Annotated in this window: 59 protein-coding genes, 1 tRNA gene and 1 pseudogene (2 of these 61 running past the window's edge); 34 read left to right on the top strand and 27 right to left on the bottom strand. The window is 69.1% G+C overall.

From position 1 onward, the window contains the following. The 8 genes from BKA24_RS13100 to BKA24_RS13065 form a co-directional block, all read left to right on the top strand. A protein-coding gene (locus tag BKA24_RS13100; protein WP_184218999.1) for a type II secretion system F family protein crosses the window boundary here: on the top strand, positions 1 to 530 show its 3' portion. Its footprint begins 346 nt before the window's first position; only the last 530 of its 876 coding nucleotides appear in the window; its start codon lies off the left edge, out of view; it ends in the stop codon at positions 528 to 530. Positions 531 to 586: 56 nt separating this feature from the next. Next, the gene (locus BKA24_RS13095; RefSeq protein WP_184218996.1) at positions 587 to 790 is read left to right on the top strand and encodes a DUF4244 domain-containing protein; all 204 of its coding nucleotides are present in this window, start codon (positions 587 to 589) and stop codon (positions 788 to 790) included. Beyond that, on the top strand, positions 787 to 1137 hold the full coding sequence (locus BKA24_RS13090; RefSeq protein WP_184218993.1) for a TadE family type IV pilus minor pilin: 351 nt from the start codon (positions 787 to 789) through the stop codon (positions 1135 to 1137). Before BKA24_RS13095 ends, BKA24_RS13090 begins: the two co-directional genes overlap by 4 nt. Next, a complete protein-coding gene (locus BKA24_RS13085; protein ID WP_184218990.1) occupies positions 1137 to 1463 on the top strand; it encodes a helicase in 327 nt (108 codons plus the stop codon). Before BKA24_RS13090 ends, BKA24_RS13085 begins: the two co-directional genes overlap by 1 nt. Positions 1464 to 1559: 96 nt before the next feature. Next, positions 1560 to 4223: a type I DNA topoisomerase gene (topA, locus tag BKA24_RS13080; protein ID WP_184218987.1), complete on the top strand. Its 2664-nt coding sequence runs from the start codon at positions 1560 to 1562 to the stop codon at positions 4221 to 4223. Then, positions 4220 to 4870, top strand: coding sequence for a dTMP kinase (gene tmk / locus BKA24_RS13075; protein WP_184218984.1), 651 nt, complete (start codon positions 4220 to 4222; stop codon positions 4868 to 4870). Before topA ends, tmk begins: the two co-directional genes overlap by 4 nt. A 21-nt stretch (positions 4871 to 4891) precedes the next feature. Further along, positions 4892 to 6046, top strand: a complete 1155-nt coding sequence (locus BKA24_RS13070; protein ID WP_184218981.1) for a DNA polymerase III subunit delta' — start codon at positions 4892 to 4894, stop codon at positions 6044 to 6046. Next, positions 6043 to 7575 (top strand): alpha/beta fold hydrolase, encoded by a 1533-nt coding sequence (locus tag BKA24_RS13065; protein WP_184218978.1) that lies wholly within the window; start codon positions 6043 to 6045, stop codon positions 7573 to 7575. The genes BKA24_RS13070 and BKA24_RS13065 overlap by 4 nt, the downstream gene beginning before the upstream one ends. A 22-nt stretch (positions 7576 to 7597) precedes the next feature. On the opposite strand, the gene BKA24_RS13060 is transcribed toward BKA24_RS13065, so the two are convergent. The 3 genes from BKA24_RS13060 to BKA24_RS13050 form a co-directional block, all read right to left on the bottom strand. Then, the gene (locus tag BKA24_RS13060) at positions 7598 to 8257 is read right to left on the bottom strand and encodes an ABC transporter permease subunit (protein ID WP_184218975.1); all 660 of its coding nucleotides are present in this window, start codon (positions 8255 to 8257) and stop codon (positions 7598 to 7600) included. Further along, a complete protein-coding gene (locus tag BKA24_RS13055; RefSeq protein WP_184218972.1) occupies positions 8250 to 9287 on the bottom strand; it encodes a methionine ABC transporter ATP-binding protein in 1038 nt (345 codons plus the stop codon). The genes BKA24_RS13060 and BKA24_RS13055 overlap by 8 nt, the downstream gene beginning before the upstream one ends. Positions 9288 to 9353: 66 nt before the next feature. Then, the gene (locus BKA24_RS13050) at positions 9354 to 10256 is read right to left on the bottom strand and encodes a MetQ/NlpA family ABC transporter substrate-binding protein (protein ID WP_184218969.1); all 903 of its coding nucleotides are present in this window, start codon (positions 10254 to 10256) and stop codon (positions 9354 to 9356) included. A gap of 233 nt (positions 10257 to 10489) precedes the next feature. On the opposite strand from BKA24_RS13050, the gene BKA24_RS13045 reads away from it, so the two are divergent. The 8 genes from BKA24_RS13045 to BKA24_RS13010 all read left to right on the top strand — a co-directional run bounded on the left by BKA24_RS13045 (position 10490) and on the right by BKA24_RS13010 (position 18867). Next, positions 10490 to 10565: transfer RNA gene (locus tag BKA24_RS13045), tRNA-Thr, on the top strand. A 52-nt stretch (positions 10566 to 10617) separates the two neighbouring features. Next, complete coding sequence (locus BKA24_RS13040; protein WP_184218966.1) at positions 10618 to 11007, top strand: hypothetical protein; 390 nt, start codon at positions 10618 to 10620, stop codon at positions 11005 to 11007. 53 nt (positions 11008 to 11060) lie between these two features. Next, the gene (locus tag BKA24_RS13035; RefSeq protein ID WP_184218963.1) at positions 11061 to 13280 is read left to right on the top strand and encodes an MMPL family transporter; all 2220 of its coding nucleotides are present in this window, start codon (positions 11061 to 11063) and stop codon (positions 13278 to 13280) included. After that, a complete protein-coding gene (locus BKA24_RS13030) occupies positions 13277 to 13858 on the top strand; it encodes an isochorismatase family protein (RefSeq protein WP_184218960.1) in 582 nt (193 codons plus the stop codon). Before BKA24_RS13035 ends, BKA24_RS13030 begins: the two co-directional genes overlap by 4 nt. Then, on the top strand, positions 13855 to 14598 hold the full coding sequence (locus BKA24_RS13025; RefSeq protein WP_184218957.1) for a DUF2510 domain-containing protein: 744 nt from the start codon (positions 13855 to 13857) through the stop codon (positions 14596 to 14598). The genes BKA24_RS13030 and BKA24_RS13025 overlap by 4 nt, the downstream gene beginning before the upstream one ends. Before the next feature lie 129 nt (positions 14599 to 14727). Continuing rightward, on the top strand, positions 14728 to 15918 hold the full coding sequence (locus BKA24_RS13020; protein WP_184218954.1) for a glycosyltransferase: 1191 nt from the start codon (positions 14728 to 14730) through the stop codon (positions 15916 to 15918). 184 nt (positions 15919 to 16102) lie between these two features. Further along, complete coding sequence (locus BKA24_RS13015; RefSeq protein WP_184218951.1) at positions 16103 to 17914, top strand: glycoside hydrolase family 15 protein; 1812 nt, start codon at positions 16103 to 16105, stop codon at positions 17912 to 17914. Between the two features lie 56 nt (positions 17915 to 17970). Next, positions 17971 to 18867, top strand: coding sequence for an SDR family oxidoreductase (locus BKA24_RS13010; RefSeq protein ID WP_184218948.1), 897 nt, complete (start codon positions 17971 to 17973; stop codon positions 18865 to 18867). A 10-nt stretch (positions 18868 to 18877) separates the two neighbouring features. Here the strand turns inward: BKA24_RS13010 and BKA24_RS13005 are convergent, their stop codons facing one another. Beyond that, the gene (locus tag BKA24_RS13005; protein WP_281385749.1) at positions 18878 to 19048 is read right to left on the bottom strand and encodes a hypothetical protein; all 171 of its coding nucleotides are present in this window, start codon (positions 19046 to 19048) and stop codon (positions 18878 to 18880) included. Here BKA24_RS13005 and BKA24_RS13000 point away from each other — a divergent pair. After that, the gene (locus tag BKA24_RS13000) at positions 19038 to 19193 is read left to right on the top strand and encodes a hypothetical protein (RefSeq protein ID WP_246367457.1); all 156 of its coding nucleotides are present in this window, start codon (positions 19038 to 19040) and stop codon (positions 19191 to 19193) included. The two genes, BKA24_RS13005 and BKA24_RS13000, sit on opposite strands and share 11 nt — an antisense overlap. 35 nt (positions 19194 to 19228) lie before the next feature. Here BKA24_RS13000 and BKA24_RS12995 read toward each other — a convergent pair whose 3' ends face one another. Further along, positions 19229 to 19891: a TetR/AcrR family transcriptional regulator gene (locus BKA24_RS12995; protein ID WP_184218945.1), complete on the bottom strand. Its 663-nt coding sequence runs from the start codon at positions 19889 to 19891 to the stop codon at positions 19229 to 19231. A gap of 119 nt (positions 19892 to 20010) precedes the next feature. On the opposite strand from BKA24_RS12995, the gene BKA24_RS12990 reads away from it, so the two are divergent. Genes BKA24_RS12990 through BKA24_RS12980 form a run of 3 tightly spaced genes read left to right on the top strand, consistent with a single transcriptional unit; the run spans position 20011 to position 23124 of the window. Further along, positions 20011 to 21300, top strand: coding sequence for an extracellular solute-binding protein (locus BKA24_RS12990; RefSeq protein WP_184218941.1), 1290 nt, complete (start codon positions 20011 to 20013; stop codon positions 21298 to 21300). 5 nt (positions 21301 to 21305) lie between these two features. Continuing rightward, positions 21306 to 22232, top strand: coding sequence for a carbohydrate ABC transporter permease (locus BKA24_RS12985; protein WP_184218938.1), 927 nt, complete (start codon positions 21306 to 21308; stop codon positions 22230 to 22232). 1 nt (position 22233) lies between these two features. Next, on the top strand, positions 22234 to 23124 hold the full coding sequence (locus BKA24_RS12980; RefSeq protein ID WP_184218935.1) for a carbohydrate ABC transporter permease: 891 nt from the start codon (positions 22234 to 22236) through the stop codon (positions 23122 to 23124). On the opposite strand, the gene BKA24_RS12975 is transcribed toward BKA24_RS12980, so the two are convergent. The 8 genes from BKA24_RS12975 to BKA24_RS12940 all read right to left on the bottom strand — a co-directional run bounded on the left by BKA24_RS12975 (position 23117) and on the right by BKA24_RS12940 (position 32823). After that, on the bottom strand, positions 23117 to 23416 hold the full coding sequence (locus BKA24_RS12975; RefSeq protein WP_246367100.1) for a DNA polymerase beta superfamily protein: 300 nt from the start codon (positions 23414 to 23416) through the stop codon (positions 23117 to 23119). The two genes, BKA24_RS12980 and BKA24_RS12975, sit on opposite strands and share 8 nt — an antisense overlap. Beyond that, positions 23413 to 24726, bottom strand: a complete 1314-nt coding sequence (locus BKA24_RS12970; RefSeq protein WP_184218929.1) for an HNH endonuclease — start codon at positions 24724 to 24726, stop codon at positions 23413 to 23415. The genes BKA24_RS12975 and BKA24_RS12970 overlap by 4 nt, the downstream gene beginning before the upstream one ends. Before the next feature lie 400 nt (positions 24727 to 25126). Then, positions 25127 to 27367, bottom strand: a complete 2241-nt coding sequence (locus BKA24_RS12965; protein WP_184218925.1) for an exo-beta-d-1,3/1,6-glucosidase — start codon at positions 27365 to 27367, stop codon at positions 25127 to 25129. After that, entirely contained in the window at positions 27364 to 28365 is a 1002-nt protein-coding gene (locus BKA24_RS12960; RefSeq protein WP_184218922.1) for an ABC transporter permease, read from the bottom strand. The genes BKA24_RS12965 and BKA24_RS12960 overlap by 4 nt, the downstream gene beginning before the upstream one ends. A gap of 1 nt (position 28366) precedes the next feature. Next, the gene (locus tag BKA24_RS12955; protein WP_184218919.1) at positions 28367 to 29452 is read right to left on the bottom strand and encodes an ABC transporter permease subunit; all 1086 of its coding nucleotides are present in this window, start codon (positions 29450 to 29452) and stop codon (positions 28367 to 28369) included. Continuing rightward, positions 29449 to 30258, bottom strand: coding sequence for an ABC transporter ATP-binding protein (locus BKA24_RS12950; RefSeq protein WP_184218916.1), 810 nt, complete (start codon positions 30256 to 30258; stop codon positions 29449 to 29451). Before BKA24_RS12950 ends, BKA24_RS12955 begins: the two co-directional genes overlap by 4 nt. Beyond that, positions 30255 to 31079 (bottom strand): ABC transporter ATP-binding protein, encoded by an 825-nt coding sequence (locus tag BKA24_RS12945; protein ID WP_184218913.1) that lies wholly within the window; start codon positions 31077 to 31079, stop codon positions 30255 to 30257. The genes BKA24_RS12950 and BKA24_RS12945 overlap by 4 nt, the downstream gene beginning before the upstream one ends. A 79-nt stretch (positions 31080 to 31158) precedes the next feature. Further along, positions 31159 to 32823: an ABC transporter substrate-binding protein gene (locus BKA24_RS12940; RefSeq protein ID WP_184218910.1), complete on the bottom strand. Its 1665-nt coding sequence runs from the start codon at positions 32821 to 32823 to the stop codon at positions 31159 to 31161. Between the two features lie 182 nt (positions 32824 to 33005). Here BKA24_RS12940 and BKA24_RS12935 point away from each other — a divergent pair, with 182 nt between their 5' ends. Next, positions 33006 to 33641, top strand: a complete 636-nt coding sequence (locus BKA24_RS12935) for a TetR/AcrR family transcriptional regulator (RefSeq protein ID WP_184218907.1) — start codon at positions 33006 to 33008, stop codon at positions 33639 to 33641. Positions 33642 to 33820: 179 nt separating this feature from the next. Here BKA24_RS12935 and BKA24_RS12930 read toward each other — a convergent pair whose 3' ends face one another. Further along, positions 33821 to 35191: an HNH endonuclease gene (locus BKA24_RS12930; protein WP_184218904.1), complete on the bottom strand. Its 1371-nt coding sequence runs from the start codon at positions 35189 to 35191 to the stop codon at positions 33821 to 33823. Between the two features lie 144 nt (positions 35192 to 35335). Between BKA24_RS12930 and BKA24_RS12925 the strand changes: the two genes are divergently transcribed. Next, positions 35336 to 36406, top strand: a complete 1071-nt coding sequence (locus BKA24_RS12925) for a spore photoproduct lyase family protein (RefSeq protein WP_184218901.1) — start codon at positions 35336 to 35338, stop codon at positions 36404 to 36406. 33 nt (positions 36407 to 36439) lie between these two features. On the opposite strand, the pseudogene BKA24_RS12920 reads toward BKA24_RS12925, so the two are convergent. Further along, a pseudogene (locus BKA24_RS12920) lies at positions 36440 to 36904 on the bottom strand (pyridoxamine 5'-phosphate oxidase family protein); the annotation flags it as partial. A 112-nt stretch (positions 36905 to 37016) separates the two neighbouring features. Here BKA24_RS12920 and BKA24_RS12915 point away from each other — a divergent pair. Both BKA24_RS12915 and BKA24_RS12910 read left to right on the top strand, forming a co-directional pair. Beyond that, on the top strand, positions 37017 to 37223 hold the full coding sequence (locus BKA24_RS12915) for a hypothetical protein (protein ID WP_184220939.1): 207 nt from the start codon (positions 37017 to 37019) through the stop codon (positions 37221 to 37223). 67 nt (positions 37224 to 37290) lie between these two features. Next, positions 37291 to 38127: a MerR family transcriptional regulator gene (locus BKA24_RS12910; RefSeq protein WP_343066124.1), complete on the top strand. Its 837-nt coding sequence runs from the start codon at positions 37291 to 37293 to the stop codon at positions 38125 to 38127. Here the strand turns inward: BKA24_RS12910 and BKA24_RS12905 are convergent. The 4 genes from BKA24_RS12905 to BKA24_RS12890 all read right to left on the bottom strand — a co-directional run bounded on the left by BKA24_RS12905 (position 38096) and on the right by BKA24_RS12890 (position 40857). Continuing rightward, on the bottom strand, positions 38096 to 38377 hold the full coding sequence (locus BKA24_RS12905; RefSeq protein WP_184218898.1) for a hypothetical protein: 282 nt from the start codon (positions 38375 to 38377) through the stop codon (positions 38096 to 38098). The two genes, BKA24_RS12910 and BKA24_RS12905, sit on opposite strands and share 32 nt — an antisense overlap. Positions 38378 to 38456: 79 nt before the next feature. After that, positions 38457 to 39461 (bottom strand): hypothetical protein, encoded by a 1005-nt coding sequence (locus tag BKA24_RS12900; RefSeq protein WP_184218895.1) that lies wholly within the window; start codon positions 39459 to 39461, stop codon positions 38457 to 38459. Continuing rightward, positions 39454 to 39741, bottom strand: a complete 288-nt coding sequence (locus BKA24_RS12895; RefSeq protein ID WP_343066123.1) for a PadR family transcriptional regulator — start codon at positions 39739 to 39741, stop codon at positions 39454 to 39456. The genes BKA24_RS12900 and BKA24_RS12895 overlap by 8 nt, the downstream gene beginning before the upstream one ends. A gap of 711 nt (positions 39742 to 40452) precedes the next feature. Beyond that, complete coding sequence (locus BKA24_RS12890; protein ID WP_184218889.1) at positions 40453 to 40857, bottom strand: NUDIX hydrolase; 405 nt, start codon at positions 40855 to 40857, stop codon at positions 40453 to 40455. A gap of 180 nt (positions 40858 to 41037) precedes the next feature. Between BKA24_RS12890 and BKA24_RS12885 the strand changes: the two genes are divergently transcribed. Genes BKA24_RS12885 through BKA24_RS12875 form a run of 3 tightly spaced genes read left to right on the top strand, consistent with a single transcriptional unit; the run spans position 41038 to position 43542 of the window. Next, on the top strand, positions 41038 to 42609 hold the full coding sequence (locus tag BKA24_RS12885; protein ID WP_184218886.1) for a molybdopterin-dependent oxidoreductase: 1572 nt from the start codon (positions 41038 to 41040) through the stop codon (positions 42607 to 42609). A gap of 19 nt (positions 42610 to 42628) precedes the next feature. Then, positions 42629 to 43117, top strand: a complete 489-nt coding sequence (locus BKA24_RS12880; RefSeq protein ID WP_184218883.1) for a molybdenum cofactor synthesis domain-containing protein — start codon at positions 42629 to 42631, stop codon at positions 43115 to 43117. Next, entirely contained in the window at positions 43114 to 43542 is a 429-nt protein-coding gene (locus tag BKA24_RS12875) for a molybdenum cofactor biosynthesis protein MoaE (RefSeq protein ID WP_184218880.1), read from the top strand. The genes BKA24_RS12880 and BKA24_RS12875 overlap by 4 nt, the downstream gene beginning before the upstream one ends. A gap of 3 nt (positions 43543 to 43545) precedes the next feature. On the opposite strand, the gene BKA24_RS12870 is transcribed toward BKA24_RS12875, so the two are convergent. Genes BKA24_RS12870 through BKA24_RS12855 form a run of 4 tightly spaced genes read right to left on the bottom strand, consistent with a single transcriptional unit; the run spans position 43546 to position 46269 of the window. Beyond that, entirely contained in the window at positions 43546 to 43779 is a 234-nt protein-coding gene (locus BKA24_RS12870) for a MoaD/ThiS family protein (RefSeq protein ID WP_184218877.1), read from the bottom strand. Next, on the bottom strand, positions 43776 to 44273 hold the full coding sequence (gene moaC, locus BKA24_RS12865) for a cyclic pyranopterin monophosphate synthase MoaC (RefSeq protein ID WP_184218874.1): 498 nt from the start codon (positions 44271 to 44273) through the stop codon (positions 43776 to 43778). Before moaC ends, BKA24_RS12870 begins: the two co-directional genes overlap by 4 nt. After that, positions 44270 to 45502, bottom strand: coding sequence for a molybdopterin molybdotransferase MoeA (locus tag BKA24_RS12860; RefSeq protein ID WP_184218871.1), 1233 nt, complete (start codon positions 45500 to 45502; stop codon positions 44270 to 44272). The genes moaC and BKA24_RS12860 overlap by 4 nt, the downstream gene beginning before the upstream one ends. Continuing rightward, on the bottom strand, positions 45499 to 46269 hold the full coding sequence (locus BKA24_RS12855) for a HesA/MoeB/ThiF family protein (RefSeq protein ID WP_184218868.1): 771 nt from the start codon (positions 46267 to 46269) through the stop codon (positions 45499 to 45501). Before BKA24_RS12855 ends, BKA24_RS12860 begins: the two co-directional genes overlap by 4 nt. A gap of 113 nt (positions 46270 to 46382) precedes the next feature. Here BKA24_RS12855 and BKA24_RS12850 point away from each other — a divergent pair, with 113 nt between their 5' ends. The 5 genes from BKA24_RS12850 to moaA all read left to right on the top strand — a co-directional run bounded on the left by BKA24_RS12850 (position 46383) and on the right by moaA (position 50518). Then, complete coding sequence (locus BKA24_RS12850) at positions 46383 to 46775, top strand: TOBE domain-containing protein (RefSeq protein ID WP_184218866.1); 393 nt, start codon at positions 46383 to 46385, stop codon at positions 46773 to 46775. After that, complete coding sequence (gene modA, locus BKA24_RS12845; RefSeq protein WP_184218863.1) at positions 46775 to 47536, top strand: molybdate ABC transporter substrate-binding protein; 762 nt, start codon at positions 46775 to 46777, stop codon at positions 47534 to 47536. Before BKA24_RS12850 ends, modA begins: the two co-directional genes overlap by 1 nt. Beyond that, positions 47533 to 48312 carry a molybdate ABC transporter permease subunit gene (gene modB / locus BKA24_RS12840; protein ID WP_184218861.1) on the top strand — a complete coding sequence of 260 codons (780 nt, stop codon included), beginning with the start codon at positions 47533 to 47535 and terminating at the stop codon, positions 48310 to 48312. Before modA ends, modB begins: the two co-directional genes overlap by 4 nt. Continuing rightward, positions 48309 to 49355: an ABC transporter ATP-binding protein gene (locus BKA24_RS12835; protein ID WP_184218859.1), complete on the top strand. Its 1047-nt coding sequence runs from the start codon at positions 48309 to 48311 to the stop codon at positions 49353 to 49355. Before modB ends, BKA24_RS12835 begins: the two co-directional genes overlap by 4 nt. A 77-nt stretch (positions 49356 to 49432) precedes the next feature. Beyond that, a complete protein-coding gene (gene moaA, locus BKA24_RS12830) occupies positions 49433 to 50518 on the top strand; it encodes a GTP 3',8-cyclase MoaA (RefSeq protein WP_184218857.1) in 1086 nt (361 codons plus the stop codon). A 77-nt stretch (positions 50519 to 50595) separates the two neighbouring features. Here the strand turns inward: moaA and BKA24_RS12825 are convergent, their stop codons facing one another. Further along, on the bottom strand, positions 50596 to 52119 hold the full coding sequence (locus BKA24_RS12825; protein ID WP_061682431.1) for a SulP family inorganic anion transporter: 1524 nt from the start codon (positions 52117 to 52119) through the stop codon (positions 50596 to 50598). Between the two features lie 159 nt (positions 52120 to 52278). Between BKA24_RS12825 and BKA24_RS12820 the strand changes: the two genes are divergently transcribed. Then, complete coding sequence (locus BKA24_RS12820; protein WP_061682430.1) at positions 52279 to 52659, top strand: MerR family transcriptional regulator; 381 nt, start codon at positions 52279 to 52281, stop codon at positions 52657 to 52659. A gap of 19 nt (positions 52660 to 52678) precedes the next feature. On the opposite strand, the gene BKA24_RS12815 is transcribed toward BKA24_RS12820, so the two are convergent. Then, a protein-coding gene (locus BKA24_RS12815) for an IS5 family transposase (protein WP_246367098.1) occupies positions 52679 to 53561 on the bottom strand; the annotation gives its coding sequence in 2 pieces (ribosomal slippage) (positions 52679 to 53206 and positions 53208 to 53561; 882 coding nt in all). A gap of 63 nt (positions 53562 to 53624) precedes the next feature. Here BKA24_RS12815 and BKA24_RS12810 point away from each other — a divergent pair. Then, positions 53625 to 54089 carry a DUF1294 domain-containing protein gene (locus BKA24_RS12810; RefSeq protein ID WP_343066122.1) on the top strand — a complete coding sequence of 155 codons (465 nt, stop codon included), beginning with the start codon at positions 53625 to 53627 and terminating at the stop codon, positions 54087 to 54089. A gap of 70 nt (positions 54090 to 54159) precedes the next feature. Here the strand turns inward: BKA24_RS12810 and BKA24_RS12805 are convergent, their stop codons facing one another. Both BKA24_RS12805 and BKA24_RS12800 read right to left on the bottom strand, forming a co-directional pair. Continuing rightward, the gene (locus BKA24_RS12805) at positions 54160 to 54747 is read right to left on the bottom strand and encodes a 1-acyl-sn-glycerol-3-phosphate acyltransferase (RefSeq protein WP_184218854.1); all 588 of its coding nucleotides are present in this window, start codon (positions 54745 to 54747) and stop codon (positions 54160 to 54162) included. 16 nt (positions 54748 to 54763) lie between these two features. Further along, positions 54764 to 55096 carry the 3' portion of a DeoR/GlpR family DNA-binding transcription regulator gene (locus tag BKA24_RS12800; RefSeq protein WP_184218851.1) on the bottom strand. The gene runs 423 nt beyond the window's last position, so the window shows 333 of its 756 coding nt (coding positions 424-756); the start codon falls outside the window, past its right edge; the stop codon is at positions 54764 to 54766.

The raw sequence follows: 55096 nt of genomic DNA, 5'->3' as shown, positions 1-55096 counted from the left end.
CGGCTCGGCTCATCGGATGGCTGCCGCTGGTCGCGCTCGCGCTGTCCGCCGCGCTCGGCTTCGACCCGATCCCCGCGCTCAGCCACCCGATCGGCCTCACCTGCATGGTGCTCGGCGGTGCGCTCATGGTCCTCACCTGGCGGTGGACGGCGGCGCTCGTCGCCCACGCCCAGCCGGGCGACGCGATCCCCGGGCTCGGCGCCGAGATCGTCGCGATCGCGTTGTGCGGTGGCGTGTCCATCCCCCAGGCGATCGCGGTCGCCGAGAATGCCGCTCGCATGCCGGTCGACCGTGCCACGCGGGACGTCCTCGACCTCTCGCGCTCCGCGGGTGCCCCGGCGGTCGAGCTGCTTCGCGCCGACGCCGCCGCGCGGCGTCAATCGGCTCGGACGGAGGGGCGGCTGCGCGCGGCCACGCTCTCCGGGCGGCTTCTGCTCCCGCTGGGGGTCTGCACGCTACCCGCGTTCCTGCTCTTGGGGGTCGCGCCGATGCTGCTCTCGGTGCTCACCACGACCCCGGTGATGCTGTGACGTCGCATCCCCGTTCGCACGTGCCCATCCATCCATGAATATCCAGGAGGTCCTCCATGTCCCACGCCACGATCCCGCAGCTCACCAGCCGTCGCGCCGCCGAGCTCTTCGCCGACGAAAGCGGTGCCGCGACCGCGGAGTACGCCATCGCCACGATGGCGGCCGTCGCCTTCGCCGGGCTGCTGGTGGTCATCATGCGCTCGGGCGAGGTCCGCGAGATCCTGACCGATCTCGTGCGACGCGCCCTGACGGTGGCATGATCCGCGACGTGCGGGGGTCGGTCTCGGCGGAGTTCGCCGTGACCGTCCCCGCCGTCGTGGTCGTCATCGTGCTCGCCGTCTCCGCCCTGGGCGTCGGCGGCAGACAGGTGCGCCTCGAGCAGGGCGTCGCGCAGGCGGCGCGGCTCGCCGCGCGCGGCGAGAGCGCGGAGCGGATCGCAGCGGCGGTCGCCGTCGTGCCCGGTTCCCGGAGCGCGGTGGAGCGGACCGGCGACACCGTGTGCGTGGCAGCGTCCGCGGCATCCGGCACACCCCTCCCACTGCCGGATCTGCACGCTCGGGCGTGCGCGCTCGCCGGTGAGACCGGCGACGACGTCGGAGGTGGGTGATGGCGGGGACGACGGTCTCGGTGGGTGTCCTCGCCGTCAGCGCCACGATCGCGACAGGGCTCGCGCTCGCCGGCTTCGCCTCGGCGACGAGCGTGCGTGCGGCAGGGGCTGCGGATGCCGCCGCGCTCGCCGCCGCCGACACCGCATCAGGGCTCGTGTCGGGGATCGCCTGCGAGCGCGCCGCCGACATCGCCGCCGAGGTGGGCGCCGCGCTCGGCGATTGCCAGGTCGACGGGCTGGTCGCCACCGTCGAGGTGTCGGTGGCGTTCGGCCCGCTGGTCGCGTCCGCCCGCGCCCGCGCCGGCCCGCCGCCGGTCGGCCCGTGAGGCCGATCCGGCCTCTGGGAGACGCTCCCGGCGTCAGCTCCCAGCGAGCTCTTGACAAGGCGGTGTGTATGGTGTGCATCGAAGAAAGGACGCCACGTGGCACACGGCAAGAAGCTCGTCATCGTCGAGTCTCCGACGAAGATGCGCTCGATCCAGGGGTACCTGGGTGACGGATACGAGGTTCTCAGCTCCGTCGGACACATCCGAGACCTCGCCGACAAGAAGGACATCCCCGCGGATCTGAAGAAGACCTCGGTCGGGAAGTACTCCATCGACATCGAGAACGACTTCACTCCTCTTTATGTGGAGAGCGACCGCGGCAAGAAGACCGTCACCGAGCTCAAGCGCGCGCTGAAGACCGCCGACGAACTCCTGCTCGCCACCGATGAAGACCGCGAAGGCGAAGCCATCGCGTGGCACCTCCTCGAGACCCTCAAGCCGAAGGTCCCCGTCAAGCGCATGGTGTTCCACGAGATCACCAAGGACGCGATCCAGGCGGCGGTGAAGAACACCCGTGAGCTCGATCACGCCCTCGTCGACGCGCAGGAGACCCGCCGCATCCTCGACCGCCTCTACGGCTGGGACGTCTCCGACGTCACCCGCCGCAAGGTCGGCCAGGGCACGAGCGCCGGTCGTGTGCAGTCCGCCGCCACCCGCATGGTCGTCGAGCGCGAACGCGAGCGCATGGCCTTCGTCTCCGCGTCGTACTGGGACGTGGACGCCGATGCCGTGAAGGGCGCCGACGCCTTCGGCATCCGCCTCAGCCGCATCGACGGCGCGCCCCTCGCTCGCGGTACCGACTTCGACGACACCGGCGCGCTCAAAAAGGCCGTCGTTGTCCTGGGAGAGACCGAAGCGCGCGAGCTGGCATCCGCCCTGGAAGCGTCCGCGTCGGCTTCCGTGACCGCCGTCGAGGCCAAGCCCGGCACCCGGAGCCCGAAGCCCCCGTTCACGACCTCGACGCTCCAGCAGGAGGCCGGTCGCAAGCTCTCGATGAGCGCCAAGCACGCCATGGGCGTCGCTCAGCGGCTCTACGAAAAGGGCTACATCACCTATATGCGAACGGACTCGACCGCGCTATCGGCGCAGGCGGTCACCGCCGCCCGCACGCAGGCCGTCGCGCTGTACGGCGACAAGGCCGTGCCGGCGAACCCGCGGAGCTACCGCAACAACGCCAAGAACGCGCAGGAGGCGCACGAGGCGATCCGACCCTCCGGCGAGCACTTCCGCACGCCCAAGGAGGTCACCTCCGGCCTCGACCGCGACGAGCTGCGCCTCTACGACCTCATCTGGAAGCGCACCGTCGCCAGCCAGATGGCCGACGCGAAATACGAGACCACCACCGTCACGATCGACGCGGATGCCGCGGGCAAGACGGCGACGTTCACCGCCTCGGGCACGGTCTACACGTTCAAGGGCTTCCTCGACGCCTACGAGGAGGGCCGCGACGAGAAGCGCGGCGACAACGAGCGCTCCGACGACCAGTCGCTGCCCGCTCTCACCGTCGGCGACGCGCTCACCCTGCGCAGCATCGAGCCCAAGGGACACGCGACGAGCCCGAAGCCCCGGTACACGGAGGCGTCGCTCGTCAAAGCACTCGAAGAGCGGGGGATCGGCCGACCGTCCACCTTCGCCAGCATCATCGACGTGATCCTCGACCGTGGCTACGTCAGCAAGCGGGGACAGGCCCTCGTGCCGAGCTGGCTCGCCTTCAGCATCGTGCGACTGCTGGAAGAGCACTTCGCGGACCTCGTCGACTACGACTTCACGGCGGCGCTCGAAGACGATCTCGACGCGATCGCCCGCGGCGAGCAGAATCGTGCGGCATGGCTGAAGGAGTTCTACTTCGGCTCGGAGGCACACGTCGGTCTCCGAAACATCGTCGACAACCTCGGCGACATCGACGCGCGTGAGATCAACTCGACGAAAATCGGCGACGTCGCCGTCCTCCGCTTCGGTCGCTACGGACCGTACCTGGAGGTCCCGGGCGATGACCCCGAGGCCCCCCGCCGGATCAACGTCCCCGACGACCTCGCCCCCGACGAGCTCACCCCTGAGAAGGCGCGGGAGCTCATCGACGCACCGGTCGGCGGAGACCGGGTCCTCGGTCAGAACCCCGAGAACGGACGCGACGTCGTCATCAAGGACGGCCGCTTCGGGCCGTACCTCGAAGAGGTGCTGCCCGAGGAGGAGGCGCCCGTCGAAGAGGTGAAGCCGAAGCGCGGCGCCAAGAAGGCTCCGGCTCCCAAGCCGAAGCGGGCGTCGCTGTTCAAGAGCATGTCGCCGGAGACGATCGACCTCGAGACGGCGCTGAAGCTCCTCTCGCTGCCGCGAGAGGTGGGCGCCGACCCCGAGACCGGCACGATGATCACCGCTCAGAACGGTCCGTACGGCCCCTACATCAAGAAGGGGACCGACTCGCGGAGTATCGCGAGCGAGGACATGATCTTCGACATCACGCTGGAGCAGGCGCTCGAGATCTACTCGCAGCCGAAGTACGCCAACCGCGCCGCGACGTCCCTCAAGGAGTTCGAGCCCGATCCGGTCAGCGAGAAGCCGATCCGGATCAAGGACGGACGCTTCGGGGCGTACGTCACCGACGGCACGACCAACGTCACCATCCCGCGCGGTCAGACCCCCGACGACATCACGTTCGAGATCGCCGTGCAGATGCTCGCCGAGAAGCGCGCGAAGGGCCCGGCTCCCAAGCGCACGACGCGGCGCACGACGACGCGCAAGGCGCCGGCGAAGAAGAAGTGACCCGCGGGATCTGGATCACCCTCGAGGGCGGCGACGGCGCAGGAAAGACCACGCAGGCCGCCCTCCTCGAGGAGTGGCTGCGCGAGCAGGGGAGAGCCGTGGTGCGGACCCGCGAGCCGGGCGGCACGGAGGTCGGCACCCTGGTGCGCGACATCGTGCTGCACCACCGCGGCGACATAGCGCCGCGCGCGGAGGCGCTGCTGTACGCCGCCGATCGTGCCCATCACGTCGCGACCCACGTGCGCCCCGCCCTCGAGCGGGGAGACGTGGTCATCCAGGACCGGTACCTCGACTCGTCGGTCGCCTATCAGGGGGCCGGCCGCGTGCTCGACGGGGCGGAGATCCGCGCTCTGTCGCTGTGGGCGACCGAGGGGGCGTTGCCCGACGTCACGGTCCTCCTCGACCTCGCCCCCGACCTGGCGCGCGGTCGCCTCGACGCCGACGACAAGCCGTTCGACCGCCTTGAAGCCGAGAAGAGCGCGTTCCACGAGCGGGTGCGGGCGTCGTTCCTGGGCCTCGCCGCCGCCGAACCCGGCCGGTTCCTCGTCGTCGACGCGTCGCGCCCCGTCGAGGAGATCGCCGCCGCGATCCGTGAGCGTGTGGGCGTCGCCCTGTCCCCGGGTGAGAACGACGTCTCCGCGTCGTGACCACGCCGTAGGCTGGTCGGCATGACGACCCCCGCCCTCGACACCTCGCCGTGGGACGAGGTCTGGGGGCAGGACGAGGCCGTGCGTCAGCTGCAGGCCGCGGCATCCGACCCCTCTCAGCTCGCCCACGCCTGGCTCATCACCGGACCGCCGGGATCAGGCCGGTCGACGCTCGCGTACGCGTTCGCCGCCGCGCTGATCGCCGAGCCCGGCGACGCGAGCGCCGTGCGGCAGGTGGTCGCACGCACTCATCCAGACCTCACCGCGCTTCGCACCGAGGGCGTCATCATCTCCATCAAAGACGCCCGCGCGCTGGTGGAACGCTCGTACTTCTCGCCGTCGCTCGGCCGGTACCGGGTGATGGTGATGGAAGACGCCGACCGCATGGTCGAGCGCACCAGCAACGTGCTCCTCAAGGCTCTCGAGGAGCCGCCGGAGCAGACCGTCTGGATCCTGTGCGCCCCCAGCGACGCGGATCTGCTGCCCACCATCCGCTCGCGAGTGCGCATCCTGCGCCTGCGAGAGCCCGATGTCGCCGACGTCGCCCGCCTCATCGTGCAGCGCACCGGTGTCAGCGAGGCGGTCGCCGAGCAGTCGGCGCGGCTGGCTCAGCGTCACATCGGCATGGCGCAGCGACTGGCGACGGATGCCGCGTCGCGGGAGCGCCGCGAGCAGACCCTCCGCGGGGTGCTCGGGGTGCGCGGCGTCGGCGATGCCGTCGAGGTGGCCGCGCGCATCGTCCAGCTCGCCACCGAGGATGCGAAGGCGCTGACCGCCGCGCGCGACGAAGCGGAGCGCGAAGCGCTGCTGCGGACGCTCGGAGTGACCCCCGGCGGCGCCGTGCCGCCCGCCGTGCGCGGACAGCTGAGCGCCCTCGAAGACGACCAGAAGCGGCGGGCGACCCGGAGCCTCAGAGACGGCATCGATCGCGTGCTCACCGATCTCGAGTCCCTGTACCGAGACACCCTGATGCGCCAATTCGGGCAGGATGCCGCGCCCATCAACGTCGAGCTCGCCGCAGAGATCGACGCGCTCGCCGCCGCGTGGTCGCCGCAGCGCACGCTCGCGGTGATCGACGCGATCGCCCACACCCGCACCAATCTGCAGGGCAACGCCGCACCGGCACTGGCCCTGGAGAGCATGCTGATCACCGTCGCGACGGGACGCGCAGCGTGAGGCGCGGGGCGCGTGCGGCGGCGGCACTGCTTGCGACCGCGACCGCCCTCGCCGCTCTGGTGGCGTGCACGCCGAAGGAGGCGCCCGCGCCGGACCGCACACCCGTCACGGAGGGCGTGGCCGCCGACCTCGTCGGGTACTACGGCCAGGACGTCGACTGGGATCGCTGCGTCGGCGGAGGCGAGGGAACCTTCTACTGCGGGACGGTCACGGCTCCCGTGGACTGGTCCGACCCCGAGGGAGGAGACCTCGAGCTGGCCGTCATCGTCCGGATGGCCTCGGGCGAGTCCCAGGGCTCGCTCCTCGTGAACCCGGGTGGGCCCGGCGCCAGCGGTGTCGACCTCGTCCAGGGGTCGGCCGAGTTCGCCGTCGGGGAGACGCTCCTCGAGCACTACGACGTCGTGGGGTTCGATCCGCGCGGCGTCGGATCGTCGACGCCCGTGCGTTGCCTCGACGCTGAGCAGATGGACGACTACCTCTTCGCAGCGCCGCGCGCGGCGCGCGGGACCCCCGCGTGGGAAGCCGAGCTCACGGCGCGCAACGACCGGTTCGCCGAGGCGTGCGAGTCGGGCAGCGGCGGCATCCTGCCCCACATCACCACCGCAGACGCCGCCCGCGACATGGATCTCCTCCGCGGTGTCCTCGGCGACGAGAAGCTGACCTACCTGGGGTACTCCTACGGGTCGTTCCTCGGCGCGACGTACGCCGAGCTGTTCCCCGACCGTGTAGGGCGGATCGTTCTCGACGGCGGGCTCGACCCGTCGGTGCCGGGCAGCGAGGTCGGGGCGCGGCAGGCGGTCGGCTTCGAGTCCGCCCTGCGCGCGTACCTCACCTCGTGTGTGGAGCGGACGGAAAACTGCCCGTTCCAGGGGTCGGTGGACGACGCGCGGACCGCGCTCGCCGACGCGCTGGCGGCGGTCGAGGCGACGCCCCTCACGGCGACCGACGGGCGCGCGCTCGGCGCGGACGCGATGGTGATGGGAATCGTGAGCGCGCTCTACAGCGAGGGGAACTGGCCCTACCTGACCGGCGCGATCACCGCCGCCCTCGAAGGCGACGCCGACCCGATGTTCGTGCTCGTGGACTCGTACTACAACCGGTCGGACGGGGTGTACCTCGACAACTCGACCGAAGCGTTCTCTGCGTACAACTGCATGGACTATCCGGCGGATCCCCCCGACGTCGAAGCGGCCGCCGACGCCCTCGTCGCCGCCGAAGCGCCGACCTTCGCGCCCTACTGGTCGGGCGTCGACCTGTGCGCGTCGTGGCCTTATCCGCCGACGGGGACCCGCGGCGAGATCCACGCCGAGGGCGCTGCGCCGATCCTGCTCGTCGGCACGACGAACGATCCCGCCACCCCGTACGAGTGGTCGGCGGCGCTCGCCGAGCAGCTGAGCTCCGGCATCCTGCTCACCCGCGTGGGCGAAGGGCACCTCGGCTTCAACAAGGGCAACGCGTGCATCGACGACGCCGTGGAGGCGTACTTCGTGGACGGCACGGTGCCGGACGGCGACATCACCTGCGAGTGACGCCTCCGCGCGAGACACTGCGTCAGCGGCGCAGGATGCGCCGCGCCAGGCCATTCCCGAAGAACTGCACCAGCTGCACGATCACGATGATGATCAGCACTGCCGCCCAGGTGACCCACGGGTTGAACTGCTTGAAGCCGTAGACGATCGCGAACTCGCCGAGGCCGCCCGCCGCCACAGCGCCGGCGATCGCGGTCATGTCGACGAGTGCGACGACGATGAACGTGTAGCCGAGCACGAGCGGTGCGAGCGCCTCACGCGGCACGAGCCGGAAGAGGACACGGCTGCGACTGGCGCCCGCCGCGCGCGCCGCCTCGATGACGCCGGGCTTCACGGTGAGCAGGTTCTGCTCCACGATGCGGCTGATCGCGAACATCGAGGCGATCGTGATCGCGAAGATGCCGAACTCCGGTCCGATGCCGCGGATGTTCACGCTGCGGGCGAGGGGCTGCACCGCGGCGAGGAGGATCACGAACGGGATCGGGCGGAAGAAGTTGACGAGCACGTTCAGGAAGCCGAACACGAACCGGTTGGGGAACAGGCTGCCCGCGCGGGTGGCGTAGAGCGCCAGCCCGATCAGGAGCCCCGCGATCCCGCCCAGGACGAGGGAGAACGAGACGATGTAGAGGGTCTCGGCGGTGGCTTCCCACAGGTCGGGAAGCAGGTCGATGAGCCTATCCACGAACGTCCTCCTCGATCAGTGCTGCGTGCGTGCCGGCATCGGCGATCGCCGCGTCCACGGCATCCGCGTCTCCGGACACGGACAGCGTCAGGTGCCCGAAGACCCGTCCGCCGATGTCGTTGATGCCGCCGTGGATGAGTTCGAAGCGCACGCCGTGGCGAGCGAGGGCGGCGAACACGTCCGCCTGGGTGACGTCGCCGTCGCGCACGGTGAACGTGACCACGCGACCGGGATGCCGCTGACGCAGCGCCGAGAGCTTCTCGCCGCTCGGCACCTCGTCGATGATGCTCGAGACGAACCGGCGTGTGGCGGCGTGCTGCGGGGCGGAAAGGATGTCGAACACGGCGCCGTCCTCGATGACGCGACCGTTCTCCATCACGACGATGCGGTCGGCGATCGTGCGGACGACCTCCATCTCGTGGGTGATGACGAGGATCGTGATCCCGAGCTCCGCGTTGACGCGCTGGAGGAGTCCGAGCACCTCGTGGGTCGTCTCGGGGTCGAGGGCGCTGGTCGCCTCGTCGGCCAGGAGGATGCGCGGGTCGGTCGCGAGGGCGCGGGCGACACCGACCCGCTGCTTTTGACCACCCGAGAGCTGCTCGGGGTAGTTCTTCGCCTTGCCGGCGAGGCCGACGAACTCCAGGAGTTCGGCGACACGGGTGCGGATCTCCGCGCGGGGTCGCCCCGCCACTTCAAGCGGGTACGCGACGTTGCCCGCGACGGTGCGCGAGTCGAAGAGGTTGAACTGCTGGAAGATCATGCCGATGTCGCCGCGGAGCGCCCGAAGGTCGCGCTCGCCGAGGCGGGTGATGTCGCGCCCATCGATCTCGACCGTTCCCGATGTGGGCTTCTCGAGGGCGTTGACCAGGCGCAGCACCGTCGACTTGCCGGCGCCGGAGTACCCGATGATGCCGGTGATGCTGCCGGCGGGGATCTCCAGGCTGACGTCGTCGACGGCGACCACGGGCGCGGCATCCTTCCCGGTCGGAGGGAAGGACTTGGTGACGCCGGTGAGGCGGATGAAGGTCATGAGCGGCTCCTCGAGCACATGCCGATGCGGCCCGCTCTCAGAGAGCGAGCCGCATCGGGACGGGACTTACTGGTTCGCAGCGATGTCTTCCTGCACGTCTTCGAGTGAAGCGACGAGGTCGGCGGCCGGCGTGGTGACGAACTCGGCGGTGCCGCCCGAGGCCTCCTGGACGCCGTCGAGGACGTCCTGGGAGTTCTGGTAGATCTCGACGAGCTTCTGGTACGTCTCGTTGTCGGCATCCTCGGCACGCGCGGCGAAGATGTTGACGTAGGGCAGGGCGTTGGGGTCGCTGGGGTCGTCGGTGGCGATCGCGTCCTCGGGCGTGAGGCCCGCGTCCTCGAGGAAGTCGTTGTTCACGATGGATGCCGCGACGTCGGGGAGCGAGGTGGCGGTGAAGGCCGCGTCGAGGGCTTCGACCTTGACCTTCGAGCTGTCGAGGACGTCGGCGACGGTCGAGAAGATCGATCCGCCGTCCTTCAGCTCCACGAGGCCGGCCGACTGCAGGACGAGGAGGCCGCGGGCCTGGTTGGACTCGTCGTTGGGGACGGCGACGGTCTCGCCCTCGGGGATGTCCTCAACGGAGTCGTACTGCGTCGAGTACAGGCCGAGCGGGTAGATCGCGGTCGCACCGATCGGCACGAGGTCCTCGCCGGACTGCTCGTTGTAGGTGGCGAGGTAGATGACGTGCTGGAACTGGTTGAGGTCGAGCTCGCCCGCCGAGAGCGCCGGGTTGGGCTGCGTGTACTCGGTGAAGTCGACCAGCTCGATCTCGATGCCCTCCGCGGCGGCAGCCTCGGTGTAGGTCTCCCAGTACGGGTCGCCGGCGCCCACGACGCCGATGCGCACGGGGCCCTCGGTCTGGCCGGCGTCGCCCGATCCGGCGGAGTCGTCGGATCCGGTCGCGCAGCCTCCGAGCAGCAGGGCGAGGGGGAGGGCCAGCGCGACGGCGGCCAGGGACTTCTTGGGCATGGTGCTCTCCTTGATGGAACGAAGGCATCGCAAGCGCGGAACGCGCCGAGCACGGGGCGACCCGCGCTCGCCTCATCGCGGTGCCTCCACCACGGTATGCAGGGGCGGCTCAGAATCGGATCCGAGACGTAACAAGCCGACACCCGGAGGGCGAGGGAGTGGCCGGGGGACGGTTCGCGGCATCCTCTTCGACCCTGTAGGATCGATGATCGTGCAACGCGCGAGCGAAGCGCGCCACCTTAGCTCAGACGGCAGAGCGATTCACTCGTAATGAATAGGTCAAGGGTTCGATTCCCTTAGGTGGCTCCACAGATGACCTGACCGGCAGGCGCCGGGGCGGCTCCGAACAGAGGATGCGCAGGTGACGAACGCGCTCGATGCGATTCTCGAGATCTTCTCGTGGGTCGGGTTCGGAGCGGCGTTCGCCTTCGGAATCGCCGCCGTCGTGGTCTGGGCGGCCGATGGAAGCTGGCTTCCCGCTGAGGCATACCTCGACGATGACGGCCTCACCGCGCGGTGGATCGACGCCGACGGCGAGGTGAATTCGGCACCGCTGACGGCCGACGACGTCGCCGGGTTGGCGGGGGCGGACCGTGCGCAGATCTGGTACCGGCACGGCTGGCGCGACCGCATGCGGACGAGCCCGCGCCCGCCGATCCTGCGGCTGCTGTGGGGACTCTCGCTGGGCGGCTTCGTCGTCGGGGCGGTCGCCGTCATCGGATCGTTCGTCGCGCTCTTCCTACGGGGCTGAGTCGGCTCTGAGCAATTTTGCTGAAAAAGCGTATTACTAGCTATTCTAGTTATATGACCGCTCGGACCCCCTCCCGTTGGTTGCGCATCGCACTTCCGCTCGTCCTCGTCGTGATCTGGCTCGCCGGCGGATCGATCGGCGGACCCTACTTCGGGAAGGTCGACGAGGTCTCGACGAACGACCAGTCGTCGTTCCTGCCGCAGAGCGCCGAGTCCACTCAGGTACAGGAGCGGCTCGACGACTTCACCGGCGGCGAGTCCATCCCGGCGCTCGTCGTGGCCGACGCCGGGGGAGAGCTGAGCACCTCGCAGCTGGATGCGGTGCAGACGATCGCCGATCGCCTGGCCGAGGTGACCGGGGTGGAGGAGGTGTCTCCGGCGATCGCCTCCGACGACGGTGAGGCCGCCCAGGTCGTGGTGTCGATCGACGCGTCGGGCGAGGTCACCGAGATCGTGGGCGAGCTGCGCGACATCGTCGACGCGGAGGTTCCCGCGGGCCTCGAGGCGTGGGTGACGGGTCCGGCGGGCTTCACAGCCGACCTCGCGTCGGGCTTCACCGGCATCGACGGGCTCCTCCTGCTCGTCGCGCTCGGCGCGGTCTTCGTCATCCTCATCGTCGTCTACCGCTCGCCACTGCTGCCGATCCTGGTCCTGCTGACGTCGGTGTTCGCACTCTGCGTGGCGCTGCTGACGGTCTGGTGGCTGGCCAAGGCCGAGATCTTCGTGCTCAACGGCCAGGTGCAGGGGATCCTGTTCATCCTCGTCATCGGTGCCGCGACCGACTACGCGCTTCTCTATGTCGCCCGGTTCAGGGAGGCGATCGGCGAGGGACGCGGGCGGTGGGATGCCGCGGTCTCGGCGTGGAAGGGAGCGGTCGAGCCCATCCTCGCGTCGGGCGGCACGGTCATCGCCGGTCTCCTGTGCCTCCTGCTGAGCGATCTGGCCAGCAATCGCGCCCTCGGCCCGATCGCTTCCATCGGGATCGCGTTCGCGATCCTGTCGGCTCTCACGTTCCTGCCGGCACTGCTCGCCCTCACCGGTCGTGCCGCGTTCTGGCCGTTCATCCCGAAAACCGGCTCGCACGAACTGCCGGCAGATCTCACGCAGCCGGTCCGCGGCGTCTGGGCCCGGCTGGCGCGGCTGATCGCCCGGCGCGCCCGCGTCGTGTGGATCGTCTCGACCGTGGTGCTCCTGGCTGCCGCCGTCGGCGTCACCCAGCTGAAGGCCGACGGCGTGGCGGCGAGCGAGCTCGTGCTCGGCGCATCTCAGGCCCGCGACGGTCAGGAGGTGCTCGGCGAGCACTTCGCAGCCGGCTCCGGCAGCCCGCTGTACGTCATCACCGCGGAGGACGGCATCGCCGACGCCGCCGCCACGCTCCAGGACGAGCCGGGGATCGACTCCGTCGCCGTGCTGTCCTCGGATTCCCCGACCGGCCAGGTCGGCGTCGAGGTGGATGGCGGCGAGGTCTCGTACACGGTGCAGGGCCCCCCGGGGACCGCGGCTCCCGAGCCCACCGTCGACGGCGGTGACGTCATGCTCGTGGGGACGCTCGCCGACGCCGCCGACTCGCTCGCCGCGGAGCAGACGGTGCGTGATCTGCGAGCGGACTTCGCCGCATCGGACGTCGACGCGATCGTGGGCGGCACGACCGCCATCGACCTCGACACGAACGACACGTCGATCCGCGACCGCACGGTCATCATCCCGGTGATCCTCGTCGTCGTCCTGCTCATCCTCATGCTGCTGCTGCGGTCTGTCCTCGCTCCGGTGCTGCTCATCCTGAGCGTCGTCGTCTCGTTCGCGTCAGCGCTGGGAGTCGCCGCGCTCGTGTTCAACGGCGTCTTCGGCTTCCCGGGTGCCGACCCGGCCGTGCCGCTCTACGGGTTCGTCTTCCTCGTCGCCCTGGGCATCGACTACAACATCTTCCTGATGTCGCGAGTGCGCGAGGAGTCGCTCGTGCACGGGACGCGACGCGGCATCCTCCGCGGGCTCGTCTCGACCGGAGGGGTGATCACCTCGGCAGGACTCGTGCTGGCGGCGACCTTCGCCGCGCTCGGTGTGATCCAGATCCTGTTCCTCGTGCAGTTGGCCTTCATCGTGGCCTTCGGGGTGCTGCTGGACACCTTCCTCGTGCGGTCGCTTCTCGTGCCCGCGCTCACCTACGACATCGGGCGTGCGATCTGGTGGCCGTCGAAGCTGTCGCGATTCGAGCCGGAGGCGGAGGCGCCGGGCGCTATGAGCCGAGCGGAGTACCGTCGTACGCTCGACACATGAGCCGAGCGCTGTTCATCGTCGATGTGCAGAACGATTTCACCGAGGGCGGCGCCCTGGCGGTGACCGGAGGCGATGCCGTCGCCGAGGGGATCAGCGCCTTCGTCGCGGCCCGCGCCGCCGACTACTCAGTGATCGTCGCCTCACGCGATTGGCATGACCCGGTCGGCGACAACGGCGGCCACTTCGCCGAGCACCCCGACTTCGTCGACTCGTGGCCCGTCCACTGCGTCGCCGGGACGCCGGGCGCGGACTACGACGAGCTCCTCGACACCGACGCGGTGACCCACCACGTCACCAAGGGCCAGGGCATTCCGGCGTACTCCCTGTTCGAGGGCGTCACGGCGGCGGGCGAGACGGTCGCCGAGGTCTTGAGTGCGCACGGGATCACCGACGTCGATGTCACCGGGATCGCGACCGATCACTGCGTGCGTGCGTCGGCTCTGGATGCGATCAGCCACGGCCGGCGCGTGCGGATCCTCACCGGGCTCATCGCCGGTGTCGCGGAAGGCTCCAGCGAGGCGGCACTCGCCGAGCTCGCCCACGCCGGCGCGGAACTCGTGCCCGGTGACGGCCGGTGAGCCGCGGCGCTCCGGCCGGGTGGTACGCGGATCCGGGTGAGCCGGGCCAGCTCCGCTGGTGGGACGGTGCCGAGTGGGCGCCCGACACGGTCGCCCCGGCGGGCGATGCGGCATCCGCGTCGGAGGACGTGCCCGCGGAGGACGTGCCCGCGGAGGACGTGCCCGCGGCCCCAGTCGAGAAGCCGACGGTCCCGAAGGGAGAGCCGGCGGTCGCGAGCGAGCGGCCGGCACCCGCGAGGGAAGCGGCGGCCGCGCCGGTGCGGCCGGTGCGGGCGGGCACGGTCTGGGTGTGGCTCGCCATCGTCGCCTCCGTCTTCCCCTTCTGCTCCGCGCTGCTCGTCGACGCCGTCACCGGTGCGCGCCTGGTGGGCTACTTCGTGCTGCCGGCCGGGTACGACCCGGGCCCCGGCCCGTGGGTCATCGCGGGGCTCGTCCTGTTGACCTGGGTGAACGGGCTGTCCCTGGCCGCCTCGGTGCTGTTCGCCTGGCTCGACGCGCGCGCCCTCCGGCGCCGAGGGATCGAGCGCCCCTTCGGGTGGGGCTGGGCGGTGCTCGTGTTCGTCGCGACCCTCGGCGTGTACATCGTCGGCCGCACGGTCGTCGTCCGACGTCGCACCGGGCGAGGCTGGGCGCCCCTGTGGGGATGGCTGGCAGCTCTCGTGCTCGGGCTCGCGGCCCTCGCGCTTTGGCTGAGCGTGGTCGTCGACGCGCTGTGGAGATCGGTCACCCTCGGCGGCTGACGCGTGGATGCCGCTCGGCGGCGATCTTCACACGATGTACATCTGGGGTTCACCGCCGGAGGCGCACCCGATCGGAGCATGGGACGAACGCAACCTCGCGTGCATCCCGACCCGATCGAGAGGCGTCCGATGACCCGACCCACCCGCGTGCTCTCCCTCTACGAAGGCCTGTTCGCAGGTGGTGCCCGCATCCTCCACACCTCCGTCGTCCGGGGTCTGCACGCGGACGGATCGCACGAACACGCGGTCCTCTCGATCGCCTCCGCAGCGCGACGCGAGTCGACGCTGCAGCGCATGGAGGACGACACCCGCTACCGGGAGCTGACCGGGGCAGGCGTCGCGGTGTCGACGCTCGGCCGCACTGCGGGAGCGCACCCGCCGGCACCCGAGGACTATTCGAACGCCGAGCTGGATGCCGCGGCATCCGTGGTCGCCGAGGCCGACGTCATCCTGACCCTCAAGGAGCAGCCGCTCGGGCTCCTGCTCGCCCTCGACGAACGCGGGCTCCTGCCCGACGTGCCGATCGCATCCTGCCTGCACCGGTCGGACCCCACGCACTCCGGCGCGGCGATGCGCTGGCTCGGCGAGCTCGGGGCGTCGGGGCGGTTGACGTCCACCGTGTCGTGCGCGCAGTCCACGAGCGACGCCTACGCCCGCTTCACCCCGCCCACCGTCCGCAAGATCGTGATCCCGAACGGCATCGACACGGCCCGGTTCCGACCGGGAGCCGACGACCGCGTGGCGGTGCACCGCGCCCTCGGCATCCCGCTCGACGCTCCGGTGGTGGTGTTCGCCGCCCGCTTCGATGCGATGAAGGACCCCGGTCTCTTCCTCCGCTCCGTGGCATCGCACGCCCGGCGTGACGAGCAGACGCACTACCTGATGTGCGGCGCGGGGATGACGCGCGACAACCCGGCCCTCACCGCCGCGCTCGCCGATGCGGGTGTTCCGCGGCACCGGATGCATCCGCTCGGCATCCGGGACGACATGCCCTCGGTCTACCGGGCTGCGGACATCGTCGCGCTCACGAGCGCGTATGGCGAGGCCTCGCCGCTGTGCCTCATCGAAGGCGCCGCGACGGGGGCGACGCCCGTCACGACCGCGGTCGGCGATGCCGCGCAGATCGTCCGCGGTTTCGGCGTGGTCACCCCTCACGACGAGCACGCCATCGCGGCGGCGTGGACGAAGGTCATCTCGCGACGACCCGTCTACCGCGCGGCCGCGCTCGCCGCGAGACCGCGCCTGGGAAGCGACCGGATGCTCGACGCCTACCGGAACGTGATCGACGACCTGGCCGGCGCGCAGGAGGCGGCCGCCTGACCCCGTTCGCCTCCAGAGTTGTCCACGGTCGCCTCCTGGGCGGCTTCGTCTCCGGGGGCGAGGGCCGCACCCCATCACATCGCGGGAGGGGTGTCAACCGTTCTCGGTCTGACGCAGATCGCGGCGAGACTCGAAGACCTCGGACGATACGCGCCGAGGTCATCCCGAGGAGACGTCCCGCCCCATGACCCACCCCACCAGCGACCGCCCGGGTCAGGATCTTCGCGACTACGCGCCGATCGGCGATGGGCGCACGGTGGCGCTGGTGGGACTGCGCGGCCAGATCGACTGGATGCCGTTGCCGGGCATCGACGACGTGCCGATCTTCGGGCGCTTGCTCGACGACGATGCGGGCGGCTGCATCGAGCTCGAGCCGGTCGGTGAGTACACGGTGCGTCGGCGTTACCTCGCGCGGACGAACGTCCTGGTGACGACGTTCCGCACCGACACCGGAACGGCGAGCGTCACCGACGCGCTCGTGACAGGTGTCGCGGGGCGGCTGCCGTGGGCCGAACTGGCGCGCCGGGTGGACGGCATCGAGGGCCAGGTCGAGTTCCGCTGGCGCGTGCAGCCCGGCACCTCGCTCAAGACGGCGGCGCCTTGGTACGACGACGGCGGCGGGCGCCGCATTCTGCGCTCGGGGCTCACGACGATCGGCGTGACGGGCAAGGAGCACGGCCCGAAGCCCGCCGGATCGGGCGACGTGGAGGGTCCGGGCTTGGCGGGCGGGTTCCGCACGACCGCCGAGAGCCGCCACCTGCTCATCGTGGTGGGCACGCACGACGAGCCCATCCACTTCCCCAATCCCGACAACGTCGACCGCGGCATCGATCGGACGCTCGACGCCTGGCGGACCTGGTCCAAGGAGTTCTCTTACGAAGGGCCCTGGGCTGCGCACGTACAGCGCAGCGCGCTGATGCTCAAGCTCCTCATCCACAGTCCGACTGGTGCGATCGCAGCTGCGGCGACGACGTCGCTGCCCGAGAGCCTGGACGGCGGCAAGAACTGGGATTACCGGCTCGCGTGGGTGCGCGACCTCGCGTACACGGTCGATGCCCTCATCGGGTTCGGGCTGCGCGAGGAGACGCACGCCGCGATCTCGTGGCTGCTGCGCACGATCCGTGCCAACGGCCCCGACCTGCACGTGATGTACACGTTGGACGGCGGTCTCGACGGCGGCGTGAAGACGTACGACGTCCCCGGGTGGCGGGGGATCGGACCCGTCGTCACCGGCAATCCCGCCCACGGTCAGCTCCAGCTGGGTGTCTACGGCGATCTGTTCGCGATCTGTCGCGCCTATGTCGACGCCGGCAACTCTCTCGACGTGGCGACCGGCCGGATGCTGGAGATGTTCGCCGACAAGGTCTGCGACATCTGGCGGAACCCTGACTCGGGCATGTGGGAGCTTCCCGAGTTGCGGCACTACACCTCGTCGAAGATGGGGTGCTGGCAGGCGCTTCGGGATGCCGCTCACTTGTCGGACCTCGGGCAGATCCCCGGCAGCAGCGAGCGGTGGGTCGCCGAGGCGGACCTCATCCGTGAGTGGGTGGACGAGCACGGCTGGTCGGAATCCCGCGGCGCGTACGTCATGGCGCAGGACAGTCGCGATCTCGACGCGTCGGTGCTCCTGCACTCGTTCAGCGGGTTCGACCGCGGTGACCGGATGTCGCGCACGATCGACGCGCTCACCGGCGAACTGGGGGAGGGCGCGCACCTCTACCGCTACACCGGGATGCGTGAGGAGGAGGCGACCTTCGTCGCCTGCAGCTTCTGGCGGGCGGCGGCCCTCGTCTGCGTCGGGCGCCACGACGAGGGCGTGGCCGCGATGAACGAGCTCGTCCAGAGCGGGAATGACGTCGGGATGTTCGCCGAGATGATCGAACCTGCCGACGGATCCTTCCTCGGCAATCTTCCCCAAGCGCTCAGCCATCTGGCGCTCATCCAGACGGCACTGCTGATCCGCGAGCTCGTCGGCGACGACGCCGATCAGACCTGACGTGACTTGAACTTCCGACGCGACCGCTGACCATCGATCACCAGAGGAGACACACCATGGCCCGCGACCAGTACACCTTCACCAACCCCGCCGAGCTCTACGCCGACATCGAGCCGCAGAAGGGGCACCAGCCCGAGCCGGGCCTGGACGCCGACCTCGAGCCGAAGGCCGATCTCGGGGAGGACAGCTACCGCGGCAGCGGACGGCTGCAGGGCCGGAAGGCGCTCATCACCGGTGCGGATTCCGGCATCGGGGCGGCGACGGCGATCGCGTTCGCCCGTGAGGGCGCCGATGTGGCGATGTCGTACCTGCCGGAGGAGGAAGAGGATGCCGCGCGCATCGCCGGCATCCTGCAGGACGCAGGTGTCACCGTCCTGACCTTCCCCGGTGACCTGCGCAGCAAGGACTACTGCCGCGAACTCGTCGCGAAGACCGTCGAGGGTCTCGGCGGTCTCGACATCCTCGTCAACAACGGCGGCAAGCAGGTGTTCAACGAGGACATCACGACCCTCGACGACCAGCAGTTCGACGACACGTTCACGACGAACGTCGACGCGATGTTCTGGATCACGAAGGCGGCGGTGCCCCACCTCCCGGGAGGGGCGACGATCATCAACACGACGTCGATCCAGGCCTACTCGCCGTCCGACATCCTGGTCGACTACGCGTCGACGAAGGCGACCATCAACGCGTTCACGAAGGCGCTCGCCCAGCAGCTGGCGCCGAAGGGCATCCGTGTGAACGCCGTTGCGCCGGGACCGATCTGGACGCCGTTGCAGGTCTCGGACGGGCAGCCCCAGGAGAAGGTCGCGCAGTTCGGCGAGGACACCCCGCTCGGGCGGATGGGTCAGCCGGCCGAGCTCGCCCCCGCGTACGTCTTCCTGGCGTCGGCCGAGTCCAGCTACGTCATCGGTGAGACGCTCAACGTCAACGGCGGCATGCCGACCCCCTGACTGTGCGGACTCAGTGGGACGCCGGCTCGTTCTCGCGCACGGATGCCGCGGCGATGCGCGCCCGCGAACGCGCGACGAACCTGTTGCGGATCGAGACCACGAGGACGACCGCGAGCAGTGCGTAGAGGGTGATCGTGATCGGCCCCTGGACGAGCACCGAGAAGTCGCCGTTGGCGCTCATCGCGGCATCCCGCAGACTCGTCTCGGCCACGGCGCACCGCTACCTGACCCATCTGGTCGACCTGGGTGTCATCGACCTCGCCCATCGCTACGGCAAGCGGGGGCGACCCGAGGTGCTCTACCGGCTCGCGCCAGCCCCGCGCTGAGCGCGGCTTTCGAGGCCGGGGCGAGCCGGCGGGCGTCACGGCGTGCGGCGGTCCGGGATCTCCAGCAGGTGCAGGAAGTCCTCGAACAGGCCCTCCATGTCGACGGCGTCGGGGTCGAGTAGCCACTGGAGCTGGAGGCCGTCCATCATGGCGGTCACCAGCTGGCCCACGCGTTCGGGGTCGAGATCGGTGCGCAGCTCGCCGTCCGCCTGCAGACGGGAGAAGGATTCGTCGTCCTGATGGCGGATCTGCCGGTACCGGTCGCGGAACGACTCGTGCGCCGGATGCTGTGGGTCGGTCGCCTCCGCAGAGAGGACCACGTGCAGGGCGACGAGGCCGGGGGAGCGCGTGTTCCGCGCCACCTGATCCCTCATCGTGTCGACGAAGGTGGCGCCGGCCGCCTCCGACGCCTCGCGCCGTTCCCGGTCCATCTCGTCCCGCGCCTCGATGGTCGCGGCGAGAAGCCCCATCTTCGAGCCGAAGTGGTGGAGGAGTCCGGCGTCGGAGATGCCGACCCGTCGGGCTATTTCGCGCAGGGACGTCCCGCGGTACCCCTGCTCGCCGAAGACCTCGACCGCGGTGGCGAGGATCGTCGAGCGTCTCTTGTCGCCGCGGACTTTGCGCAGGTCGGCACGTCCGAGGCGGGTCAGGTCGGTCGCGGACTCGGTGTCGTTGGGGCGGGTGGCTCCGTCGCTCATGCGCCTTCTCTCTTGCGAGGGGTCGTGTCGTCAGTCTATGCTCAACAAACTAAGCGAGCAGTTGCTAAGTTACTTTTCCCGCCAGCTGCCGCGGAGTCAAGACTCAACGAGGAGGAATCGTGAAGCTGCGTAATCGGGCACTCGCCTTCGGTGCGATCGGGCTGGTGGGCGTTCTCGCCCTGGCAGGCTGCGGCCGCGCCGACGACGCCGGCGAGGGTAACGGCAACGCCGAAGCCGCGACCGTCGATGACGCTCCCGCGACGGGAGACATCGAAGTCTGGGCGATGGGCGAAGAGGGCGAGAACCTCGGCGACTTCGCCGACGCCTTCGTCGAAGAGAACCCCGACGCGAAGGTCACCGTCACCTCCATCCCGTGGGCCGACGTCATGACCAAGTACCAGACCGCCGTCGCCGCCGGCACCGTCCCCGACGCCATCATGATCGGCTCGTCGCTGCTGCCCTCCATGGTCGCGGCGGGCGGTCTCGCACCCGTGCCCGACGACCTCGTCGACGAGGACGGCTTCAACGAGACGGCCCTCGAGTCCACCGAGGTCGAAGGCACCGCGTACGCCGTGCCGTGGTACGTCGAGACCCGCGTCATGTACTACCGCACCGACCTCGCCGAAGAAGCGGGCGTCGAGGCTCCGACCACGTGGGAGGAACTCACCGCATTCGGTGAGGCGATGACCGCAGGCGGCGCGAAGTACGGCATCCAACTCCCCATGGGAGACGCCGAAGACTCCACGCAGGTGATCCTGCCGTTCTACGCGCAGGCCGGTGGCGACGTGCTGAACGACGCGGGCGACGCCTACGCCTGGGACGAAGCGGCGCTCACCGACGCGCTCGAGTACTACGCCTCGTTCTTCATCGACGGCCTCGCGCCCACCTCCGGTTACGGTGACGAGCAGACCGCGGCGTTCGCGAACGGCTCCAACCCCGCCTTCATCTCCGGTCCGTGGATGGTCGGCGTGCTGGGCGACCAGGAATCGCCGGAATGGGTCGAGGAGAACGTCGGCACCGCACCGGTGCCGGCGGGTGCCGATGGCAACGACTCGTACCTCGGCGGCGGGCACCTCGGGGTGTTCGAGGATGCCGAGAACGCGGACGGCGCGTGGAAGCTCATCCGCTGGCTGTCCGAGGCTGAGACGCAGCAGCAGTGGTTCGAGACCGTCAACGCGCTCCCGGCCGTGACCTCGGCGCTCGACGCCGAGCCGTTCACCTCCGACCCCCGGCTGTCCGTGCTCAACGACCAGCTCGAGAACACCGTCGCTCCGCCGTCGGTGCCCAGCTGGAACGAGATGTCGGCGTTCATCGAGACCGAGGCCGAGAAGGTCGCCAACGGCAGCGACGCCGCCGAGGCGGCATCCGCCATCGTCGCGAAGGCCGAGTCGCTCGGCACGGGCTGGTAACTTCCATGGCGCTCGCTTCGACGAGCGCGGCTGGGCGGCGAGGAGGATTCGCCGCCCAGCGGCGCCGCACGGCGGTGGTCGCGTGGCTGTTCGCGCTGCCGTTCCTGGTGATCTTCGCGGTCTTCATGCTGGGGCCGCTGCTCGGCTCGTTCGCGATGTCGTTCTCCGACCTGACGGTGCGGGACCTCCGCTCGCCGTTCAACGTGAACATCGTCGGGTTCGAGAACTTCGTCACGCTGTTCCAGGACGAGCTGTTCGTGAAGTCGATCGTGAACACGTTCTACTTCGTGGGCGTCGGCATCCCGCTGACGATGGCGCTCGGTCTGCTGCTGGCGGTGGCGCTGAACTCGGGCATCGAGAGGTTCCGGAGCGTCTTCCGGGTCGGCTTCTACACGCCGGTCGTCACGTCGATCGTCGCTGTTGCGGTCGTGTGGAAGTTCATCCTGCAGGACTCCGGGCTGCTCAACACCGTGCTGTCGTGGGTCGGGATCAACGGCCCCGACTGGTTGAACGACCCGTTCTGGGCCATGCCCTCGATCATCGTGATGGGCGCCTGGCGAAACATGGGCACGCTGATGATCATCTTTCTCGCCGGGCTCCAGGCGATCCCGCGCGACGTCTACGAGGCCGCTGAAGTCGACGGGGCGAGCGCGTGGCGCCGGTTCACGAGCATGACGCTGCCGCTGATGCGCCCGACGCTGTTGCTCGGCGCCGTGCTGCTGTCGGTTGGCTTCCTGCAGGTGTTCGAGGAGCCGTTCGTCATGACGCAGGGCGGGCCGCTCAACTCGACCCTGACGATCAGTTACTACGTCTACAACCAGTTCGGCTACGGCGACTATTCGGTCGCTTCGGCCGCCGCCTACGTGCTGTTCGCGTTCATCGCGGCGCTCTCGGCGGTGCAGTTCCGACTGCTGCGATCGAAGGACAACTGAGATGGCAATCACCACGGTCACCGAACCCTCGAAGTCCGCTCTGACGGATGCCGCACCTCGCCGCTCACGCAGGTCGTTCAACTGGTCGCGCAGCGCGACGTACCTCGCGCTGACCATCGGGCTGATCATGACGCTGGCGCCGTTCCTGTGGATGCTGCTCGGCAGTTTCAAGACGCAGGGCGAGCTGTTGCAGCGACCCATCACGTGGTGGCCGGAGCAGGCGACGCTCGACAATTACTCCCGCTGGCTGACCCAGCTCGACTACGGGCAGTTCTTCTTCAACTCGGTGGTCGTGGCGCTGATCGTCGTGGTCGGGAACATCGTGTTCTGCTCGATGGTCGCGTATGCGCTGGCGAAGCTGGAGTTCCCGGGCAAGAAGGTGCTGTTCGCGCTGGTGCTGCTGACGCTGATGGTGCCCGGCGTCGTGACGCTCGTGCCGATGTTCGTCCTGGTGGCGAACATGGGGCTGGTCAACACGTACCCGGCGCTGATCCTGCCGTTCCTGGCCGGACCGCTCGGCGTGTTCCTGATGCGGCAGTTCATCATGGGCGTGCCCGACGCGCTCATCGAGGCGGCGCGGATCGACGGTGCGGGGGAGTTCCGCATCTTCCTGCGAGTCGTGCTGCCGCAGTGCGGTCCGCCGATCGCGACGCTCGCGATCCTGACCTTCCTCGGCTCGTGGAACAACTTCCTGTGGCCGCTGGTGGTTGCGCAGACCGAGCAGATGTACACGCTGCCGGTGGCACTGTCGCTGTATTCGGTCGGATCGAACGGCACGTACTACGGGCTGCTCATGGCGGGTTCGGTGCTCGTGGTGACGCCGATCCTGGTGCTGTTCCTCTTCCTGCAACGCTACTTCGTGCAGGGCATCGCGATGACCGGGCTCAAGTAGGCCCGAGCTGCGAGACGAAGTACTGGTCGACGAGCGAGCGGACGAGCGCAGGGTCTCGTAACGATGCGGCGTCCTCGAACGCTTCGGCGCGCGTGAGTTGCGCATCGACGAAGCGTTCGAGGAGTCTCTTGGCGAGGTCCCAGCCGTTGACGTCGAACACCTCGTCCAGCGGGGTCTCGATGACGTCGCGCTCGGGAAAGAGCGAGAGGTACCTGTCGCGCGGTCGTACGAAGATGAACCGGCAGTCGTGCGCTGCATCGCCTCCGAACGCCCGAAGCGAGCGGCCGGTCAAAACGGTGGGAGTGAGATGTCGGCAGGAGTGAACGCGACGGCCGGGGTGGGTGCGTCTTCGCGATAGATCCTGCCGAGGGGTGAGGTCCATTCCAGGACGCCACCCTTGAGTTGTCGGACCCTCCATGCGGTGAATTGCTTCATCGAGTGGTGTCGCTGACAGAGGTGACACAAATTGCAGGTGTGGGTCTTGCCGCCGAGTGCGTGATCGACGTTGTGATCAACCTCACAGCGGATCGCCGCCTGGCGGCATCCCGGGAACCGGCAGTGCTGGTCCCGAGCTTGGAGGAAGCGGCGCATCTTTTCCGGCACCCGGTACGAATCGACCGCGAGCACGGCCCCGGTGATCGGGTGCGTGACGAGGCGTTCCCACTGGCTGTTCCCTGCGGCGAGTTCACGTGCTGTCGCAACGTCGATCGGGGACCGACCGACCAGGTCGCAGGCGTCGTGGTCATCATTCGCGAGCGCATGCGCGGGGATGACGACTTGGATACGGGCGCGGATCTTCCCAAGCGGACCCGCGGACGTGTCGCGGGTGTCGTCGAGCGCTGGGGTACCTGCGAGGAGGAGGTCGGCGAGCAGGTCTGCGCGGACCTGGTCCATGGTGCGTGCGTCGGTCGACACGACCTCGGCGTCACCCGTCGCAGCGCGTTCGCCGCGGGTGTCAATGATCGCCCGACCCATCCGGGTGAGGCGGTCGTGGATACCCTCCGCGATCGCCGTCGGCATCTTCGCGATCAATTCGCTCATCCCGTCGGACTCGGGCACGATCCGCACGCACCGGCCGGCCGCGGCTGCTTCGTGTCGCTCGGCGAACGACCGCGGGTGCAGGTGCTGCGCGAGCATCTCCAACGCTGGGCGGACCCGGTTCGGGGTGTCGCGTTCGCACGTCGGGATAGCGGCATCCGCGAACCGACCCCGCAGCTCGGGTGGCAGCACGGATCCGGCAGCGACGATCGTGAGGACGTGCCCGCGCACGATCCTCCCGGCTTCCCAAGCGTCGAGCACGGTCGGATAGTCCTCGACGATCGTTCGTGCCTCGTCGATCCGGCGCTGCATGGTGCGGTCGGCAACGCGCATGATTCCCGCGAGTTCCGCCGAGACCGACCTCAGCACCATGTCCTGTTCGCGGACCCGTGCAGGGGACCCGGCGGCGGTCTTTTCGGCCAGAGCAGCCGCGGCTGCGAGCAGACGAACCTCGCGGATCTGCACGGCCGCGGCATCCTGGGCCAACCCCTCGAACCCATGAGCCAGCCCGGCGAGGGACGCCATGAAGGCGTCCGATCCGGGTGTCTCTGCGGGGCTGGTCATACCTCTATTCTGGTGAGGGGGTACGACATCGAGCGGGCCAATCCGGGCCGGTCAACCCCAGATCAAAATGAGAAAACGATCATGCTGGGAAAGGCGTTCACCGACCGTTCACAGCAGGCGGCGCCGCGGCCGGTTAGCCTGCGGTCATGACCAGGCCTCGGATCGTCCGCAGGATCTCCGCGTTCTTCGATCGCGTGCTCGGGCCCGTGTCGTCGAGTCGCCGGGACGACACGCAGCGCGCTGGCGGCCCAGCATCGACTGACCCGAGGCAGGCTTCGCGTCGCGCCGAGGGCTCCACAGCGTGGACCCGCATCGGCGGTGGCGGGATCTGACTCACGCCTCGAGCGGGCACGAAGCACGACGGGGACGGGCGCAGGGGTGCCCGTCCCCGTCGTTGGTCTCAGCGGATCTCGAAGCCGACTGCGTGCAGTGCGGCGTCGCGCGAGGACGGGCCGATGAGCAGTTCGAACGCGCCGGGCTCAACGATGCGGTTGCCGGCAGCATCCACGATCGTGCAGTCGGCGGCGTCGATCGCGACCTCGACCGTGGTCGACTCCCCGGGTGCGAGGTCGACGTGCCGGTAGGCCTTGAGCTCCTTGTCTGCCCAGCTCACCGAGGTCACTCGATCGCGCACATAGGCCTGCACGACCTCGTGCGCCGGCCGGTCGCCGGTGTTGCGCAGGGTCACGCGTGCCCGCACCGTCTCGGCGACACCGACCGCAGGCGTGAGGATCGTGGCATCCGTGTACTCGACGGTGGAGTACGACAGGCCGTCGCCGAAGGCGAAGGCGGGTTCCTGGGTGAGGTCGGCGTAGCGGTCGCCATGCTGGCCGCGGATTTGGTTGTAGTACGTCGGCTGCTGGCCGGCGTGGCGGGCGAACGAGATCGGCAACCGACCGGTCGGCTCGATCCGCCCGAGCAGCAGCTCGGCGATCGCGCGCCCGCCCTGCATGCCGGGGTTCGCGACCCACACGAGGGGGGCGCCCTGCACCGACTCCGGCAGCACGAGCGGCTTCGAGGCGAGCAGCACGACGACGAGCGGCGTGCCGGTCGCGGCGAGGGCATCGAGCAGCGCGCGCTGGCCGCCGACGAGCTCGAGGGTCGCGGTCGACCGCCCCTCGCCGACGAGCTCGATGCGGTCGCCGACGACGGCGACGACGACGTCAGCCTGCTCTGCGGATGCCACGGCGGCGGCGATCTGCGCGGCATCCGGCTCCCGCGGCACGACGATCGGCGGGCGCGGCTGCCCGTCGGGGAAGACCCCGGCGGGGTCGTCGGTCAGCTCGAGGATGTCCGCGCCGCGCTCGTACGTCACAGTGCCGTCGAACTGTGACCGCAATCCGTCGAGCACGGTGGTGATCTGCGCGCGGGGGTGTCCGTCCGGCATCCAGTCGACCTGGCCGGAGGACCCGGCCCAGTCGCCGAGCTGGGTCTGCGCGTCGTCGGCGAGGGGGCCGACGACGGCGACGCGCTGCGTCGCCGGTGCGAGCGGGAGGGTGCCGTCGTTGCGGAGCAGGACGAGCGAGCGGCGCGCGGCCTCGAGGTTCAGCTCGGTGTGCGCGCGCGAGGCGATGACCTCGGCGATCCGCGTGGTGTCGGGCAGTCGCGGGTTCTCGAACAGGCCGAAGCGGAACTTCAGCGACAGCACGCGCGAGACCGCCTGGTCGATGTCGCCTTCGTCGAGCAGACCGGATGCCACGGCGTCGAGCGCGCCCTGGAAGAACCCGGGCGTCGTCATGATCATGTCGTTGCCGGCCTTGACGGCGGCGGCGGCCGCGTGCGCGTAGTCGGGCTGCACCTTCTGCTCCCAGACCATGCGCCCGACGTTGTCCCAGTCGGTGATGAGGGTGCCGGTGTAGCCCCACTCGCCGCGCAGCACGTCGCTGAGCAGCCAGTCGTTCACCGTGATCGGCACGCCGTCGGTGGTCTGGTAGCCGAGCATGAAGGTGCGGCACCCCTCGCGGGCGACGCGTTCGAATGGCGGCAGGAACCACGAGCGGAGCTTCCGCCGCGAGATGTCGGCTTCGCTGGCGTCGCGGCCGCCCTGCGTCTCGGAGTACCCGGCGAAGTGCTTCGCGGTCGCGAGGATCGCGTCGGGGTCGTCGAGCCCGTCGCCCTGGTAGCCGCGCACCATCGCCGAGGCGAGCTCGCCGATGAGGAACGGGTCTTCGCCGAACGTCTCGTTGATGCGTCCCCAGCGGAGGTCGCGCGCGATGCAGAGGACGGGCGAAAAGGTCCAGTGGATGCCGGTGGCGGCGACTTCCGCGGCGGTCGCGCGGGCGACGCGCTCGGCGAGCGCGGTGTCCCATGAGGCGGCCATGCCGAGCTGGGTCGGGAAGATGGTCGCGCCCTCCCAGAAGGAGTGCCCGTGGATGCAGTCGTCGGCGACGAGCAAGGGGATGCCGAGGCGGGTCTGCGCGGTGAGCTCGGCGGCCCGCAGCACCTTCGCGGGGGAGGTGTGGAGGATCGAGCCGGCGTGGTGGCCCAGGACGATGCCCTCGAGGTCTTCTCGGGCATCGAACTGCATCATCTGCCCGACCTTCTCTGGCAGCGTCATGCGTCCGAGGAGGTCGGCGACGCGGTCGTCGACGGGGAGGGCGGGATCGAGGTAGGGGGCGGTCGACACGTCGACGGAGGTCATACGGCGGAGTCCTTGGAGGGTGTGGGACGGACGGCGGTGACGGCGTCGTTGACGTCGAGGCCCTTCTTCTTCATGGCGCGGGCACGTTCACCGGCGGAGCGCAGACGCGGGTTGACGTATTCGTCGATCCCGAAGTTGATGAGTGACAGGGCGACACCGATCGCGGCGATGCAGAGCCCCGGGGGCAGGTACCACCACCACTGGTTCTGCCGGAACGCGCCCTGCGCGCTCGCCCAGTTGAGGATGGTGCCCCAGTTGTAGGTGTCGACGGGGATGACGCCGATGTAGGAGAGCGTCGTGAGCCCGAGGATCGCAGCGGTGACGGTGCCGACGAAGCTCGCCGCGATGAGCGCCATGAGGTTCGGCAGCATCTCGACGGCGATGATGCGGCTGAGCGGCTCGCCGTTGGCGCGCGCGGCCTGGATGAAGTCGCGGTTGCGCAGCGACATCGTCTGCGCGCGGAGCACGCGCGCGCCCCACGCCCAGCCAGTGATGCCGAGCACGGCGGCGATGAGCACGAGGGGTGCGTCTTCGACCATGGACGCCACGATGATGATCAGCGGCAGCCCGGGGATGACGAGGAACACGTTGGTGAGCGCCGACAGGCTCTCGCTGCGCCAGCCGCGCAGGTACCCCGAGACCACGCCGACGACGATCGCGATCACGGTGGCGATGAGCGCGGCGAGGAAGCCGACGACGATCACGCCGCGGGTCCCGTGGATGACCTGGCTGAGGACGTCCTCGCCGATGTGGGTCGTGCCGAGCCAGTGCTCGGCCGAGGGGGCCTGGAATCGCGCGGTGTTGTCGACCTTGGTGGGCGAGAACGGGGCGAGCACGTCGGCGAAGATCGCCACGAGGACGAAGAAGCCGAGGATCGCGAGCCCCGTGATCGACTTCGCGTTGCGGAACATCGCGAACGCGGAGCCGAGCTTCGCCCAGAAGGATGTGCGGACGGGCTCGGCGGGGCCGGCCGTGCGCAGGGTCATGGTCGCGGACATGTCAGGCCTCCGTCTGGCGGGTGCGCGGGTCGAGGAACGCGTAGGCGACGTCGGCGAGGACGTTCGCGATCAGCACCGAGAGGGTGATGACGAGGAAGACGCCCTGCATGAGCGCGTAGTCCTTCGCGTTGGTGGCATCCAGCAGCAGTTTGCCGACGCCGGGGTAGCTGAAGACCATCTCCATGACGATCGTGCCGCCGACGATGAAGCCGATCGACAGGGCGAAGCTCTGGATCTGGGGGAGGACCGCGTTGCGCGCGGCGTAGCGCCACAGCACGCGGGAGTTCGGCATGCCCTTGGCCTGGGCGACGGTGATGTAGTCCTCGTCGAGGACGGTGAGCATCATGTTACGCATGCCGAGCATCCAGCCGCCGAGGGAGGCGATGATGATCGTCACCGCCGGCAGGGTGCCGTGGTGGATCACCTGGCCGATGAACTCGGGGGTGAATTCGGGCGACATCCCGACGCCGTAGGCCTTGCCGATCGGGAACCACTTCAGGTTGACCGAGAAGACCGCGATGGCGAGCAGGCCGAGCCAGAAGTAGGGGATGGTGCTGAGGAAGGTGGTGATCGGAATGAGGACGTCTGCCCGGCTGCCGCGGCGCCAGCCGACGATCGCACCGCCGATCGTGCCGATGAGGAACGAGATGATCGTCGCGAACCCGACGAGGCCCACGGTCCAGGGCAGTGCCTGGCTGATGACCTCGGAGACCGGGCGCAGGCCGTGCAGGAGCGAGACGCCGAGGTCGCCGCGGAGCAGCAGCGCCCAGTAGTCGAGGTACTGCTGCCACATGCTCTTGTCGGTGTCGATACCGAGCAGGGCGCGGAGTGCTTCGGCGGCTTCGGGGCTCACGTTGCGGTTGCGGGCGAGGTACTGATCGACCGCATCGCCCTTCATGAACCGGGGGAGGAAGAAGTTGATCGTGATCGCGGCCCACAGCGTGAACAGGTAGAACGCGGCGCGACCGCCGAGGAAGCGCCACGGCACGCGAGAGCGCCCGGCCTTCGCAGTCGTGGCGGTGGTGCCGGCGCTGACGGCGTCGCCGGGGGCGTCGTCCACGGGCAGCTGGGGTTCGACGGCGGTCACAGTGCACCTCCGGGGATGCCGGGTGCCGAGGCGAAGTGTCGCTCGGGGTCAGGGGACGCGGCACGCAGTTCTTGCGTGTACGGGTTCTGGGGGCGCAGGATCACGTCGTCCGCCGTGCCGGTCTCGACGACACGGCCCTGGTTGAGGACGATGATCTCGTCGCTGAAGTGCCGGGCGGTCGCGAGGTCGTGGGTGATGTAGAGCACACCGAGGCCTTCCTCCCGCTGCAGGTCGGCGAGCAGGTTCAGCACGCCCATGCGGATGGAGACGTCGAGCATCGACACGGGCTCGTCGGCGACGAGCAGGCGGGGGCGGGATGCCAGGGCGCGGGCGATCGCCACACGCTGACGCTGTCCTCCGGAGAGCTCATGCGGTCGCCGGTCGATCACGGCGGCGGGCTGCAGACGCACCCGCTCGAGCAGACGGTGCACCTCGTCCTCGACCTCCGCGGCGGGGACGACGTGGTCGAGGCGGAGGGGCCGCTCGATGTGGTGCCGGATGGAGTGGTACGGGTTCAGCGAGGCGAACGGGTCTTGGAAGACCATGCGCAATTGCTGTCGGTAGGCGCGGAGCCCCTTGCCGCGGCGCGGGATGGGGGTGCCGTCGAGGCGGACCTCGCCGCTGGTGGGGGTCTCGAGCTGCGTGAGGATCTTGGCGATCGTCGACTTGCCGCTGCCGGACTGGCCGACGAGGCCGATCGTCTGCCCGGAGGTGAGGGTGAAGGTGACGTCGTCGAGGGCTTTGATCTGGCCGGCGCCGCGGACGTTGTAGATCTTCGTGACGCCGTCGAATTCGAGCGTGGTCATCGCGCGACGACTCCTCTCTCGCCGGTGAGACGGGGGAACGAGGACAGCAGGGTCTTCGTGTAGTCGTGCTGGGGGTCGGTCCAGATGCGCTCGGCGGTGTCGAGCTCGATGATCTCGCCCTCGCGCATGATCGCGATGCGGTCGCTGATCTCCAGCAGGAGGGGGAGGTCATGGGTGATGAAGATGACGGAGAAGCCGAACTCGTGACGCAGCTGCGAGATCTGCTTCAGGATCTCGCGCTGGACCAGCACGTCGAGGGCGGTGGTCGGCTCGTCCATCACCATGAGCTGGGGGCGCAGGGCGAGCGCCATCGCGATCATCACGCGCTGACGCATGCCGCCGGAGAGTTCGTGCGGGAAGGAGCGGACGCGCGCGGCGCCGACCTTGACGATCTCGAGAAGCTCGATGACCGCGTCGCGGCGCTGCGCCTTCGTCATCTCGGGGCGGTGGATCTCGAAGACATCCTCGAGCTGCGAGCCGATCGTCGCGACCGGGTTGAGCGCATTCATCGCGCCCTGGAACACCATCGAGATCTTGTCCCAGCGGAACCGGCGCATCTGCTCGGCATCCAACGCGTTCACGTCGATGTCCTCACCGGACACGTCACGGAAGACGACCGATCCGCTGGAGATGACGGCGGGCGCCTTGAGCAGGCGCTGCACGCCGTAGGCGAGGGTCGTCTTGCCGCAGCCGCTCTCTCCGGCCAGGCCGAGGATCTCGCCGCGGCGGAGTTCGAGGCTCACGTTCTTGACGGCCTCGACGGGTGGGTCGACGTCGTACACGACCGAGAAGTCGTGCACGGACAGCAGGGAGTCGCGCATGGTCGTGGGGCTTCCGAGTTCTGGGGACGGGAAGGGGGGTGGGGCGGATGCCGCGCGGCATCCGCCCCACCGGGGGGACTTACTCGGCGGGCGTGAGCTCCGTGAGGATCTTCACGATTCCGGGCTGCGTCGGGTCGGCCGACGCGTACGGGTCGTCCTCGGACGGCCAGCCCACGTAGTTGCGGGTGTTGAACTCACCCAGCAGCGGGTGCGCACCCAGCGGAATGGCCGGCACCTGCTCGGCGAACGTCTTCTGCAGGACCTCGCCGGCGGCGGCGCGGTCGTCCTCGGATGCCGCGTTGGCGTAGGTGTTCAGCGCCTCGGTGACCTTCGGGTCGTCGAACCGACCGAAGTTGAACGCGGCCTTGCCGTCGACGATCCACTTCGGGTCCATGGTCGAGGTGTACAGACCGTACGCGTTGCCGGTGTCCTCGAGCCAGTGGATGATCGCCTGGAACGTGCCCTCCTGGCGTGCGGCATCCCAGCCGCCCCAGTCGGGCTGGTCGACCTTGACCTCGATGCCGAGAGCCTCGTCGAGCTCTTCGGCCAGCAGCGCCTGCTCGGTGTTCCAGTCGCTCCAGCCGGCGGGCACCGAGATGGAGAAGGAGACGGCTTCGCCGTCGGGGTCGATCAGCTTGTCGTTCTCCCAGGTGTAGCCCGCGTCCTCCAGGACGCCCTTGGCCTTGTCGACGTCGACGGAGTAGTCGACGCCCTGGTACTCGTCGATGATCTCGCCCTCGAGGACGCTGCCGAGACCGGTGACGTTCCAGATCGGCTCGCTCGCGCCTTCACGGGCGATGTCGACGTAGGCCTGGCGGTCGATCGTCCAGGCGAGCGCCTGACGGAGGGCCGGGTCGTTGAACGGCTTGGTCTGCAGGTTCATGAAGAGCGTGCCGGCACCGGCGGTCGGAGAGACGAGGAACTGGTTCTTCTCGTCGGCCGACAGGTAGCTCGACTCGATCTGCGGGATGAACGCCTGCGCCCAGTCGGCCTCGCCGGAGACGAGCGCCGTGGTGAGCGCGGCGTTGTCGCCGTAGGAGACGTAGTTGAGCTTCGGGACGGCGAGCTCGCCACCCCAGTAGTCGGGGTTGGCGGTCAGGGTGACCGACTCGGTCGACCAGTTGTCGAGGACGTAGGGTCCGGTGCCGACGGCCTGACCCTCGCCGGTGAGGGGGTCGGTGTTCGGGTCGGCGATGTCGGCCCAGATGTGCTCGGGAACGATCTGGAAGTGCAGAACGCGGGCCTGCTGGGTGAACTTCGAGCTGTTGAAGTCGATGGTGACGGTGTCGCCGTCGACCGAGACGCTCTTCAGGTCGAGGGCGTTGGTGTCGTTGAGCTTGCCGTCGAGCACCTGGTTGAACGAGAAGGCGATGTCGTCGGCGGTGAAGTCCTCGCCGTCGCTCCAGGTCACGCCGGCGCGGGCCTTGGCGGTGAGCTGCGTGTAGTCCTCGTTCCAGGTCACCTCTTCGGCCAGCCAGGGCGTGGTGCCGAGGTCGCCGGTCGGGTTGACGAGGGCGAGGGACTCGAAGATGACCTTGCCGTAGCCGTACTTGGAGCCGGACGAGTCGCCGAGGTACGGGTTGTTGGACTCGGTCGTGATCGCGCCGTCGGGCTTGGCGATCGTGAGCGCGGCGCCGGAGGCGTTGCCGCCCTGGTCGCCCGTGTTCGATCCGCCCGCGGCGCAGCCGGTGAGGATCAGTGCCGCAGTGAGACCTGCTGCGGCGAGGGAGGTCTTAAGCCTCATTGCTTCTCCTTCGTGAGTGGTTCCCGGCGCCGCGGAGACTCCGAAGGGGAGTGGCACTCGGCGCTGAGTGTGATTGCAGTTGAGAACTTACAATCAAGTAAGTAAGTTCACAACTCCGAGATCTGTTCGCCGTGTCGACGGCGTGCGTAAACTCTGATCCGGCATTCGAAGAGGAGGCGGCCATGGTCGATGTGAAGCGCCAGCCGCGCTCGCGCCCCGAGACACTCGTCCGTCGGCGCGAGATCATCGACGCGGCCGTCGACATCTTCGGTGCCAAGGGCTACAGCGGCGGCACGCTGCAGGACATCGCCGATCAGGTCGGGATGACGCACGCCGGCATCCTGCATCACTTCGGATCGAAGGACGCGCTCCTGATGGAGGTGCTCGAGCACCGCGATCACACCGACGTCGCCGACCTCGAAGGGCAGCACATCCCGGGCGGCATCGAGTTGTTCCGGCACCTGGTCCGCACGGCTTTCGCCAATGCGCGACGGGCGGGGATCGTGCAGGCGTTCACGGTGCTGTCCGCGGAGTCCGTCACCGACGGTCACCCGGGGCACGCGTACTTCCAGGAGCGGTACCGCAACCTGCGCGCGGAGGTGACGGCGGCGTTCGAGGCGGTGTGCATCGAGCGGGGCGTGACCGATCGTGCCGTCGTGGCGGATGCCGCGGCGAGCATCCTCGCGGTGATGGACGGACTGCAGGTGCAGTGGCTGCTCGACCCGACCGCCGTCGACCTGGGGCGGGCGTCGGAGTTCGCGATCGAGGCGATCGTGACGGCGGTCGTCGCACCGACCGCCCCTGCCGTCGCCGGCTGAGATGGTACTTTCTCTGGCGCTGCGGGGTGCGCTGCGCGCGAAGGCCGACGCGCTCGGTGACGGGTGAGGCGCGTCGCAAGTGCGCGGGAGTACCGGCTGTGGCGCGTACTGCTCCGCACGGGATACCGCGGGCACAGGGCTCGCTGTGCGGATCGACACTCTATCAGGCTTCGTCGACCTCAGAACGGAGCTCGGCCGGCGTCGTGCGCGGTGTTGTGCGTGGGTGCGGCAGGGGTGAAGGTGACGGCCGGGGTGGGTGCGTCTTCGCGGTAGGTCCTGCCGAGGGGTGAGGTCCATTCGAGGACGCCACCCTTGAGTTGTCGGACCCTCCAGGCGGTGAACTGCTTCATCGAGTGGTGTCGTTGGCAGAGATGGGCGAGGTTCGATGTCTTCGTCGCGCCGCCGAGCGCCGCGTCGAGCGTGTGGTCGACTTCGCAGCGGATCGCCGCCTGCCGACATCCGGGGAATCGGCAGTGCTGGTCTCGGGCTTGGAGGTATCGGCGCATCGCCGACGGGACCCGATAGGAGTCCACGGCGAGCACGGTCCCGGTGATCGGGTCGGTGACGAGTCGTTCCCACGTGGGCGTCGACCCGGCCAGGAGCCGCGCGGTGGTCGGGTCGATGGGCGAGCGGCCGACGAGGTCGCACGCTTCGTCGGCACCCGCCAAGGCCAGGGCGGGGATGACGACCTGGACGCGGGCGCGGATCGCGCCGAGCGGCCCTGCGGTGGTGTCGCGCGTGTCGTCGAGGGCGGGCGTGCCCGCGAGGAGGAGGTCGGCGAACACGTCCGCGCGGACCTGGTCGGTGGAGCGGGCGTCGGTCGCGACGACGTCGCGCTGGTCGTCACCGTCGATGCGTACTGCCCTCCCGTGCGACGCACCGTCCGCCCGCTCACCACGGGTGTCGATGATCGCCCGCGCCATCTGTGTCAGCCGGTCGTGGACGCCTTCGACGATCGCCGTGGGGAGCGTCGCCACGAGATCGGACATCCCGTCCCGCCCTGGCACGACTCGCACACACCGTCCCGCGGCAGCTTCGGCGTGCCGTTCGGTGAAGGACCGCGGGTGCATCCGTTGTGCGAGGATCTCGAGCTCTGCCCGGACCCGGTTGGGAGTGTCCCGCTCGCACCGGGCGATCGCCGCGGCTTCGAACTCGGCTCGCATCTCCGGCGGAACGACCGACCCAGTCTCGACGATCACCAGCACGTGGCCTCGCGTGATCGCCCCGGTTTCCCACGCGGCCAGCGCGCCCGGGAAGTCCTCCACGATCACCCGCGCCTCGCTGATCCGGCGTTGCACGGTCCGGTCGGCGACCCGAATGACCCCGCCGAGCTCCGCCGCGATCGATCGGAGGATCATGTCGTGCTCCCGCACTCGACCCGGCGACCCGGCCGACTGCGTCTCCGCGAGACGGCCCGCCGCAGCGAGGAGGCGCAGCTGCTCGATCTGTGCCGCGGCGACACGACGCTCCGAGCCCTCGACGGAGTGCACCAACCCCGCGAGAGACGCGAGGAATGCGTCCGATCCGGGAGTCTCCGCCGTGCTGGTCATACCCTCATTCTGGTGAGGGCCTCCGACATTCCGACCCGCTTTCCCGCCTCCTGAAGACCCGATCAGATGAGAAAACACTCATTCGAGCTACGGGCGCCTCTCTGCGCGTTCGGCCCCTATGTCGGAACCCCGGAGCAGACAGGAATGGTGCGTCCATCGCCCCCGCTTCTCGACATCACCCGCATCTATGCGGAGCCGGCGGCGGCGCAGTCGCCTCGCGGCCAAGAGATCATCGCGCGGTGGCCGGCGGCTGAGGTGGTGCCGGTCGCGTCGCACTGGCAGATCCCCGAAGTGCATGGCGATGAGCGCAACGTGGCGCGATGGGTGCGCATCAAGACGGAGGCGCTGATCCTCGGGGAGAAGAAGAGCATCGCGACTCGCCTCAATGGGCGATCGGCGGACTTCATCGCGCCGTCACTCTCCAACGGATGCGCCATGGCCTGCGCCTATTGCTACGTGCCGAGGCGCAAGGGGTACAGCAACCCCGTCACCGTCTTCACGAACGTCGACAAGATCGCCGCCCACCTCGCGCGGCACGTGCACAAGCAGGGCCCGAAGACCGAGCCGAACCAGTGCGACCCCGAGGCGTGGGTGTACGACATCGGGGAGAACAGTGACTGCTCCGTCGACGCACTCATCAGCGAGAACGTCCGAGACATCTGCGACCTCTTCCGCATGACGCCGACCGCGAAGGCATCCTTCGCGACGAAATACGTGAACCGCGACCTGCTCGAGTGGGACCCGCTCGGACGAACGCGCATCCGGTTCTCGCTCATGCCGGCATCCACCGCGAAGATCACCGACATCCGGACCTCTCCGATGGCGGAGCGCATCGCCGCGATCGATGACTTCGTGGAGGCGGGATACGAGGTGCACCTGAACTTCTCGCCCGTGATCCTGACCCCCACCTGGGTGGAGGACTGGACCGAGCTCCTCACCCACCTCGCCGACGTCCTGTCGCCGCAGACCAAGCAGCAGCTGGCGGCCGAGGTGATCTTCCTGACGCACAACGAGCAGCTGCACGAGGTGAACCTCGGCTGGCATCCGAAGGCGGAAGAGCTGCTGTGGACGCCGCAGATTCAGGAGCCGAAGGTCTCGCAGAACGGCGCGGTCAACGTTCGCTACCGCTCCGGGTTCAAGGGCGCGCAGGTCGAGCTGTTCACGGAGCTCGTCGCCCGGTTCCTGCCGCAGTGCCGCATACGGTATGCCTTCTGACCGACGTGCTCAGCGCCCGCCTGACGGTGATCGTCAGAGATCGACCGTCTTGTTGTCGGCCGGGAACTCATCGGGGTCGTCGCGAGTGATGGCCCGCGCCATGCCGAGCAGCTGCTTCACGGAGCTGCTCGGGGCGTCCCAGTACTCGGCGGTCGACGCGTGCACCTTGATGAGGGTGAGGCCGGGGGTCTCGAGGCCGTCGGGGAACCAGGCCTCGAGCGGCTTCGCCCACAGCTCCTCGGCCTTCGCGCGGTCGTGTACGACTTCGGCGACGCCGGCGATCGATGTCCATTCGCTCTTCCTGTCGTTGGAGAGCGACACGTTCACGTGTGGGTGCGTGCGGATCTGACGCACCTTGTCCGAGGTCTCGTACGCGAAGAACCACAGGTCTCCGTCGAACTCGACCTCCTGCACAGCCATCGGTCGGCTGACGTGGTCTCCGGCATCCGTCATCGTCGTCAGCATCGCCGATCGTGCCCGGCCGATCAGCTCGACGACCTTCTCGCGGCTTTCCGCCTCGAGATGTCAACCGCCGTGGCCACGACCCCGTGCCGCCGTACGCTCGCCGCACGGTCCGGTCGATGGCCGGACACGACGAGAGGATGCAGACATGAGCGACGAGACGATTCCCTTCAACGAAGACGCTTCGCTGGAAGGTCCCGACGTCGAGACGTCGGCGGCAGATGGGGATGCCACGGAGAAGCCGGGCGGGCTCGGCGGCGACGGCACGATCCCGAGCGACCCCGACGGCGTCGGCGCTGGTCACACCGGCACGGCGTCGACCTTCGAGCCCGAAGAGGATGAAGACGCGCAGTGACCTGAGCGGGGCGAATGTCGAGCGCCTCGCTTGACCTCGCCCCAGGGGCAGGGTCGATGCTGACGGAGTGACACCGACACACGACGACCTGATGACCGCGGGAAGGTTCACCGCGTCGACCCTGCTGACGGCGAAGGCGCTGCGCATCTACGCGGAGCGCGGTCTGCTGACGCCGCGGCGGGTGGATCCCGACAACGGGTACCGGTACTACGGGGTCGAGCAGGTGCAGACCGGGTGGCTGATTGGGCTGCTGAGGTCTGCAGATCTCTCCCTCGACCAGATCGCCGAGATCGTCGCCGCTGCGGATGCCGATCCGGAGAGGGCCGTTGACCTGCTCGATCGAGCAGTCGCGGCGGGGGATCGGCGTCACGAGGCTCGGCACGCCGTGCTCGAGCGCGCACGTCTGCATCTGCGTCAGGAGACCGTCATGACCACCGTCCAGTCCCGCTTCGAACCGGATCGCGCCGTCGTCAGTGTGATGCGCCGGGTGGCGCCGCACGACCTCGATCGGGTCATCCAGGAGGAGGCCTCCGCCCTTCGAAAGGTCGCGGCCGAAGGTGGGGTCGCCATTGCGGGGGACCCCTTTGGCATCTTCCACGCGCCCGTGACGGACGATTCCGATGGTCCGCTCGAGATCGTCCTGCCCATCGACGGGCTGGTCGACTCGGCCGGCGACGTCCGCAGCTACCGGCTCGGGGGAGGCTCGGTGGCGACGCGGCTGGCCGAGGGAGCGGAGAGCGACTTCCCCGGCATCCTCGCCCTCTACGACGAGGTGCACGCGTGGATCACGGATGCCGGGCGCACCCCGACCGGGCCGCCGCGCGAGGTGTGGCACACGTCTCCGCAGTCGCCGGAGGGTCTGCGCCTCACGATCACCTGGCCCTACGCCGAAGCGACCGCCTAGTCCGAGGGAGGCTCGCCATCCACGCGGCCACCACGGTCGCGGCGACGGCGACCGCAGTGACCGCGAGCCACAGGGCAAGGGACGTGGGCAGCCCGATTGCGGAGCGCATCTCCGTCAGCGTGACCGATCCGCTCGGAGCGTCGCCGTAGCTGACGACAGTCACCACAGGGGCCCACACGATTGCGACGGCGACGACCGCGGCGACGCCGAGCCACAGCCAGGCGCCGTGTCTCCGGAGGTGATCGGGCATGTGCACAGCATGGCACGGAGCCGATCGGGAGCACCCACGCCGGTCGCTGGCGGCCGACTCGCGCTTCGGGATCGAGAGGTCAGCTCCTCCGTCGGCTCCGCCACGACCTGACGGCTACCGTGGCGACCGACGCCGCGATCAGTGCGATCAGTGCGCAGGAGATCAGATCCCACTCACCCGACGAGGTCACGCGAAAGGAGAGCGACAGGCTCGCCGCAGCCGTGATGACGAGGAGGACGTGGACACTCGCTGATGTCCGCGCGGGCGCGGGCAGCGACGCCGCGAAAGCATCGGGAGATCCGAACTCGTCGTGGAGCGGAGTCCCGGAGTCGGAGGAGTATTCGCGTGCTTCTCGAATCACGCGGCGTACGTCATGGGGCGCTACATCCCCGCGGTCGTGCAACGCCCGTGTCGCCTCGCGCGCCCACGCCTCATCGTCGTGCGAAACGGGCTGCGTTGAGTGGTGGCGTCGCAGGGCAAGGGTGATCCCGGACGCGAGCGCGATCGACGCGGCCGTGGCGAGCAAGGGCCACTGCGCCTGTGGAAGCCAGGCGCTCGGCTCTGCCCGGAGGATTCCCCAGGTGATCACGGCGCAGATCGCCACTCCGAGCAGCAGTGTGACGACGAGCGCGCGGGGTCGTCCGGCGCTCGAGCTCATCAGCTGGAAGCACACGATCAGCGACGAGGACGCGGACCCGATCAAGAAGGGAGTCAGAGGATCGGCATGCGTTGAGGTCGACAGGATGCCGACGGCGAGAAACGCCGCGGCGATCCCCGAGGCGTACGCGAGCCATCGGAGGATCAGGCCGACAGGGTCTGGCCGGACTTTCCGGGCTGTGCGGTCGGGTTCTTCCGGTGCAATGTTCGCGGCCCACGCGTGCGCAGGGCCGAACGTGTCCAAGGCGGACAGCCCGGATGCTCTGAGCGAGCTCAACAGTGGGGTGGTCCTGCGGATCACCGAGTCATGGTCGAGGCCCCGCATCGTGAGGAAGGCAGACGCTTCCGCCAACCACAATGCGTCCTCGTCAGCGCCGCGGACGTCTCGGAAGGCGCTCGCGAGGGCGTCAAGATTCTGCTCAGGCATCGCCGTTCGTTCCTTCTGAGTCGCCCAGTGCGAGCGTGAGTTCCATCCACTTCGCACGCTCGTCGGAGAGTCGTTCAAGGCCTGCGGGAGTGAGCGAGTAGGTCCGACGCCCTGGGCCGGATTCCCCCGATTCCCATATCGCCACGATTGCTCCGTCTGCCTCGAGCCCGGCGAGTGTCGGATAGAGCGACCCGCCGCGCGGTCTGCCGAGCCCTCTCGATTCCAACGCGAGGGCGATCGCATAGCCGTGCCGCGGCTCCTCCGCGAGCACGGCGAGCACGCCCGTCCCTATCGCTGCTCGGATCCAGGCCGGCGGCCAGTGCCCCGCGACTTCACTCACGTACTTAGATATGACACGTATCTAGCGCGTCAGTCAAGTGCGACCTCAACCGGGTGCGCTGGGTGCCGTCAGTTCACGGTGCGCGACGTGCACGCCAATGCCCGATGGCGTCGTCCCGCACTGCATCGTCGGGGTCGCGGTCGCTCACCACCCGGGGGAGCAGCGAACGTATCTGATCAGTTCCGATGTGGCGCGTCGCCGCGCGGCCTGCGCCGCGTGTTCGTCGATCTCCGCAGAACGGCGCGCCGCCTCGATGTCGGCCTGCGCAGCCTTGCCGCGCGCTGGACAAATGCGGTAGCCGGAGGTGCGTCAAGTCGGAACGGGCGAGCTCTCAGGTGCGCACGGTAGACTGACCTCGATAGGCGAACTTCTCATTCGTCTCGCCCCGGCTGTGTGGTAACAGTCGGGGCTTCCTTTTTGTGTGAACGGCCTACGGCCACGCGCCGGAGAGCGGCGGTCCGTCACTCACTCGTGCGTTCGTCGAGCTCTTTCAATCGCTTCAGCTTCGACCACGGTACGAAGATGATCCACGCGATCGATGCGATCGAGGCGCCCATCAACATCGAGGAGATATCCATGGTGCCAAGGTAGTGAGTTCACGAAAGAGCCGACTCCTCCTCCCGGCGGATATCCCGAGCGTTGGCGGGCAGCCTACAAGCGAGCCGCGAAGAAGGACTCGAGGACGTCGTCGTCCTCGTAGGCGAGCGCGAGGCTCTCGATCTGTTCTGGCGTGAACCACTCCACGCGTTGCCCCTCGGTGAGATCGATCTCGTCTACGGTTGCGGCGAATGGCGCGGTGAAGGTGTGCTCGAGCCCGTAGGACCGCGTCTTCGAGACGACGTGCGTCACGGTGCTGGGGTCGAGTCGCGCCCCGAGCTCCTCGTCCACTTCCCGAAGGATGCAGTCGAGCGGGAGTTCGCCGGGCTCCAGCATCCCTCCGGGGAGAGCCCACATGCCGGGGAACGGGATGCTCGGAATGTCGTCTCGCAGCTGCAGCAGAACCGAACCGGCCGGGTTCACCAGAATGATCTGACAGCCGGCGTCCGCGTTCTCCATCCCCGAACCCTACCGAGGCCCGCCGACCAACCCGACGTCACGTTCGGGTCGAAGCCGGCAGGCGCAAGTCCGAGTTTTCCGGTTCGGAAGGCGCGAGAGTGAGGTCGGAGCATCGCCGGCATCCGTGCAGCGCACATCTGATTCGGTGTCCGTTCCGAATAGACCAATGAAGGGACGGACATGACCACTCCACGCAGCGGTAAGAGGTTCATCGCATGGGCAGCCGTGGCCGGCGTCGTCGCGGGCGCGGTGTTCCTCGCGGTCGCCGAGCTCGCCGCCCTCGTCTTCGCCCGGACCGCGAGCCCGATCCTCGCGGTCGGTGCCTTCGTCATCGACATCGTCCCGCGGCCTCTCAAGGAGTTCGCGATCACCACGTTCGGCGAGTACGACAAGATCGCGCTCCTCGTCGGGCTGGGCCTCGCGGTGCTCATCGCGTCCGCGATCGCGGGCATCCTCCAGTACGTGCGCCCCCATCTCGGCGCGATCGCCATCGGTCTCGCGGGAGTGCTCTCGGGTGCCGCGATCGTCACTCGGGCTGAGGCGACGGTGCTCGCGTACCTGCCGCCGATTCTGGGAACCATCGGCGGCGTCGTGATCCTGGTGATCCTGGGCCGCCGCCTGCGCGCGTGGCGGGAGGCATCGACGGCTGCCCCCGTACCGGAGAATCCCGCGCACTCGCGTCACCTCGATCGCCGCAGGTTCCTCATGCTGACCACGATTGCGGGCGCATCCGCGATCGTCGTGGGCATCGCCGGTCGCACGGTCAGCGCGGTGACGTCATCGGCCGAAGCCATCCGCAAGGCGATCAAGCTGCCGGCACCGCGATCGACGGTGTCGATCCCGTCGGGTGCGGAGCTCGACGTCAAAGGCCTCAGCCCACTGATCACTCCTAACGCAGACTTCTACCGCGTCGACACCGCCCTCACCGTGCCCACCGTCGACCCTGAGACGTGGACCCTCGTGATCGACGGAATGGTCGACCAGCGCATCGAGTTGACCTTCCAAGACCTGCTCGACATGGGGCTCGACGAATACGCCATCACGTTGACCTGCGTGTCGAACGAGGTCGGTGGCGGGCTCGTCGGCAACGCCGTCTGGCAGGGTGTGCCGCTACGCGATGTGCTGGCGATGGCCGGACCTCAGTCCGGCGCCGACATGGTGCTCTCGCGCAGTGTCGATGGATACACCGCGAGTACGCCGCTTTCGGCGGTCACCGATGACGGTATCGACGCGATCCTCGCTGTCGCGATGAACGGCGAGCCGCTCCCGCCCGAGCACGGGTTCCCCGTCCGCATGGTCGTCCCGGGCCTCTACGGCTACGTGTCCGCGACGAAGTGGGTCACCGAACTCAAGGTCACGACGTTCGCGGAGGATGAGGCGTACTGGACGCCGCGCGGCTACAGCGCCGAGGCTCCCATCAAGTTCGCCTCGCGACTGGACACGCCGAAATCCGGCACGCCGGTCAAGGCGGGCAAGGTGCCCGTCGCCGGCGTCGCGTGGGCCCAGACCGTGGGCATCGAGCGCGTCGAAGTGAGCATCGACGACGGCGAGTGGAAGCCCGCCAAGCTGTCCAAGCCCATCAACGAGGACACGTGGGTGCAGTGGGTCATGGAATGGGATGCCACCCCCGGCACGCACTACGTCGCGGTTCGAGCGGTGAACAAGAACGGCGACCTCCAGATCGAGGAGCGCGCGCCGATCGCCCCCGACGGTTCGTCGGGATGGCAGCGGTCACTCATCACGGTCTCGTGAGCGCGTCTAGGGTGAGCGCGTGTCGTCTTTTCTCGCCTACGTGATTACCGTCTCCGACCGGTCTGCCGCGGGGGAGCGTGAGGATCGTGGCGGGCCGCTCGCGGTCCGTCTGCTCGACGAGGCGGGCATCGCATCATCGGGCAGCGAAATCGTTCCCGACGGTGCCGATTCGGTGGAGGAGGCCGTCCGACGCGCGATCGCCACGGGCGCCCGGCTCGTCGTCACGACCGGGGGCACGGGGGTGGGCCCGCGCGATCGGACACCCGAGGGGACGGAACGCGTGCTGACCCGAAGCGTCCCGGGTATCGCGGACGAGTTGCGACGCGTCGGTGTTGCCGACACCCCCTTGTCCGTGTTGTCACGCGGCGTGGCGGGCGTGGTGGAACCGGAGGGCGCGCTCGTCGTGAACCTCCCCGGGTCGACCGGGGCAGTGGCCTCCGGCATCCCGGTGATCGTGTCGGTCGCCGCGCACGTGATCGATCAGATGAAGGGCGGGGACCACTCGTGAACACCGTGAAGATCGCGCGCATCGAGGAGACACCCCTCGACCTCGATGCGCACATGCGCGCCGTCGAGAGCCCGGCGTACGGCGCCGTCACGACCTTCGTCGGCAGGGTGCGTGACAACGACCCGGACGCGCGGACCGGGGTCGTGGGACTCGAATACAGCGCGCACCCCGATGCCGAGCAGACGTTGGCACGGATCGCGGCCGAAGCCGGGGGCGAGGCGGGCGCCGTCGTCGCCGTCAGTCACCGCGTCGGGCATCTCGAGGTCGGAGACGCGGCGGTGGTGATCGCCGTCGCTTCAGAGCATCGCGCCGAAGCGTTCGAGGTCTGCCGCGCCGTCATCGAGACGATCAAGACCGACCTGCCCGTCTGGAAGCGTCAGCTCGAAGCCGACGGCACCACGGCCTGGAAGGGCATCGGGAGCTGAGGCTCAGCCGCCCGCGAAGGGCGGCAGCACATCGATCAGGCGTGCGTTCGCGAGCGAGATGTCGCCGTCAGTCCGCACGCCATCGACGAGGACCGCGCAGTCCGGGAGGACCAGGAACAGCTTCGGGTGCTCGTTGAGAACGGCGGTGCGGAGCTCGGCGAGCGTGGCCTCGTTGCGTTCCTCGGTCTCCGTGCCGGCCGCTTCGGCCGCTGCCGCGAAGTACCGCACGGTGGTCATGACTGGTCCCTCTCCGGGCCGGCTTCACCGGGCCGCACCCAGTCGCCCGATCGACCGCCCGACTTGGCGACGATGCGGACGTCTTCGATCATGACCGACCGGTCGAGCCCCTTCACCATGTCGACGACGGCGAGTGCCGTCACCGATACCGCGGTCAGCGCTTCCATCTCGACGCCGGTGCGGTCCGCCGTTCCGACGGTCGCCTCGATCTCTACGCCGTCGGCGACGACCTCGAGCTCGACCGAGGCGCGGTGCACGCCGATCACGTGCGCCAGGGGCAGCAGGCCTGCTGTGGACTTGGCTGCTTGGATGCCGGCGATGCGAGCCACGGCGATCACGTCGCCCTTCGGGGCCGAGCCGTCACGGAGCGCGGCGACGACGTCCGCGCTGCAGCGGACGAAGCCGCGCGCTGTCGCGGTGCGCACGGTCGGCTGCTTCGCGGTGACGTCGACCATGTGCGCGCGACCGGCCGAGTCGAGGTGGGGAAAGCTCATCCGACCAGCATGACATCTACCTCGTCGCCGACGGCGACCTCGGCCACGTCGGCGGGCACGATGGCGAAGGCCGACGCGCGTGCCAGCCCACCGGCCAGGTGCGACCCCGATCCTCCCGCGGTCGCGGGGCGTACGGTCCGCTCGGCGAGGTCGACGACCGCGGGCAGGTACTGCCGGCGACCTGGCGGGGTGCGCCACGATTCCGCGGCTCGGAGCGTCAGGTGCGGACGGAAGCGCTCGTTCCTGCCCTGCAGGGCGAGGAGCGCGGGACGCACGAACACCTCGAACGACACGGCGACGCTCACCGGGTTGCCGGGCAGGCCGAAGACGAGGCACGCGTCGCCCACCACCCCGAACGCCTGCGGCTTGCCCGGTTGCATCGAGACGCGGACGAACTCGACCTCGCCGTGTCCGTCGAAGGCGGCACGGACCGGCTCGTACGCCCCCGCGCTGACCCCACCGGTGAACACGATGACGTCGACCCCCGCCTCGCGGGCGGCGGCGGTGGCCTGGGCAACCCCCTCGCCTTCGTCCGCGACCCGCGCGGTGAAGACGAGGTCGGCGTCGGCGTCGGCGACGAGGCGTTCGAGGAGCGGCCCGTTCGAGTCGGGGATGAGCCCGCGCCGTGGCGTCTCGCCGGGGGTGAGCAGCTCGCTGCCGGTGGAGACGACTGCCACGCGTGGTGCGCGCGTCACGGTCACGTCGGCAACGCCTGCGGCCACGGCCGCGGCCACCTGGAAGGCGCCCATCCGTTCGCCGGCGGGGATGACCACGTCTCCGGCGTGCAGGTCGGCACCGCGTCGGCGGACGAAGGCGCCCGGCGCGGGCGCCTCGATCACTCGGACCACGTCGAGGGAGTCCGCGAGGCCGTCGACCGTGCTCTCGAACGGCACGATCGCGTCGGCGTCGGATGGCGTCGGTGAGCCGGTCATGATCCTGGCGGCCTCACCGGCGGTGAGGCGAGGGTCGGTCGACACGCCGGCCGGCAGGTCCGCGACGACGCGGAGGGTGACCGGATTGTCCGGGGAGGCATCCGCGACGTCGGCGGCGCGCACCGCGAAGCCGTCCATCGCCGAATTGTCGAACAGCGGGATGTCGTGGGTGGCCGTCGCGGGTGCGGCGAGCGTGCGCCCCGCCGCGTCATGGACGGGGATGACGTCGGTCGGGACGACGCGGACCGCCGCGAGGACCCGGGCGAGCTGCTCCTCGACGCTGCGCATGTCGTTCATCCCGCCGCCTTCGCCGATCGGAGGGCGAGCTCGTGCTGGCGCCCGGAGAGCGCGTCGAGCACCATCATGCGTCCGAGCAGCGGTTGGCCCGCACCGGTGACGAGCTTGACGACTTCGGTGGCCAGCACGCCGCCGACCTGCACGCAGAGCGCGCCCAGCACGCCGACCTGCGCGCAGGTGGGCGGGTCGCCTTCGGTGCCGACCGCGAAGAGGTCGTTCAGGACGACGGGGTCGCCCTCGGGAGGCGTCGACCAGAAGACCGTGATCTGTGCGTGCCACTCTCTGACCGCGCCCCACACTAGGGGCAGTCCGAGTGCTTCAGTGGCCGCGGCGACGGCGCGACGGGTCGCGAAGGAGTCGCTCGTGTCGATCACGACGTCGGCTCCGCTGAGCAACTCCACCGCGTTGGCGTCGTCGAGGCGAGCAGTGATCGGGGTCACCGTCGTGTGCGGTGAGAGCGCGGCGACGGCGCGGGCAGCGCTGTCCGTCTTCAGGGTGCCGATGTCGTCGACTCGATGCGCGATCTGGCGCTGCAGGTTGTGCAGCTCGACGATGTCATCGTCGATCACGATGAGGGTGCCGATGCCGGCAGCGGCGAGGGCCAGGAGTGCGGGCGACCCGATGCCGCCGGCGCCGACGACGGCAACGCGCGCGGCGGACAGGCGCCGCTGCCCCTCGTCGCCGATGGCACGCAGCACCGTGTGGCGGGCTGTGCGCACGCGTTCGTCGGGATCCAACTCGGGGACGGCATCGACCAACGGGCGCATGTCCTGAGCGTATACCGGTGGGATGCCGCGCGGGCGGCGATCAGCATCTCTGAGAAGCCGCAGATGCGGCATAACTGCTAGCTTTGCATCCGCTCGTGCGGCATCATCGGATGATGAGGACCTACCGTGTGGCTCGTGCCGCCCGTCTGCTCGGCGTGAGCGACGATTCCGTGCGCCGATGGATCGACCAGGGACTCCTCCCGGTGACGGACGCCGTCCCAGCGGAGATCCCGGGTGATGCGCTGGCCGCGTTCGCCGTCGACATGGCGAATCAGCCCGCGGAGGGGAGCGAGCACCGCTCCAGCGCGCGCAACAGCTTCGTCGGCATCGTGACCCGCGTGCAGATCGACGGCGTCATGGCACAGGTCGACCTGCAGTCGGGTCCGCATCGGGTGGTGTCGCTGATGTCCGCCGAAGCGGCACGCGAGCTGGAGCTCGAGGTGGGCTCGCTCGCGACGGCATCCGTGAAAGCCACGAACGTCGTCGTCGAGATCGCGCGGGACTGATGCCTCGTTCGCTGCGCGGTATCGCCCTCGTCGGAACGGTTGCGCTCACGGTCACCGCCTGCGCGAGCACGCCGGCTCCCTCCGCGACGGATGGGGCACCCCTGAGCGAGTCACTGACCGTGTACGCCGCCGCATCTCTGGCCGCGTCGTTCGGTGAGATCGGCGACGCGTTCACTGCGCGGCATCCCGAGGTCGAGGTCAGCGCCGTCTACGACGGTTCGTCGACCCTGGCCACGCAGATCCTCGAGGGGGCACCGGCCGATGTGTTCGCGTCCGCCGATCAGGCGAACATGGCGAAGGCATCGGATGCCACGGCCGACCCCGCCGTGTTCGCCTCGAACACGCTCGTCATCGCTGTGCCCGCGGGCAACCCGGCGGGCGTCGCGTCGCTCGACGACCTCGCGGACGTCGTGACGGTGCTGTGTGCGCCGGAGGTGCCGTGCGGCGCGGCATCCGCTTCGCTGCTCGACGCGGCGAGCGTGACCGTCGACGCCGCGAGCCTCGAGCAGAACGTGACCGCGGTGCTCACGAAGGTGGCGGCCGGTGAGGCCGACGCGGGCCTCGTCTACGCCACCGACGTGATCGGCCGCGAAGACATCGAGGCGATCGTGCCCGACGGTGCCGACGAAGTCGTAAACCTGTATGAGATCGCTGCGGTGGCGGATGCCGCGAGCCCCGATACCGCGGACGCGTTCGTCGACTTCGTGCTGTCCGACGAGGGTCAGGCCATCCTCGAGGAGTTCGGGTTCGGGGCACCGTGAGCGAACGCGGCTACACCCCGCGGGTGCTCGCGCTCCCCGCCATCGTCGCGCTCGCGTTCCTCGTGCTTCCGCTCATCGCGCTGGTCGCGCGCGTCGAGTGGTCGACCTTCCTGGCCGACGTGACGTCGCCCGCAGCGGTGGCGGCGCTTGGCCTGTCGCTCGGCACGGGGCTGGCGGCCACCCTCGTGTGCATCGTCCTCGGCGTGCCGCTCGCGCTGCTCATCGCCCGGTCGGGTCCGCGAGTGGCGGCACTCCTGCGCGCCGCCGTGACGGTGCCGCTTGTGCTGCCGCCGATGGTGGGCGGTATCGCGCTGCTGTACCTCTTCGGACGCTCCGGGTGGCTGGGGGAGTGGGGGCTCTCGTTCACGACGCCGGCCGTCGTGCTGGCGCAGACGTTCGTCGCACTGCCGTTCCTCGTGCTCGCCGTCGAGGGCGCGGTGCGAGCAACGGGCGTCGACTACGAGCGCACCGCCGCGGCGCTGGGCGCGGGACGGTGGACGATTCTCTGGCGCATCACGCTGCCGCTCGCCGTGCCCGGCATCGTCGCGGGGGTCGTGCTGTGCTTCGCCCGCGCGATCGGCGAGTTCGGGGCGACTGCGCTGTTTGCGGGCAATCGTCCAGGCGTCACGCAGACCATGCCGCTGGCCATTTATACCGCGTTCAACGGTGCCGGTGTGACCCAGGGGACGGCCGTCGCGCTCGCGCTGCTGTTGCTGGCAGCCGCGATCATCGTTCTGCTGCTGGTGCGGGGCTGGCGGCCGGGAGCGGTGCGATGAGGGGGCTGCGGGCACACGTCGTGGTCGACCGGCCGCGCTTCCGCGTCGATGTCGCGATCGATGCGGCGGCCGGTGAGACGGTGGCCGTCATGGGGCCGAGCGGGGCCGGCAAGTCGACGCTGCTCGAAGCGCTCGCCGGGCTGGCGCCGCTCCACGATGGCGAGATCGTCGTGGGCGGCCGTGTCGTCGAGCGGACCGCTGTGCCGCGCGTGCGGACCGCTCCGATGCATCGCGGGGTGATCCTCCTCAACCAGGATCCGCGCCTGTTCCCGCACCTGTCGGCTCGCGAGAACGTCGCGTTCGGCCCCCGGGCGGCGGGCACGCCGACCGACGCGGCACGCGCGAACGCCGACGTCTGGCTCGAGCGGGTGGGACTTGCCGGGATGGGGGAGCGGATGCCGCGGGAGCTGTCGGGCGGTGAGCAGCAGCGTGTCGCGATCGCCCGTGCCCTGTCGGCGTCCCCACGCGTCGTGCTGCTCGACGAGCCTCTCGTCGCGTTGGACCCTGTCACGGCATCGTCGATCCGCGGCATGCTCCGCAATCAGCTCGTCGGCACGACCACGATCGCGGTGACGCACGATGCGGCGGACGCGGTCGCGCTCGCCGAGCGGCTGTTCATCGTGGAGGCCGGAGTCGTCGTGCAGAGCGGCGCGGTGCGCGAGGTGCTGCACGCTCCGGCATCCACCTTCGTCGCGTCGATCGCAGACGTGAATCGGATGCCGGGTGTCGCGGCGGATGGCCGGTGGACGGGGGGCGCAGCGTTGCTGACGAGCGCGGATCCCGCGTCGCAGGCACTCGCGGCGACCGATGGCGCACCGCTCGCGGCGGTGTTCCGCCCGGCCGACGTGCGTGTCGTCAGCGGAGCGGGAGCGAACGCGTGGCCTACCGAGGTCGTGCGGGTCGAGCCGACGCTGTCGGGTGCGCGGATCCACACGACGTCCGGTGCCGCTGACATCGGAGCGGGGGACGCTGACGTCGCGCCAGGTGACACGGTATGGCTGCAGGTCGATCCGTCGCACATGCGGTTCGTGCCGATCCCCTGAGAGGCGGCGGATTCCCGCCTTCGCCCGGGCAACGGCGACTAGCCTCAGAAGATGACATCGGCGCGCGGAGCGACGCGATGACGGCCGTGCCCGTCACCATCGGTCGTGCGCCGCAGGCGCCGGCCGACGCGGCGCCCGCTGACCTCGGTGCCGGCCTCGTCGACACCCACGGTCGAGTGCACCGCGACATGCGGATCTCGCTCACCGATCGGTGCTCGCTGCGCTGCACGTACTGCATGCCCGAGCAGGGCAATGAGTGGCTCGCCCGCACGAGCATCCTGTCCACCGACGAGATCGTCGAGGTGGCTCAAACTGCCGCAGCCCTCGGCATCCGGACGTTCCGGCTGACCGGCGGCGAGCCGTTGCTGCGCACCGACATCGTCGATGTGGTGCGGCGCGTGGCGGCGATCTCTGGCCCCGATGGCCCGGTCGAGGTCGCGATGACGACCAACGGCATCCGTCTGGGCGAGGTGCTTCCCGACCTGATCGAGGCCGGGCTGACGCGGTTGAACATCAGCATCGACACGATCAACCGCGAGAAGTTCGCCGCGCTCACGCGTCGCGACCGCCTCGACGATGTGCTCGCGGGGATCGCTGCGGCTGCCGCGTCGGAGCTGACGCCGCTGAAGCTGAATGCGGTCGCGATGCGCGGCGTCAACGACGACGAGCTCGTCGACCTGGTGGAGTTCGCGATGGAGGTCGGCGCGCAGCTGCGCTTCATCGAGCAGATGCCGCTGGACTCCGGTCACACCTGGGACCGGGACGCGATGGTGACGCGCGAAGACATCCTCGCCGCACTGTCGGAGCGCTTCGGGTTGGAGCCGGTGCCCGGTCGTGGGGGAGCGCCTGCCGAGAAGTGGCGGATCGACGGTGGCCCGCACGAGGTCGGTGTGATCGCGTCGGTGACGGCGCCGTTCTGCGGCGCGTGCGATCGGCTGCGGCTGACTGCGGACGGTCAGTTCCGCAACTGCCTCTTCTCGCTCACCGAGTACGACGTGACGACTGCTCTGCGGGCGATGCCGGCGGATGCCGCTCCCTCCGAGCGGAGCGGGGTCATCGCCGGCATCCTGCAGGCCTGCGTGCACGGCAAGCTGCCGGGCCACGCGATCAACGACCCGTCGTTCCTCCAGCCCGCGCGCGGGATGAACGCGATCGGCGGCTGACGGCCTGGGGCCGGGAGTCGCAGACGTCGGAGCCGCCTAGGGCGTGTTGATTTAGTGCCGGGGTCGCTGGAGTCCAGTTAGTGCGCGTTGCCGAGTCCGCCAGTGAGGCGGCCGTGGAATCGGGCGGTGGCGTCGTTCATGCCGGTGAAGGTGACGGTCTTGCCGAGGTGTTCGTATTTGGTGTGGATGGCGTCGAGCGCGGCGACGGTGGATGCGTCCCAGACGTGGGAGCGGGTCAGGTCGACGACAACGCGGTCGGGGTCGTGGGTGTATTCGAACTGCGTGGTGAGGTCGTTGCTGGAGGCGAAGAACAGTTCTCCGTCGACGGTGTAACGGGCGGTGGGCTGGCCGTCTTGGTCGGTGATCTCGCGGGTGACGGTGGTGAAGTGCGCGACGCGGCGGGCGAAGAGGATCATCGCGGCGATGACGCCGACGCCGACGCCGATGGCGAGGTTGTGGGTCCACACGGTGATGCCGACGGTGACGACCATGACGAGGGTTTCGCTGAGCGGCATGCGCTTGAGGGTGGTGGGGCGGATGCTGTGCCAGTCGAACGTGGCGACGGAGACGACGATCATCACGGCGACGAGGGCGGCCATGGGGATGACGGCGACGATGTCGCCGAGCACAAGCACCAAGACGAGGAGGAACACGCCGGCGAGGAAGGTGGAGATGCGGGTGCGGGCTCCGGATGCCTTCACGTTGATCATCGTCTGCCCGATCATCGCGCAGCCGCCCATGCCACCGAACGCGCCGGAGAGGATGTTCGCCGCCCCCTGAGCCCACGCTTCGCGGGTCTTTCGGGAGTGGGTGTCGGTGATGTCATCGACCAGTTTCGCGGTCATGAGGGATTCGAGGAGCCCGACGATGGCCATCGCGGCGGCGAACGGGAAGATGATGCCGAGGGTGTCCAGGGTGAGCGGAACGTTCGGGATGAACAGTTCGGGCAGGCTCTGCGGGAGTTGGCCCTGATCGCCGACGGTGGGGACGCTGATACCGAACACGACAGCGGCGGCAGTGAGCAGAACGATCGCGACCAGCGGTGCCGGGACGACACGGGTCAGCAGCGGCATCAGATACATGATGAGCAGGCCCGCGACCACGAGCGGGTAGACCATCCAGGGCACCCCGAGCAGCTGCGGGATCTGCGAGATGAAGATGAGGATGGCGAGGGCGTTGACGAACCCGACCATGACGCTGCGGGGTATGAACCGCATCAGCTTCGCCACCCCGAGAAGTGCCAGCACGATCTGGATGAGCCCACCGAGGATCACGGTGGCGATGAAGTAGTCCATCCCGTACTCGCGGGCAACAGGGGCGATGACCAGCGCGATGGCGCCGGTTGCGGCGGTGATCATCGCGGGCCGGCCGCCGAGGAATGCGATGGCGACCGCCATCACGAACGACGAGAACAGCCCCACCCGGGGGTCGACCCCGGCGATGATCGAGAACGCGATCGCTTCGGGGATCAGCGCGATCGCGACGACCAGTCCGGCGAGGACTTCGCGGGTGAGAATGCGGGGGCTGCGCAGCGCTTGCAGAACGGTCGGTTCGATCCGGTAGCGGGCGGCGGGATCTTGCGTGGGCACGACGGCGGTCACGGTGCTCCTTCGTGGTCGGCGGGGATGTAAGCCCGCAGGAAGGCGCTCCGTTGCGCCGGGAAGTCTCAGAGATTCGGGAGAGGATGGATGCTGCACGACAGGGTGCGAGCGAACAACGAGACTCTAACGTAACGTGAGGGTTGAAGGAAATCGGGGATCATGACTGACGCGGCGATGCACATCGGTGAACTGGCCGAGCGCACTGGTCTGTCACTGCGCACCCTCCGCCATTACGACGAGATCGGTCTCGTCACTCCGTCCGGACGCACCGATGGCGGGTTCCGCCTCTACACCGCCGACGACGAGGCACGGGTGATGCTAATCCGCCGGATGAAACCCCTCGGCTACAGCCTCGACCAGATGCGTGAGCTGCTCGACCTCATCAATCTGGTCAACGCCAACCCGCGCGATCCGGAACTTGATGCTCGGTTTGAGAGTGTCCGGCAGGAGGCGCTCGAGCGGCGCGACCGTCTCAGAATCCAACTCGCCGCCGCCGAGGAGTTCGTCGCTCAACTTCACGCCCGCTCCACGAAGGTGTAAGCGGCTCACCCAAGTCCACTCAGCGCGCGCCGGTCTTGACCCAGATCAAAGTTCCGGCGAGACAGATCGCGGCGCGGTAGTTGCGGGCGAGTTTGTCAGAGCGCATCGCGATCCCGCGCCACTGCTTGAGCCGGTTGAAGCACCGCTCAACCACGTTGCGCCCCTTGTAGCGAGCTTGCTGCTGGTCGCCGAAGTCGATCGGCCGACCCGGCCGCTTCCGGCGGTGCGCGATCTGGTCGTCACGCTCCGGGATGGTCGCAGCGATCCCGCGGCTGCGAAGCCAGGCGCGGTTCGCCTTCGAAGGGTAGCCCTTGTCGGCAAGAACCCGGTCCGGGCGGGTTCGGGGCCTACCCTTACCGGCGCGGGGCACGCGAATGTCTTCGAGGACCGCGGTCATCATCGTGGTGTCGTTGACGTTGCCGCCGGTGATCAGCATTCCCAACGGCCGGCCACGGCCATCGCAGACCATGTGCAGCTTGGTTGTCAGTCCGCCGCGAGAGCGTCCGATCCCGTGATCCGGCGGCTCGACCCACGGATTCCTGTCATTCGGTAGAGCCCCCTGTGTCCCGCTTCAGGGTCGCGCCGTGCTGATGCACACGCGCGATCGTGGAGTCGATCGAGACCACCCAGTCAATCTTCCCGGCGGCATCTGCCTGCCTCTGGACCTCCGCGAGCAGCTTCTCCCAGGTGCCGTCCGCGGCCCATCGGCTGAACCGCTTGTAAATGGAGTTCCACTTCCCATACTGCTCCGGCACGTCCCGCCAGGGAGCGCCGGTGCGGTACTTCCACGCCATTCCCTCGACAGCGAGCCGATGATTCGTCCACGGCCTCGACCGGCCCGTAACCGTCGGCATCAACGGCTCCATCACGGCCCACGCCTCGTCAGAGATCTCGTGTCGCATCACCGTTCAAGGCTCACCGAGACAAGGGCAGATGACTTGATCAACACGCCCTAGGATCAGCGAGTGACCATCGGATACGACCGACCCCGGCGCGCATCTGATCGCCCGCGTGACTTTTCGCGACCTTTGCCGCCGGCGTTGAGTTGGTCGGTGTTCGGCACCTTCCTCGCCGCATTCACGATCGCCTACTTCGTGCTCGATCTTCCCTGGTGGATGCCGGTGCTCTACGCCGGCCTGAGCGTTATCACCATTGCGGCCTACGGCGTCGATAAGGGAGCCGCGCGCCGCGGTCGCCGACGGGTTTCGGAGCAGAGCCTCGTGATGCTCGGCCTGTTCGGTGGCTGGCCAGGAGCCCTCATCGCTCAGCAGCTGTTTCGACACAAGACCCGCAAACGCTCATTCCGTCGGGCGTTCTGGTGCTCCGTTGTCATCAATGTCGCCGCGCTGATCGGACTCATCGGCTTCGCAAAGCTGAGTGGCATCGCGTTGGACATTCCTGACGGAATGTTGTCGCTGGACCTCGTCTGAGCGACGCGCGATCAACGGCTCGTCGTTCCTCCGACCCGTCTGTCACATGAGCGCCATCGGCGGCTGACGCTTACGCCGAGGCAGTCGGACGAGGCTCGTCCTCCTCGCGCAGGCGTGGCTCGACCCGCCGAGCGGGAAGGAATCCGGACTTGTCGGCGTAGAACGCCCGGATGGTGTTCATGTCTGCGCTGACGTCTCCGGTGAGCGTGAGCGTGGGTCCCAGCCCGGTGGTCATGGTGGTGCGATCGACGTACCCGAGGGTGACGGGGAGGCCGGCCTCGCGCGCGATGCGGTAGAAGCCCGACTTCCAGTGGCCGACGCCGCCGCGGGTGCCTTCTGGTGTCACCACGAGGCCGAAGACGTCACCGTCGCGGATACGGCCGACGAGGTCGTCGACGACCCCGGCAGGGTTGGCCCTGTCGACCGGGATGCCGCCGATCGCCCGCATGACCGGGCCTCGCCAGCCGCGGAAGAGACTCTCCTTACCCAGCCAGCGAAACCGCATCTTCAGGCGCCATGCGATGGCGAGCATGAGCACGAAGTCCCAGTTGGAGGTGTGCGGCGCACCCAGGACGACGGTGGGCCGGGTGGGCGCGGGCTCGGTCGCGAGCGTCCACTTGCTGAACGTCCAATAGACCCTGGCGATGAGGCGGAGCATTCGGCAACCGTAACCCTCAGTCGGCGTGGACGAGGTTGATGCCGGCTTTGGCCAGCTCGCGCGAGGTCGGGTCGGTCTTCGGTTTGTCGGTGATGACGCCGGCGATGTCGTCGAAGGGGAGGACGGTGTAGCGGGAGGCGGCGCCGATCTTCTCGTCGCTGCCGAGTACGTAGGTCTCTGCGGCGCGGGCGGCGAGGGTGCGTTTCATGCTGGCTTCTTCGGGGTCGCCGGTGGTGAGTCCGGCGGTGGGGTGGATGCCGGTGACGCCGAGGAAGAAGAGGTCGGCGCTGATCCTGTTCGCGACCTCGACGGCGGCCGCCCCGCAGGCGACCGCGGAGTGTTTGAAGAT

Origin of the sequence: Microbacterium marinum (assembly GCF_014204835.1) — a bacterium.
GTDB lineage: Bacteria > Actinomycetota > Actinomycetes > Actinomycetales > Microbacteriaceae > Microbacterium > Microbacterium marinum.
This window is presented reverse-complemented; position numbering and strand designations above follow the sequence as displayed.

Bases quoted from the DNA above. Each gene is read 5' to 3' on its own strand.
- BKA24_RS12965 (WP_184218925.1), bottom strand. From the start codon at position 27,367: ATGACCTCCGTCGACGTGTCGACCGCCCCCTACCTCGATCCCGCCCTC.
- BKA24_RS12985 (WP_184218938.1), top strand. From the start codon at position 21,306: ATGGCGCTCGCTTCGACGAGCGCGGCTGGGCGGCGAGGAGGATTCGCC.
- BKA24_RS12890 (WP_184218889.1), bottom strand. From the start codon at position 40,857: ATGGAGAACGCGGACGCCGGCTGTCAGATCATTCTGGTGAACCCGGCC.
- BKA24_RS12995 (WP_184218945.1), bottom strand. From the start codon at position 19,891: ATGAGCGACGGAGCCACCCGCCCCAACGACACCGAGTCCGCGACCGAC.
- BKA24_RS12850 (WP_184218866.1), top strand. From the start codon at position 46,383: ATGAGGACCTACCGTGTGGCTCGTGCCGCCCGTCTGCTCGGCGTGAGC.
- BKA24_RS12905 (WP_184218898.1), bottom strand. From the start codon at position 38,377: ATGCCCGATCACCTCCGGAGACACGGCGCCTGGCTGTGGCTCGGCGTC.
- BKA24_RS12885 (WP_184218886.1), top strand. From the start codon at position 41,038: ATGACCACTCCACGCAGCGGTAAGAGGTTCATCGCATGGGCAGCCGTG.
- moaC (WP_184218874.1), bottom strand. From the start codon at position 44,273: ATGAGCTTTCCCCACCTCGACTCGGCCGGTCGCGCGCACATGGTCGAC.
- BKA24_RS12960 (WP_184218922.1), bottom strand. From the start codon at position 28,365: ATGTCCGCGACCATGACCCTGCGCACGGCCGGCCCCGCCGAGCCCGTC.
- BKA24_RS13005 (WP_281385749.1), bottom strand. From the start codon at position 19,048: ATGAGCGCCAACGGCGACTTCTCGGTGCTCGTCCAGGGGCCGATCACG.
- BKA24_RS12950 (WP_184218916.1), bottom strand. From the start codon at position 30,258: ATGACCACGCTCGAATTCGACGGCGTCACGAAGATCTACAACGTCCGC.
- BKA24_RS13030 (WP_184218960.1), top strand. From the start codon at position 13,277: ATGAGCCGAGCGCTGTTCATCGTCGATGTGCAGAACGATTTCACCGAG.
- moaA (WP_184218857.1), top strand. From the start codon at position 49,433: ATGACGGCCGTGCCCGTCACCATCGGTCGTGCGCCGCAGGCGCCGGCC.
- BKA24_RS12925 (WP_184218901.1), top strand. From the start codon at position 35,336: ATGGTGCGTCCATCGCCCCCGCTTCTCGACATCACCCGCATCTATGCG.
- BKA24_RS12980 (WP_184218935.1), top strand. From the start codon at position 22,234: ATGGCAATCACCACGGTCACCGAACCCTCGAAGTCCGCTCTGACGGAT.
- BKA24_RS13095 (WP_184218996.1), top strand. From the start codon at position 587: ATGTCCCACGCCACGATCCCGCAGCTCACCAGCCGTCGCGCCGCCGAG.
- BKA24_RS12935 (WP_184218907.1), top strand. From the start codon at position 33,006: ATGGTCGATGTGAAGCGCCAGCCGCGCTCGCGCCCCGAGACACTCGTC.
- BKA24_RS12805 (WP_184218854.1), bottom strand. From the start codon at position 54,747: ATGCTCCGCCTCATCGCCAGGGTCTATTGGACGTTCAGCAAGTGGACG.
- BKA24_RS12940 (WP_184218910.1), bottom strand. From the start codon at position 32,823: ATGAGGCTTAAGACCTCCCTCGCCGCAGCAGGTCTCACTGCGGCACTG.
- BKA24_RS13085 (WP_184218990.1), top strand. From the start codon at position 1,137: ATGGCGGGGACGACGGTCTCGGTGGGTGTCCTCGCCGTCAGCGCCACG.
- BKA24_RS13070 (WP_184218981.1), top strand. From the start codon at position 4,892: ATGACGACCCCCGCCCTCGACACCTCGCCGTGGGACGAGGTCTGGGGG.
- BKA24_RS13090 (WP_184218993.1), top strand. From the start codon at position 787: ATGATCCGCGACGTGCGGGGGTCGGTCTCGGCGGAGTTCGCCGTGACC.
- BKA24_RS13055 (WP_184218972.1), bottom strand. From the start codon at position 9,287: ATGACCTTCATCCGCCTCACCGGCGTCACCAAGTCCTTCCCTCCGACC.
- BKA24_RS13010 (WP_184218948.1), top strand. From the start codon at position 17,971: ATGGCCCGCGACCAGTACACCTTCACCAACCCCGCCGAGCTCTACGCC.
- modA (WP_184218863.1), top strand. From the start codon at position 46,775: ATGCCTCGTTCGCTGCGCGGTATCGCCCTCGTCGGAACGGTTGCGCTC.
- BKA24_RS12835 (WP_184218859.1), top strand. From the start codon at position 48,309: ATGAGGGGGCTGCGGGCACACGTCGTGGTCGACCGGCCGCGCTTCCGC.
- BKA24_RS13035 (WP_184218963.1), top strand. From the start codon at position 11,061: ATGACCGCTCGGACCCCCTCCCGTTGGTTGCGCATCGCACTTCCGCTC.
- BKA24_RS12870 (WP_184218877.1), bottom strand. From the start codon at position 43,779: ATGACCACCGTGCGGTACTTCGCGGCAGCGGCCGAAGCGGCCGGCACG.
- BKA24_RS12820 (WP_061682430.1), top strand. From the start codon at position 52,279: ATGACTGACGCGGCGATGCACATCGGTGAACTGGCCGAGCGCACTGGT.
- BKA24_RS13020 (WP_184218954.1), top strand. From the start codon at position 14,728: ATGACCCGACCCACCCGCGTGCTCTCCCTCTACGAAGGCCTGTTCGCA.
- BKA24_RS12915 (WP_184220939.1), top strand. From the start codon at position 37,017: ATGAGCGACGAGACGATTCCCTTCAACGAAGACGCTTCGCTGGAAGGT.
- BKA24_RS12945 (WP_184218913.1), bottom strand. From the start codon at position 31,079: ATGCGCGACTCCCTGCTGTCCGTGCACGACTTCTCGGTCGTGTACGAC.
- BKA24_RS12930 (WP_184218904.1), bottom strand. From the start codon at position 35,191: ATGACCAGCACGGCGGAGACTCCCGGATCGGACGCATTCCTCGCGTCT.
- BKA24_RS12855 (WP_184218868.1), bottom strand. From the start codon at position 46,269: ATGCGCCCGTTGGTCGATGCCGTCCCCGAGTTGGATCCCGACGAACGC.
- BKA24_RS12860 (WP_184218871.1), bottom strand. From the start codon at position 45,502: ATGAACGACATGCGCAGCGTCGAGGAGCAGCTCGCCCGGGTCCTCGCG.
- BKA24_RS12970 (WP_184218929.1), bottom strand. From the start codon at position 24,726: ATGACCAGCCCCGCAGAGACACCCGGATCGGACGCCTTCATGGCGTCC.
- BKA24_RS13015 (WP_184218951.1), top strand. From the start codon at position 16,103: ATGACCCACCCCACCAGCGACCGCCCGGGTCAGGATCTTCGCGACTAC.
- BKA24_RS13050 (WP_184218969.1), bottom strand. From the start codon at position 10,256: ATGCCCAAGAAGTCCCTGGCCGCCGTCGCGCTGGCCCTCCCCCTCGCC.
- BKA24_RS12900 (WP_184218895.1), bottom strand. From the start codon at position 39,461: ATGCCTGAGCAGAATCTTGACGCCCTCGCGAGCGCCTTCCGAGACGTC.